This window comes from Candidatus Cloacimonadota bacterium (genome assembly GCA_016932035.1).
Taxonomy (GTDB): Bacteria; Cloacimonadota; Cloacimonadia; order JGIOTU-2; family JGIOTU-2; genus Celaenobacter.
Genome location: JAFGDR010000057.1, coordinates 1 through 57,671, shown reverse-complemented (window position 1 = coordinate 57,671; position 57,671 = coordinate 1). Strand labels below are relative to the sequence as shown.

The following is a 57,671-nucleotide window of genomic DNA, read 5'->3' as shown; positions in this document are numbered from 1 at the left end:
AACAAGATGAACCTCAAACAAAAACAGAATCTCAAAAAGCGCAAGAAGTGCTCGTAAAAAAAGATGACATTCATGAGGCACCGCTAACCGGATCAGCGTATGAGTATTTCAAGAAAGCGATCGAAGCCCAGCAGTTAAAGCGTTACCAGGAAGCACTTACCTTTTATGAAAAATCACTTGAGAAGAATCCGAATAATGCCGAAGCTCATAATAATATGGGGATCATCCTGAGCATACTTGGTGCTCATGAAGCAGCGATCCAGCATTTCAATGAAGCAAAGAATATCAATCCCGAACTTCCACAGGTATATAATAATCTTGGTAATGCGTACGAAAGTCTTGGCAAACTACATGAAGCAGTGAAACATTATGAGATGGCTATCAGCGTTCAAACCAATTATACTGATAGTTATTATAATCTTGCACGTGTCTATACCGATATGAGAGAATTCGAGAAGGCGGAAGCGGTTCTTAACAAGCTTATTCAACTGGATGCAAGTAATGCCTATGCGTGTTTCGGTATGGGTAATATGTATGCAAAGAAACGCGATTTTGATAAAGCGATTACATGGTTTGAAAAAGCGATCGAGCTGAAGCCGAATTATGGAGAAGCTCATTATAGGCTTGGTGTTACCTATGGTCTGAAGGGTGACATGGACAAAGGAATTCAGCATATCAATTATGCGAATAGCTTGGGATACGAATATCAGGATGATCTCGTTTTTTCGAGTGGTGATACATCTCAGAACGTATCATCTGATAATTTCGTCGTGATCGGATCAGATACACAGGTGCAAGATGATGGCATTAAATCCACTATTGTGTACAAAACCGAAGAAAAGCCACCAGTCCAGGAAACGGTAAAAATCGAAAAACCTGGAGAGATAGATACAATCACTGAAGATCCTATACAACAGCCAATTGACCAGAAGGATGAGACCGTAAATACAAAAGAACTTTACCAGAAATTTGAAAAGCTTCTGGGTAAAACAGATCAAAATGTCGGAGATGCTCAAAATTTGCCAGAGGAAGTAAAACCAACAACGATCCAATCTGAAGAATTTACATACAATCCTTCGGATGATATATCTAACCAGTTTGGTTTTCTTCTCAAAGATAAATTTAAAGATGAGCCAACAATGGAGTTTGCAAACAAGCGTGAAGCGATTGCAGAACTGTTCAAAGAAGGTTACACTTCATTCATGAACGGTGAGTATGATAAATCTGCAGAAGCATATACCAATGTTCTCGATCTCGATTCTAAAAATGCGATGGCTATGTACAGTCTCGGAACAGTATATGCTTTTCAGAAAGATAATGATAAAGCCCTGGATTATTTGTTAAGAGCTATTGATATCAATAAAACTTTTCCAAAGGCATGGGATAACGCAGGATTTGTATACTATCAGCAGGGAAATTATAATAAATCTATCGAGTATCTTCTCAAGGCAGTTTCAATGGATTCAACCATGGTAAATGCGCTTGTAGTTCTTGGAGATGCATACCAGCAGGTTGATAATAAAGAAAAGAAAATTGAATATTATAAAAAAGCTGCCCGTCTTGGAGATATGCAGGCACAAGCTTTTTTGAAAAAGGAAGGTTTTGACTGGGATTAAGAACTATTCTTTTTCTTTAAAATAAATCTCAGCTTGCCCGAGCGCTTGTAGTGCGTCTTGAATATCCTCGACAATATCCCAATTTTGAAGCTTAACCTCAACGATCAATAATTGTTCCAGAGGATCGATAGCGCGCTGGTCACCGATCATTGCAAGAGCATTTACTGCTTCCTGGCGTACTTCCATGTCTTTATCTGCTAAAAGGTTGATCAAGGGAACAACTGCCTTAGGTTCAGCTTTTTTTCCAAGTGCTTCTGCAGCATTTGCTCGAACCCTCCAATCTGGATCCTTCAAAGATGCGATAAGAGGATCGATGGTTTCGAAGCCCATGTTCTGGAGAGCAATTGCAGCATTTTTACGAACCCCAAGACTTTCGTCACGGAACATCTGGATAAGGGGCATGATAGCACGGGGATCTTTTATTTTACCAAGCGCAATAACGCCTGCAGTTCGCACTTCTTCATGAGGATCAGAAAGAATGCCGATAAGAGGATCGACAGCCCGGGGATCTTTTATCTCAGCAAGCTCTTCAGCTGCTTCGATTTGTATGAATTTGTCTACATAATCCAGATCAGATATCAAATCTTTCACACGATCAGGTTTCTTCTTGGCACACGCAGGTAAGAAAAATAAGGATATTATGAGTGCTGCCAATATAACGATAGAGTATTTTTTCTTCATACGATCAAACCTCATGAATATATCATATAACTTTCTTATAAATCCCTAATCCTTAAGAAAATCACGTCAAGAAATGTGTTAAATTTGTTGACAAAATAATCCATACCATAAATATGGTATTATCAAATTTTAAAAGAGGGCAAAAAATGAAAAGGATCTTATTGGTAAGTTTTGTGCTTATTGCAGTCCTTGTAAGCTGTTCCTGGTGGAACAAGGACAAAGATAAGAACATGGACGATCTTGATTTTGATCCGGCTTTCACCTTTAATACGACCCGTATGGTTACCTTTGATATTACAGGACCGGTTAATACTGATATCAATATTTTTCTTGAATATCATGGAGAGGGGAAATCTCCTAAGGACACATTGCTTCTTGATAGAATGGTCGTATCGACCATGACAGACTCCATAGGAATGTTTGAAGATATCATCTCACTGCCATCTTACCGCAGCCATGTATATCTTCAATCAGGAGAATATATCGAGAAGTTTGATATTACTAAAACATCAACAACAAAGGGCGAGGTTATTTCTCTATTTATGCCTCCCAAAAATTATGCAGGAAGTTAATCTTCAAAATGCTGCTACACATATATTTATTATCCAGCTAAAAATTGTTATGGCACGGTTATGTTTGAAGACCTATGGCCGAATAAGGGTGATTATGATCTAAATGACCTTGTGATCGACTGTAACTGGATCGAAAAATATTATAATAACCAGTCCATCTATGTCCCACCTTTCTATTTCTTTAAAAAAATCTTTGAAATCGAAGCAAGATTCCTCATTAGAGCAACCGGTGCAAGTTATAAGATTTCATTTGGTGTGCAACTCCCTGATCTCTGTTATATTGATGGAACGGTTACAACTGACCTTCCTCAAGGATTGCAGGTTGAGCAGGATAACAACACGATCATATTCATCTTTGATGTACACGAAGCTTTAGGTTCACCATCAGGAGAGTGGACAAATACGGATGAATCGATGGCATATTTTGATCCTGTAGAGTTTATTGTTCATATTCCTGTTGAGTATGTCAATGGTTTTGATCCTGCTTGGGATGATTGGAAGAGTGATCCGGATAATCCAATTTACAATCCACCTTATAATCCATTCATATATGTTAATGATATCAGATCACACGAGATTCACCTTGCAAATTATCCTCCCACAGACTCAATGAATACTTCATTGTTTGGAACAGGTGATGACGATTCAAATCCAGCAGCAGGAATTTATTATCGAACATCCAATGGCTTGCCCTGGGGTGTGAATATCTCTGAAAGTACCGTGCACATGAAAGAAACAATTCCCATTATTGATGGTTTTAATCATTTTGCCGAATGGGCCCAGAGTGGAGGAACAACATATACTGATTGGTATATAAATAAATCTGGTTATATAGACTGGGGAAATATATACACAGAACCCAGCCCAAAATAATCTAAGCTGTATTGATGCCCGATGGTGAATTGGTCATTCGATAAATTTGATCACTTCTCCATCGGGTATTTTTTTTATGGTTCTGTTGTCGTTGACATCGATAACTTTACCTGCTTTGATTTCACCACTATCTGAATAACCGCGTAATTCCCAAAAGCCGGGCTCATAATGATCCATCAGTTCGATCTTAACAAGACTTTTTGCTGATTTATAACCCCATAAATAGGGACAGAATATTCGAACTGGTCCACCATAATCTTCTTCAAGATACACACCGTCAATTTCATATGCAAGCAGTGTTCTTTCTTTCAATGCGATGTCGAGAGGAATTGATGTGTCATAATTATAACCAACTGACCAGAATCGTACATATTGAACTGATGGATCAGGTTTTACTCTTTCTAATATGTCAGAAAGCTTTACGCCACCCCAATTGCCGCGAACACTCCATCTGGTTACACTGGTCAAACGAGCATCTGCAAGGGTTTTCGGCAAAGCATGCAGGTCATTCCATGTAAAAACTCGAGGACTGTCACATAAACCTGCCACCTCAATCTTCCAATTTTCACGGTCGAGTTTACCGGGATGACCCTCAGCCCAGAAAATAGGTGTTTTTAATTTTTTGAGATTACTCACGGATTGCTCTCCTTCCAATCTGTCTAACGTTAGCGTAAAACTAGAGCAAATTATTACGATTATTAAGAAAATACTTTTCACTTCTGGAGACGACCTTTACCAGTTGTGTTGATATTAAGTAGTGCTTCAGGGAATGCTTCGAAATATGTTTGTTGTTCGAGATAAGGATTCTCAAAACGAACGACCCACATTTTCAGTAAACTCATGATTGTACTCAACGGTATTTTCCTTTGTATATATCTTTCAAGTTCAGAAAGAAAGTACTCTTTTTCCTTTGATGAAAGAAACTTAGAAAAATAACCAAAAATGTGTTGGGCTACATTTATGTTTGTTGAAATTCGAGGTAAACGATTGAAGATACGATGAAGTGATTGTTCATAAAGGTCAATAACTTCATCGAAGGGTCTTTTTTCATGATTAGCTGCAATTGCACCTGAAATTTTCAATTCTTTTTGATTGTATGCCATGAATAGATACTTGTTCCTGGAATGGAATTCAGTAAGAAATCTGATCTTTTGCTTTTTCTTAACTTCGCTGAAATCTGCAAGCGTAAAGATATGTCTGAAAAAATGTTCTCTGAGATTAAGGTTTCGTAATCTGCCTTCATCTTCGATAGGTATATTTTGGAATGATTCGATTACTCTTTCTGCAAAGATACCTTTTGCTTTTTTGTGTAGCATCGCTACTTTTCCAGTGCGAGGGTATGCTTTAACGTCTTTGATGCCACATGAAGGAGATCTGCTTTTAAGAATAAAACCATGCATTTCAGGCAATTGTGAGATGATTTTATCTGCATAAGATATCATCTTTTCTGTCACATCGAGTTCTGTATTTGATTGAATTAAAAGGTTATTTCCATCGATAACGACGAGACGAAGCGCATCTCTCGGAGTTCCCAATCCAATCTTATCCTCAGGACAGTGATGGATAAAATTAACATGATCTATCATTGCTCGAACTTCAGGACTGCTGATCATATCACCATTATATCTGCAAGAATCAAACTCGATGCATCGGCTGATAAAAATCGTGGGCTTCTGAAATATTCTCATATTATTTGTATTTATAATAAATATTTACGTTTGTTGTTTTCTTCCATTCACCGTTATCCTGGTGGGGCAGGATGGAAAGACCATGAATTTCTTGCACTTTTTTCGTATCGATATCCATAACAAAATAACTGGATTTGATAAGAAGCTTAAGGAATATGCTTGATACTCCCATCTTAATAACGACTGTACCTGGTTTTTCGTAAGGTGAATTCTCGATTTTTTTCAGGTAGAATCCAGCAGTTGTTAAAAGGTCGGATGCAGGCAGTCTAAATTTCACCGTCTCGCCGGTAATGAGTTCGTCCCATTTACTTACAAGGTATTCCACGAACAAAGGCCCAACAAGGAGCTTGTCATTAAAGGGAAATGTCTTTGATTTTGTTTTTCCATTATTCATATAAGAGATTGATATTTCGTCGTCAGATACAATAATTTCGCTAAATTCATCTGTTACATAGAAATTAGAATTGTATTTCCATAATTTTCCATCTCTAAGGATAGCTTTTTCTGTTACAGCTTCAGAGCTGTCTGGTAGAAGATAATAGTGAGATAATACTTCGGTTTCACCTTGAATTTCATAATCATTATATTGATAATAAAGCAGCAACGGAGGATCAGTGTCCTGTTTGTAAACCTCTGCAGAGAAGGTATCAGCTGCACTCTGTAAAAAGGGGATAAAGATTAATAATAAAAGGATACGTAAGATATTTAGTCCCATATTTGTGGCATCTTTCTTATTTTTGAGGCATCATATCCAACCTGGCTGAGTTTTTGTATGATGTTCTCATATGTTTCATCTTCTAATGTGGGTTTTCGTGACATGATCCAAACGAATTTTCTGCTTGGTTCTCCGATAACGGTATAGGAATAATCTTCAGCAAGATCGATGATGAGGTAGGGAACTTTTATTGGCCAGATAAATTGAACGCGCCATTCTGAATTTGTTTGGGTGTTATAGATCCATGCTTTTGGTTTGAGATGCTTTTGTTTTCCATCAGCACTATTTTTTCTGAAGATATAATCTATCTGAACTCTGTTATTATCCAGAAGGGTGTATGACTCGATGCCGTTCACGGCATCTTTTTCTATGAAGTTAGGAATGATGGCGATCACATACCAGTCTCCCATAAAGCATTCAATGTCCACATAATCAACTGTCTTTAAAGGTTCCATGGTTTCCTCTTTACATGCTGCGATCAAAAAGATAACGAGTAGGAATAAGGCTACTATTATTTTTTTCATTTTCGTATCTTCCTGAGTTCTCTGCATAATTTCTCGACACGCAGAAAATCAACTTTTCCGCTTCCCATAGTCGGGATATTTTCTATTACATAAAATTCTTTAGGAATTGCAATAGATGGGAGCTCTGATTGCATTTTCTTTTTTATTGTCTTAAAATCGATCTCTTTTGTGGTAAGTGCTGCAACGATTTCTGAACCTTTTCGTTCATCCGGGACATCAACAACACAAAAGAGAATATCATCCGGAAGATATTTTTCAAGGACTTCTTCAACTTTAACCAAAGAGATCATCTCTCCCCCGATCTTGACGAAACGTTTGAGCCGACCCTTGTGCCAAAGGAAGCCGTCTTCATCGATCAAGCCCATATCCCCGGTTTCATACCAGCCGTTCTTCAAACGAAGAGTCGTCTCCTCGATATCACCGTAATATCCCTTCATAACAGACGGTCCTTTTACAAGTATTTCTCCCAATTCGCCGAAGGGTAGCTCTTTACCTGTTTCGCAATGTACAATCTTGACCTGCATGTCGTGAATGATCTTACCAACACTTCCGGGTTTGTTCTCTTCCGGAGTGTTCGAAGAAACAACGGGACTTGTCTCTGTTGTACCATAGCCTTCGAGTAGATCGATATTATGCTTTGTCTTAAAACCTTCACGAAGATGCTGACTCACTTTATCTGCTCCAGCAATTAAATAGCGGATTGTTTTGAAATCCCCAGGCTCTGATTGTTTGAGATAGCCATAATAGAAAGTAGGTGTTCCAAAAACTATAGTAGCTCCGTACTTCTTAATTGAATTAACAATATTCCTATATTCGAGCGGATTTGCATGCGTAACCATTGATGAACCAGCAGAGAGTGCGAGCCAGAACAATGTAAAACCAAAGATATGAAATACAGGAAGGTTTTGAAGGAAAATATCTTCAGAAGTAATATTAAATATTTTAGGAAAAGTTACCAGCTGGTGCATGATGTTTGCATGAGAGAGCTGGACTGCTTTTGGCTCTTTCTCACTCCCACTGGTAAAGATGATTACGGACGTTTCATCATCGCTGCCATGATGTATTTTCTTCTGTATCGATGAGATCGGTAATTTTGATAAAAACAATGCATTCAGTTTCATTGGTAGCGAAATTTCTGTTCGTATGTCTTCCAGAAAGATCATTCCAGCGACTGGTTTTTGGCCGAGTTTTTCAAGGAGCTTTCTACTCGTAAGAATTGTACTGAATCCAATTTTATCCTGGGCATACATGCAGTTCTGTGAAGCAAGCGTTGCATAGTTTATCATCACCGGTATTTTGTCAGCCATTAATGTTGCGATTATCGAGATGAAAGCTGCGGCTGAAGTTGGAATCATTATTCCAATATATTTTTCAGGATATTTTTTTATGATGTTCTTAAAGATCAGGGAAGCGATTAAAAGCTTGTCATAAGTATATTCTTTATTTAAGGTTTTATCGATAACAGCGACTTTTTTCTTGGACTCTTTTGCTGTATACAGGAATTTTTCTTGTAGTTGCATAATAAATTACTCGTATTTTTCCCAGGGATCGATTATTAATTTTGATGGATCGAATCCCTGTTGTATAAGGTTTTGTAGTATCTTATTATATTGCTCCTCAGATAGAGTTTTTGTTCTACTCAATATCCAGAGAAATTTCCTTTTAGGTTCACTTACAACAGCATATTCATAGGTATCACCAATATCGATGATCCAGTAATTAGAATAGAATGGCCAGAAGAACTGTACTTTTAGCTTTGCGTTGGTATTCTTTTCATAAATCCATGCTTTTCCTTTGATTTTGCTTATGTTCCCATCGAATTTAAAACATCTATTTAAAACCTCAATATTACCATCGTCCCTGAGAGAATATTTAACCCAGGAACGCTCACAGTTTTTTTGAAAACCATTGGGATACCGTGCTATCTCATACCATGTTCCGAGGTACTTATTGATATCAATCTGAGATACAACCTGCAGCGTGGTTTCTGCAAACAATACACAAGGTAATATCATAAAAATTAATCCAAATATGATTATATTTTTTTCCATTTTTGCTCCTTAAGAAAGTATTGTTTCTCAGATATTAAATGTCAATAAATATTGAAATTATGGACAAGAAATATAAATATTGTATCCTTTTTAGTAATGAACAAAACAACTCGCTATACAGTATTGATTTTGATAATTTTATTAAGCATAATCACTGTAGCATCAGCTTCTGCTGAGATTATTCAGAATGACTATGTTATCATCTCTTACAATGAGGAAGATCGAGTTGTTGCATCAACCATTCTTGATAATTTTTCAAAGATAGTATCAGATGTAAATCGTGAGGTGGGATTCTATGATATACCTGCTGTACAACTTGTGCTTACACATTCAAAGAAAGAATTCGATCAATATATAACCCAGGGGAACTTACCAGAGAACAGTATTGCAATGGCTATTCCATCATTATATAAAATAATTGTCATGAATCCCAAAAAACTTCCTCCTCATACTGAATTTTATAAAGTAATCACCCATGAATATCTTCATCTCGTTCTCCATTCCATTGCCCCAATAAAACATCTACCACTGTGGTTTGAAGAGGGCTTTGTTCAGTATTATGCTGACGAATGGAACATTAATCGAGAGATGAATTTCGTGACAGAAGCGCTCAAAGGCAACATGCTGGAACTTCAGTCGTATTCATATCATTATCCTGAACAAAAAAGCCGGGTTGTGATCTTTTACCTTCAAAGTTATTACAATTTTAGATATTTAATTAAAAGATTTGGAGTTCAGAAATTATATGAATTTATTGATAAACTGCATTTGGGAGAAGATTTTAATGTTTCATTTATGCAAGTATTCGGCATGTCGGTGACTTCATTTTTGGAAACAGCGAAAAAATCAATTTCATCTCATACAATTATGGCTTTACTTTATTCGGGATTGGGATTGTTTTGGATAATTATACCGATACTTCTAATACTTGCATATCTCCGTAAGCAGCGATATAGAAGAAAGTTAGAGGCAATATGGGAGAACGAGGAACAGGACGCTTTGAGCGGAAAACTACCGTAAAGTTCTTCTATTTCGTTTGTTGCAATTTTATTAAAAAAAATTTGACAGTCATTTATTCGGATTGCTAAGGTCGAGAAAGTTTTCTAAACTAAAAGCAAGGAGTTTAGTAAAAGCTTTGAAAAATTTCTTAAGGCTAAAGAAGTTATTAAAAAATAAGAAACCCACACAAATACTATATCCATCTAAATGTACTCTATATAAACAAGAAGTCTTTGAGAAAAAGAACGAAAACAGGCATGTTAATATCATTAATAGGTTTTCGTCCGCCAGCTGGCGGATGAGTGGATTTTGTTAATTCAAATTAATAAACAGGGAGGATAGTACACCTATGAAAAAAGTACTTATTGTTCTCTTAGTTTCGTTCTTCATGTTTACTTCGCTGGCATTTGCCGCTGGAGCAGGCAATCTTGCTGGTAAGGTAACAAACGAAAAAACAGGCGATGCGATCGCCGATGCTAATGTCTATGTAGAAGGAACTGAGTATGGTATGCTGACACGTAACAACGGTACGTTTCTTCTGAAAAACATTCCAGAAGGTACCTATACTGTGGCAGTAAGCTATCTTGGTTATGAATTACAGAAAAAGGAAGTTGTGATAAAGGATGGATTAACTTCCACCATCAACTTCACACTTATGATCAAAGATATCGGAATTTCAGGCATGACTGTGTTTGCTGATCGAGCAGAATCAACAACACCTATTGCATATACTGATGTTCCCAAAGAAGACATTGTTATGGATCTCGGATCTCGCGATCTTCCCCTTGTTCTCAAGAGTTCTCCAAGTGTTTACTCCACGGATCAGGGTGGCGGTGCCGGTGATGCACGCGTAAACATTCGTGGATTTAATCAGAGAAACGTAGCGATCATGATCAATGGTGTTCCGGTTAATGATATGGAAAATGGCTGGGTTTACTGGTCAAACTGGGATGGATTGTCAGATGCAACTTCATCAATCCAGGTCCAGAGAGGTCTCAGCGCAGTCAACCTTGCTGTACCATCAATCGGTGGCACCATGAATATTATCACTGATCCCACTCAGATGACTTCTGGTGTGAATCTTAAGCAGGAATATGGTGCAGGCAATTTCAGAAAAACTACCCTTGTTGGAAATACCGGTATGGTTGATGATAAGTATGCATTAAGTTTTGCACTCGTTCGTAAACAAGGAGACGGTGTCGCAAACGGTGCATGGACGGATGCCTATGCATACTATCTGGCTTCTGCTTACAACATTAATGACAATAATAGACTAGAACTCTATGCTGTTGGTGCTCCTCAAAGACATGGTCAGAGAAGATATCTTCAGAATATTGCTACTTTTAGCCATAAAGAAGCAAAGAAACTGTCCGGTCTTTCTCCTAATGCAACTCAACAATGGCTTGATACCTTCAATGACATGGGTTGGTTGTATAACCAGAACTGGAATACTATGAATTCTTCCTATGATGGTGAGCAGTATTTTGATGGCGAACGCCATGAAAGATATTCATACTCATTCCTTAATGAGATTGAGAACTACTACCATAAACCACAGGTCAATCTTAACTGGTATAGTAAGATGTCCGATAAACTGAACTTCTATTCAACCGTTTACTATTCTGGCGGAAAAGGTGGTGGTACTGGTACGTTCGGAAGTATGAAATGGGATTATTCCGGTACAACAAGACGAGTTGACTGGGATGCCACAATTGCAAACAACGAAGCGAATGATGATGGTTCAAAGGGTATTCTTCGTAACAGTGTGAATACTCAATGGACTATTGGTGGAATTCTCAAAGCAGAATATGAAGTCAATCAAGAGCTCAAGACTTTGTTTGGTTTAGATTGGAGAACTGCAGAGGTTAAACACTATAGAGAGGTTAGAGATCTTCTTGGTGGTGAATATTATTACTGGGATGGTGACGAATTCGATACAGGTGATCATCACAAGATACTCGGCGATAAGGTCGACTATAATAACACCAACACGATCAACTGGCTAGCTGGATTTGCCCAAGGTGAATATAAGGCCGGTCCTCTTACTGCATTTGGATCTGCTGGCTTATCAATGGTTAAATACACCTTTACAAACCATTTCATGAAAGATCCTGACGCTCCCACAAAAGAAATGGAAACAAAAACCGATTGGATAACCGGATTCCAGGTTAAAGGTGGTTTAAGTTATATCGTTATGCCTGAGCTTGGTGTCTTTGGTAACGCTGGTTATATCTCAAAACCTCCTATCTTTGATGAAGTTATTGATGATAGTGATGGTTCATTAGCACCAGATCCCAAGAATGAGAAGATCATGAGTGGAGAAGCAGGTTTCAGTTGGGTTGGGCTTGATGGTGATCTTAATATCAAAACAGGCGGATATTACACACTTTGGAAAGATCAAGTCTATAGACAATGGGTTCAAACTGATACTTCCGGAACAGAAGAACCTCTCTTCATCAGCGGATTGAACTCAAGCCACATGGGTGTAGAGCTTGAGGCAAGTTATCAGCCCATGGATCTTGTAAAATTCCAACTAAATGCTTCAAAAGGCTTCTGGAAATATACTGATGATATCGAAGCTGTACTTAAGCAATATGGTGGAGTTAATGACACAATTCGCCTTTATGTAAAAGATCTCAAGGTTGGTAACCAACCTCAGACGCAACTTTCACTGGCTGCAACCGTGTATCCAATAGATGGTTTGGAAGCAAAGATCGTTGGTAAGTATTTCAGAGATTTCTGGAGTGCATGGAATCCACAAAATAGAGATGATCCAAATGACAGAAAACAGAGCTGGAAACTTCCAAACTTCTACACAATTGATCTTCATCTGTTGTATGACCTTCCCACAATTGTTAAAGGTGTGAGATTCACCTTCTTTGCTCATGTATTCAATCTCTTAGATGAAATCTATATTCAGGATGCTACTGATAACAGTGCCTACAGTTGTTGGGGTTCATGGGGTGCAGGTGGAACACCTAAATATCCTCATACCGCAAGTGCTGCTGAAGTCTTCTTCGGACCTCGCCGCAGTATAAATCTTGGTGTTGAAATCGGATTATAATTCTCATTGTTGATATACACAAGACCTTCGGGCTTCGGTTCGAGGGTCTTTTTTTTTTAATATCGAAATCCCAAATCCTAATTTTTTTAAATTGTGAGTGTGCCAAAGTTTGAGGGAAAATGAGATGTCAGTGACCATTCCCTGACAGAATGGTATGCCTATCCTCACTCTCTTTAAAAATGATTATTACAACATTAACCTATCGTAACAAGAACGATGCCGCCAAAAGATAAAATAAGCCCGAGAAATTTACGAAATGTAAACCGTTCCTTTAAAAATATTGCAGCAAAAATAAAGACAAATATTACGCTTGTTTGATTAATCGCAGTTGCAACACTGGCATACGCAAACTTGAGACCAGCGAGCCATATAACCATTGCAAGATATGCTCCAAGAAAAGTTCCGGGAATCATGTGTTTCCATTCCTTAGAAGGCTTGAGTGTTCCAAAAATCAATCTTTTTTGAGGATGGAATAATCCAATGATCGCCATAACAATGGTTCCGGCAATAAGTCTTATTTCTGTACACCAGATAATTGGAGAATTATCAAGGATAGGCTTTGCAATAATAACACTACCCGCCATTGCAAGAACAGACAGAACTCCGAGAAAGATACCGAGTGCGAGCTTCTTCTTCGTGATCTCAAATGATGATATTCTTATGGTAGTAATGCCGATTGCAAGTATGATCAACGATGCCCCCATCAATTGTATAATGCTCAGTTTTTCTCCAAGGAAAATGAATGAAAGCCCTATCACAAATGGATTGAATAGTGTATTTACTACCGTAGAAATACCAGCTCCTAATATATTTAAGCTTGAGAAATAGATGGTGTCTGCAAAAGCAATACCAACGACACCACTCACGATGAGAATGAGATAGTCGTTCATTGGAGCGGATCTTAGAATTTCTTTGCCTAAGACAAGGGATGTCAAAATAAAGAGAATCGAAGCAACAGTATTTTTGAAAAAATTAAGTGCAAAGGGTTTTGTTGTTTCCCCGCTTTTACGGAAAAACATGATCGCTGCAGCCCATACGATTGCACAAATAAGAGAGAGTATCTCACCAAAATAAGGGATGTTCATGAACAATATTCACCTAGATTGATAACTACTAAAAAATTCATATTTATACCTTTGAGTATCTTCACGATTAATTTGATCTATTTTCTAATCTCAAATATCTAATGTATGAAAAACAGAACTGACACAATATTAAAACTCATCCTCGCTTTTTGGTGATCTCGTCATAAGCGTGATGACACCTTCTCGTGGCGGGAGAGCGCCAAATAATACCTCATGAATCTGTTCTGTTATGGGCATATCAACATTCATTTTATTTGAGAGCTGATATGCAGAACGGGTTGTATTCACTCCTTCAGCAACCATTTCCATCGAGGATAAAATCTCTTTGAGAGTATAACCCTTTGCAAGTTGATTGCCAACATAACGATTTCTGCTGTGTAAGCTATCACAGGTAACAATCAGATCACCGATACCTGAAATACCAGAGAATGTATGGGGATTTGCACCGCAGGCAACACCCAGCCGTGTGATTTCTCTCAAGCCCCGCGTAATAAGTGCAGCTTTCGTGTTGTCTCCCATTCCCATGCCGTCAGAAATTCCTGCTCCAATAGCAATAACGTTTTTCAATGATCCACCAAGCTCTACTCCAATAATGTCTGTACTTGTATAAACCCGGAAATAATCAGTCATAAAGAGATTTTGAACATCTTTTGCATACGATTCATCAATAGAAGCAGCTACGATTGTTGCAGGTAGTTTTTTACTCACTTCTTCAGAATGCGTAGGTCCTGAAAGCGTTGCGATACTATCATAAGACAATCCTGATTCATCATGAATTACTTCAGACATTCTGAGCATTGTCTCATTCTCGATTCCTTTCGCAACATTCACGATTTTTTTATCTAACAAAATATCTTTGCATTGGCTAATGATTTTACGAACAACATGTGAAGGTACTGCAATGATAATGATGGGTGATTGATCGACCGCATCGCACAGGTCATTTGTTACATGAAGATTATCTGGGAAGTGACATCCTTTTAAAAAGAAAGGATTTTCCCGGGTTTTCTGCATTTCCAGGGCTCTGTCTCGCATCCATTCCCAGCCTACGATTTTATATCCTTTATCTGCTAATAATATTGCAAGGGTCGTACCCCAGCTTCCCATTCCTATGACCGAAATCTTATCCATCATTTTCCTCTAAATTTTAATAACACTATTGACATCAAGATTAAAAATATTACAAGTTTTTTATTAATTAGCACTCTTATAATTTAAGTGCCAAAATTATTTGACAATGCTATTAATACCTCTATATTTTTTAATAAAATCGGAGAAATTTAATCATTATATGAATTTAAATAAATTTACATTAAAGGCACAAGAGGCTATTCAGTCAGCACTTCAGCTTGCCCAGGAGTTTGGTCATCAAGAGATCACACCAGCTCATGTTATGGCTGTGCTGATGAAACAGCCTGAAGGAATTATTCCTTCTATCTTGAATAAGTTAGAGGTCAATAAAGACCAGTTCTATCATGCAATTGAAAAGATATTGCATAACAAACCATCCGTTTCTGGCAGTTCACAACAACCCTATCTATCAACAGAATTGAACAGGATATTTACAACTGCCCAGAAAGAAGCGGACAGGTTAAATGACGATTACCTGAGTACGGAACATATCTTTCTTGCGATGCTTCGAGATAAAAATGAACTGACTGAACTTTTTAAACAGTTCGGTATTAATGAAAAAGATGTTATGCAGATCCTCAAAGATATACGGGGGAATCAACGTATCACCGATCAGAATCCCGAAGCGAAGTATCAAGCTCTTGAACGTTATGCAAGAAATATAACCGACCTTGCTCGGAAAGGAAAGCTCGATCCTGTTATCGGTCGGGATGATGAGATCAGGTCAGTAATGCAGATACTTTCGAGACGCAGGAAGAACAATCCGGTTCTCATAGGAGAGGCTGGAGTTGGTAAAACTGCTATTGTTGAAGGTCTTGCAAAGCGCGTTGTTGAAAATGATGTCCCTGAGAACCTTAAAGGCAAGGATATTGTTGAACTCGATATGGGATCCCTTCTTGCTGGCGCAAAATTTCGAGGAGAATTCGAAGATCGTTTGAAAGCAGTTCTTAAAGAAGTCGAATCAGCAGAAGGACAGGTCATTCTTTTCATCGATGAGCTTCACACAGTTGTGGGTGCTGGTGCAGCTGAGGGTGCTGTTGATGCATCAAATATGCTTAAGCCGGCTCTGGCTCGAGGTGAGCTTCATTGTATCGGTGCAACAACATTGAATGAATATCGTAAATATATAGAAAAAGATGCTGCTCTCGAACGCCGCTTTCAACCGGTCATGGTTTTTGAGCCGGACACGAACGACACGATTTCGATCCTTCGAGGTATCAAAGAAAAGTATGAAATCCATCATGGTGTGAAGATCAAAGATTCAGCTATTATTGCAGCTGCTACTCTTTCTGAGAGATATATCACGGATAGATTCCTCCCTGACAAAGCGATCGATCTGATCGACGAAGCATGCGCACATATCCGAATTCAGATCGACAGTCTGCCCACAGAATTAGATGAGATCGAACGAAAGATCCGCCAACTTGAGATTGAAAACCACTCTTTAAGAAAAGAGAAGGATGAAAAATCAGTTGCCCGAAAAAAGGAAATTGAGGAACGTCTGAAAGAACTTCAGGAGAAAGCGAATCATATACGAACACACTGGACTCGTGAAAAGGAACTTATCAGTTCAATTAGAGAGATAAAAAAGAATATCGATCAAACCAAAACTGAGATGGAACGAGCTGAAAGAAATGCTGATCTGACCAAAGCTTCCGAACTGAAATACGGAACCATGAGTAAACTCAATGAAGAGCTACAGAAAAAGAATAAAGAACTCCAGGATCTGCAGAAAAATCAGCAAATCCTCAAAGAAGAGATCGACGAAAATGATATAGCAGAGATCGTATCCAAATGGACACATATTCCCATTTCTAAAATGCTCGAAAGCGAAGCTGCACGGCTTGTTGATATGGAAAAAGATCTCCATAAACGAGTAGTAGGTCAGGATGAAGCAATCGTTGCAATATCTCATGCCATTCGTAGAAACCGTGCAGGCATCAGTCCCGAGGGTCGCCCGATAGGAACCTTTATGTTCCTCGGCCCAACAGGTGTTGGAAAAACCGAACTGGCAAAAACACTCTCGAAGATTCTTTTTGATACTGAAAAAGCTATGATCCGTCTTGATATGTCAGAATACATGGAACGTCATACAGTTTCGAAACTTGTCGGTGCTCCTCCCGGATATGTTGGTTATGAAGAGGGCGGTCAACTCACAGAAGCAGTTCGCAGAAGACCATATTGCGTTATCCTTTTTGATGAGATCGAGAAAGCACATCCTGATGTATTCAATATTCTTCTCCAGATCATGGAGGATGGACGTCTCACTGACGGACAGGGTCGTACTGTCGATTTCACAAATACTGTGATCATCATGACATCCAACATTGCATCTCAGGAAATCTTTGCTGCCAGCTCAAAAGAAGATATTTCGCGAACTGTTGTTATGAAAGCTCTTCAAACTCATTTCAGACCTGAATTTCTTAACAGATTAGATGAGATCATCATCTTTCACAAACTATCACAGGAAGATATGAAAGAGATCATGATGATCCAGCTTGGTGATCTGAAAAAACGGTTGGCATCCAGAGGATTTGACATAGACTTTTCTGAAAAAGCTGAAGAATTTCTTCTTCAACATGGCTATGATCCTCAGTATGGCGCACGACCATTAAAGAGAATAATTCAAAAAGAAGTTGAAAATAAAATTGCTCTTGAACTCCTCAAGGATTATAATATTGAAGACGGAGAAATGTCTCAAAAGCACAGAAAGCTTTTTGTTGACATGAAAGACGGTGAAATTGCCATTAAGCGAAAATAAAATTAAGAATCAAAAAATAATAAACAGGAGGCAAAATGGCTAAACAACTTGAATTTGGACATGAAGCCAGAGAAAATCTAAAACGTGGTGTTGACTTACTTGCAAACGCAGTAAAGACAACGCTTGGACCACGCGGCAGAAATGTTGTACTTGAGAAAAGCTTTGGATCACCCACTATCACGAATGACGGTGTGACCATTGCAAAAGAAATTGAACTTGAAGATAAGTATGAGAACATGGGTGCTCAGATGGTCAAAGAAGTGGCTACAAAGACCCATGATGTTGCTGGTGATGGAACGACAACTGCAACACTACTCGCACAAGCAATTATTCAAGAAGGATTTAAACACGTCACAGCAGGCGTGAATCCTATGTTTATGAAGCGTGGATTAATGAAAGCATCTGAATTGGTCGTTGATGAGATCGGCAAATTAAGTAAACCGATCAATACATCAAGCGAGATCGAGCAGATCGCTACCATTTCAGCTAACAATGATGAAGAAATCGGAAAACTCATCGCAGATGCTATGGAAATGGTCGGAAATGAAGGTGTTATCAACGTCGAAGAATCCAAGACAATGAAAACCTATCTTGAAAAAGTGGAAGGTATGCAATTCGATAGAGGATATCTTTCTCCATATTTTGTAACCGATACTGACAAGATGGTTGCAGAACTCGAAAGTGCTTATCTGCTTCTTCTCGATAAGAAGATATCGGTCATGAAAGACCTGCTTCCCATTCTTCAGGAAGTTTCCCAAACAGGCAAACCTCTCTTGATCATTGCAGAAGATGTGGAAGGTGAAGCGCTTGCAACACTCGTTGTAAACAAACTGCGCGGTACTTTGAATGTATGTGCTGTCAAAGCTCCTGGTTTTGGCGATCGTAGAAAAGAGATGCTTCAGGATATTGCAATCCTTACAGGTGGAACCGTTATTTCAGAAGAAGTCGGTCTTAAACTCGAGAATACGAAACTTCATGATCTTGGTATTGCAAAGAAAATCATTATTGATAAGGAAAATACCACGATCCGCGAAGGAAAAGGTGCAGAAAAAGATCTTCATGGTCGTATCAAGCAGATCAAGCAGCAGATTGAAGACACAACCTCAGATTATGATAAAGAAAAACTTCAAGAACGCCTTGCAAAACTTTCGGGCGGTGTCGCTGTATTAAATATCGGTGCAGCAACTGAGACCGAAATGAAAGAGAAAAAGCACCGAGTTGATGATGCACTTCAGGCAACACGTGCTGCTGTTGAAGAAGGTATCGTGATCGGTGGTGGATGTGCATTGCTTCGTTCTGCCAAAGCAATCGATAAACTTAAACTTGATGCTGAAGAGAAAATTGGTGCTGAAATCCTTAAAAAAGCACTCGAAAAACCAGTGTATCAAATAGCTAAGAACGCTGGATTTGCCGGTGATGTTGTTGTTGAAAAACTTCATAATGAAAAAGACCCGAAAATTGGATTTAATGCAGCAACCTGTGTCTATTCTGACCTTATGGCTGATGGTGTTATTGATCCTGCCAAGGTTACACGATCTGCAGTCCAGAATGCATGCAGTATTGCAGGATTATTCCTCACAACTGAATGTATCGTTGCTGATCTTCCAGAAAAAGAAGGTGCAGCTCCAGCTATGCCCCCAGGTGGCGGTATGGGTGGAATGGGCGGAATGTATTAATCCGAAGTTCCCAAAATATTCTTACAAGCACTCATGTTCAATCATGGGTGCTTTTTTTTTTATAAATTTGAGAAATAGATTACAAATTGACAAAATATTCTTACATATAAGATTCTTGAAAAAAACAAAAGGAGTGCAAAGAAGATGAAAAAATTTATTTTCATTTCTATGATTTTTCTTTTAATACCGCTTGCTCTTTTAGCTAACAGAGAATGGACAATTCTAGCACAGTATCCGATTCCTGAAGGTTCATCAGGGCTTGCATGGGATGGAACATACCTTTACAGTGGTATTTACGGTTCCGCCGGTGGAGATGTATATCGGATCGATCCATCAAATGGTTCGTATCAATTGCAATTTACCGGCACTCAAGGTGATGCCTTTGGTCTCACCTATGATGGTACTTATCTATGGACAACTGACCATCCGGGAAGCACTTCAACTCCTGCAGTTGCTATGCAATTTAATATGAGTGGAAGCTTAATTTCGCAATTCAATCTACCTGATCATTATATGTCCGGCATTGCTTATGATAGTGGTGATTTCTGGGTCGCAACGTACTATCCTGATCCTGCTACGATTTATAAAGTTAACACTTCTGGCACTATTCTTCAACAATTTACCGCTCCGGATAACCAACCATGGGATCTCTGTATGGAACATGGAAATGTATGGATGGCCGACTATTGGGGAGATGCATTATATGCAATTGATCCAAATACTGGTAATGTTTTAGAAACACATGCTGCTGAACATGAAGATCCTGCTGGTGTTGTGTATGACGGTCAGTATCTTTGGTATTGTGATAATGGTTCCGACTATGCTAATGACTGGTTATATAAGGTTGATCTTGGCGGTGCAGGAACTCCGGTTATCAATATCCCAAATACGAATTACCCCTTTGGAACAGTAACAGTAGGTGATTCGGCTTCATGGAACTGTTATGTTTACAGCGCAGGTACCGGAGATCTTGAAGTTACAGATATTACACTCAGTGGTCTAAACGCCTCGGATGTATACTACACGCTTTCACTCCCGCAAACAATCACACCTGGCAATAATATTGTTATTCCGTTTACCTATGTTCCTTCGGAAGCAGGTTCATTGAATTGTGTTGCTTCAGTATTTTCAAACGATCCTCTTGCAACACAGGTTGATGTAACCATGACCGGGGATGCAGTAAATCCAGGTCCGAGTATTCATGTTGTGAATCCAACTCATGACTATGGTACAGTTCGTGCGAACTCATTGAGTAGGTGGTACATTGAAATTGAGAATATTGGTGATGAGACACTCACTATTTCGAATGCCTATTCAAGCAGTCCCAGTCACTTCTATATTGACGATGCTGTTACATATCCCATTAATCTCTCTCCTCTGCAAACAGTACAAATGGGTGTTTGGTTTACACCAGCAGCTGGTGTTTACTATACTGAGACAATAAGTATTGACAGTAACGATCCCTCAAGTCCGTGCACACAGGTTGCAGTAGCAGGAGAAGGAAACAACATCGATTATCCAATTGGAAATCAACTCTGGTACTATTATATTTCTACCAGCTGGGATAACAGCGTGAAAGCTATTGCTCCGATCCCAGATATTAACGGAGACGGCATTGCTGATGTTGTTGTATCCTCAGAAGATGATTATTTCCGATGCTTTAATGGTAATTCATCCGGGCTGGCAGATGTTCTGTGGGAAATTGAAATTCCGAGCGGTTCTCTTTGCTATCAGCATGAACTTTCTACGACAAAGGATCTTAACGGTGATGGATACTATGACTTTGTTGTAGGAACGCCATGGGGAGATCGTTCAATTCGAGCAATTTCCGGAAAAACCGGTGCAATCATCTGGACACATGATACTCAGGAATATGGTGATGGTGGATGGGTTTACCAGGTCGATGCTGATTTTGATTTCAATGCTGACGGTGTACCGGATGTCGTTGCGGCAACTGGTGATGACGGAGATACACATACAGGACCGCAAAGAGTTTACTGCCTTGATGGAACTGACGGATCTTCCTTATGGGAATTCTATCAACCTGGACCAAAATTCTCAGCAATCGGTGTTGATGACGTTAATGGAGATAATATACCTGATGCCATCGGTGGTGGCTCTAACCAAAGCGAGACAAATGGATATGTGTATGGCATAAACGGTGCAAATGGGACGCAACTATGGAGTTATGGAGTTTCAGGTTCATCTGTATGGGCTCTCGGTCAACTTGATGACATCAATGGTGATGGTGTGAAAGATGTTATTGCTGGTGATTTCTACGGTACTTTCTATTATTTCGACGCAACAAACGGCAATGTTCTCCATACAGGCAGTATGGGATCGTGCCTTCTCCTCGATGTCGAGATCTTCAATGATGTGAACGGCGATACATATCGGGATGCTATGTTGGAGAATAGCAGCACAAACAGTAGAATGCTGAATGGCTACAATGCAGGAAGTATCTGGAACGTTTCACTTGTGGATAAACCTTGGAATATTGCTCGTATTGATGATATCAGCGGAGACGGCATCAATGATGTAATTATCGGTACACTCTTCCAGACAAACTATGGCTATTTTATGAATGGAGTTAATGGTGATATTTTACACTCATTTAACTTTGGACAGGCAGTCGATGGAATCAATGCAATACCCGATATCGTTGGTGATGGAAGCATGGAAATGGTTATCGGTGGAAGAGAAGGCACTCTTTCTTGTTATTCCGGTGGTTTGAATTCCCTTGTTTCGATTGATGATGAACCGACTTCCTCCAACTCGCTTATAGCACAAAACTACCCGAATCCTTTCTCTGGTAATACTACGATCTCCTTTTCAAAACCTGACGGAGAAATAACCCCATCAACAATTAAGATCTATAACCTTATTGGACAGCTTGTTACAGAAGCCGATCTTGATCCAATGCAAAATTCCTTTACGTGGGATGGTAATAATCTGAACGGAGTACAAGTTTCATCTGGAGTCTACTTCTATAAAATTCAGAGTGGTTCATATTCGGTAACAAGTAAGATGGTCTATATGAAATAAACCAACATTATAAAAAAAAAGCCACGATTTATGCGTGGCTTTTTTTTGTATGTATAAAGGAAGAATTATTTACTCGGTACCTGGTATATCATATCTTCATTTTGATAACCGGGTAGATCAAGATACCAGTCCGCTTTCTGTGCACCATCACTTAGTACCCATTCAACAAAATAGTTGAACGCATCGGATATCTGTATCATTTCGATTGGGTAGTTACAGCCTTCAGCTATCAGGATAGCCCAGGGAAGATAATTTGCCGTACGGAAATAGATACCCATAGCGAGATTTGTTGCATCATCAGCTGTATCGAAGAGTGCTGTATTCATTTCAAACGTAGGGGGATAATCCGGAAGATGAATCTCATGACTTCGAACGCCATTTTGCAACAGGAATGGATTAAAGGGAGCAAGATTCCAGGGAACAACAACTTTTGACTTGTCTGATTCTGTCATTGGAATTGTGACTGACCATGATACAGGCGTTACATACTCATATTCATACCATGTGTTTATCCATTCAGAAGCACTGCTGACATTAAATACAACTTTATGATTTTCAAAAAAGATCACGGTTCGATTATCAGTATCCACATATGCCATATCCAGTTCGTCATCAATCGTACCATTAACTTCCCAATAATTTGGATACTGGATTGCAAATCCATTTGTCAGGAAACCGGCACCGGCAGCACGAAGATAGAAGTTATTGATAACTTCAACTATTTCATTGCTTGCATTTGTAACTTCATTAACATTATAATCCATTACTAGGTCGTTCATGTCATAGTCACCCTTTTCAGGCCAGAGGTCTTCCCACATGAATGTTCCATACTGACCTTCAGCAGGAGTATAATGATTAAAGGATCTGTCTGGATCATCTGGATAATCATCCCAATCATCGGTAACTCCATCACCATCAGAGTCGTTGCATGTAGGAGTATAATCAACATCAAATGTTACTTGCCCAATAATATTAGCTGATTTTGCTTCGATAGTAATTTCTGTTAAAGTTTCAGCATCGTCATTAGGTATAATATAGATAAAATAGCTATAATCACCATTCTTTGGTCCCTCCCCAACAGTTTCGAACTTAATACTGTAATATGGATTATTAGTTGGACTTTCAATAGTATAAGTGTAGCCGTTTGATGAATAAGTAGAACCATTAACTGGTTGAGAGGGAACCACACCTGCAGGTAAACTTATAGCGACATGACTTAATGCCCTATCATTATCGTTTTTAACTTTGAATTTTATTGTTGCAGTACCATTACAATTATCTACTATTTCATAAAAATAGAATGTATATCCATTATCAGTCTGGATTACATATTCATCCCTCGTTAGCTCTGATTTACTCTCGTAAACTGGTGGAATACATACAAAAGTATCAAGGATAGATGCTTGGGTTGAATTTTCAATATTTAACCAAATTTGTTGAAGAAGTGTGCCTGATTTCAGGAAGACAGATTCATAATAACTTGGTAAAGCTATAGTACCAAAGAATTGTGCATTTTCATTTGTTCTGATTGAAAGAACACGTTTTGTTCCTCCATCTTCTGGATTATCCTTCCATATTTCAAAATGCCCAAATGGCATAAGGAATCCATATTGATCAATGGAAGTGATATCGAGTTCTACAGAACGTGATGTATTAAATTGAAATTCAGGATCAGCAACAAGATCATCCATGTTATCATCGTGCTTGCTGCTAGAATTGAAAAGATTACATCCTGCTAATGCAATCAAAAAAACAAAAACTAAAAAACCTAAGATCCAGTACTTTTTCATGAGTACCTCCTGTGTGTTAGGAATTAATAATAATATAGTAAAATTTGTCAAATATTACAAAAAAAATATATTTTCATTCAAAAATAAGAGAAACAAAAGTTTGTTTATTATTGGTAATTGATACATTACCGTATCGATAAAACTTTACAAGTTATCTCAGTAAAAAATTTAATATTTATTATTTTATATTATGAACGGAGTTTAAATGAACTATAAAATTGTTGTTCTTATTGTCGTTATCTCTGTATTAAGTTTATCTGAATTTGCATATGCAGACACTATCTTGGATAAGACCTTAACAAATGGTATGCAGATAGCAGTTAAAGAAAATCATAATAACAATTCAATCGGTTTTTATTGTTTTGTAAAAACAGGTTCAGTTAATGAAGGTGAATATCTTGGAGCAGGAATATCTCATTACCTTGAACATGTTGTTGCAGGAGGATCGACAACCTATCATACCGAAGCAGAATACGAAGCCATGGCCAAAGAGATGGGTGCTATTGTAAACGCATATACAACATCAAATGCCACAGCATTTTACATTACTGTTGATAAGCAGTATGCTAATCAGGCTTTGGAAATTCTCTTCCAGCAGATGCATGCCTGTGCCTTTGATTCAGTAGAAGTCGCCCGTGAAAAACAGGTGATCCTCAAAGAAATAGTCATGAGGTCTACACCTCCTCGATCAAAAGTGTATCAAAGGAATAATGAACTGGTGTTCCCAACATCGAACAGAAAATATCCGGTAATCGGATATACAGAATTATTCAAAACCATTACCAGGGATAAACTCGCAGATTACTATCATAAAAGATATGTGCCCAATAATATGATCTTCGTAGCAGCCGGAGATTTTGACGCCGAAGATATGCTTCAAAAAATTGAAGATATATTCAATGAACTCGAACGAGGACAGCTTGATCCGGTTTATCTTCCACCACAAAATCCTCGCAGCGGGACCATACAATATATGGAAGAATTCCAGATTCAACAACCGACTGTTGCGATTACCTCAATACTATCCTCAGCAGATTTCGACCAATATCCAGCTTTGATAGCTGCACTGGATATTCTTTTCGGAAAGCGTCAATCACCTATTAAATATAAGCTCGTAGAAGAACTTCAACTCGTAAACTATATTTATGCAAGAGTAAGTGTTTCAATGGACATGCCGGAGGGAGTCATCTCAATTGGTTTCGAAGCAAAAGATCCTGAACAAATAGATGAGATCATTAGCATAATTGATGAAGAGATTGAATGGTACAGCATTGTAGGTATTGAGGAAGCAGATATACAAAATCTCATTACCAGGTACAAAGCCAGCCAGCTTCTGAGCACTCCAGGTGTCGATCATGACTGCAATAATATTGGATGGAATCTCATGATGTTTGGGGTTACTGATTCCGATGAACTCTTCATTAATGCATTCGAGCAACTTACGACAAAAGATGTTATGAACAGCATCAAAGAATTCCTTGTACCCAAGAACCGCGTGATTTTCTATGCACTTCCTGAAGGAACGAAACAATTACTCGATTCAACAGAAGAATTACTTGCCGAGACATCAACACCACAGAAGGTTCAAGTCAATGATAACCTCACGTTAATTTATAAGCAAAATACATTGAAACCGATAATCAGTGGTGTTCTATATCTTCCTATTGGAGATACATATGAAACAGTTGAAACAGTAGGTACGCTCTCATTCATGGAAAATCTTATGCTTAAGGGATCAGAGAAATACAATTCGCTTGATCTGACCGAATGGAAAGAAGATCATGCTATTGATCTTGATGTAAGAATAAATGATGATGGAACCTATATTGAGTTTAAATGCCTTAACGATGATTTTTCAAAGCTTCAGGACATCATTATTGATGCGATGAATCATCCTACATTTCCAGCACACGAGATCATGCTTGCTCAACAAAATGCTATGGCTCGATACCAGCGCTCGTTGAGTAATGCATCGTCAATTCATAATGAGTTCAGGAGTGAGAAACTCTATCCGGGGCAATCTGCAGGTGTGTCCAATCTTAAGAAACTCGAACTCAAACAAGCTCTGGATCAGCAGAATTTGATGACAATGCATAAGAAGTTCTTTAAAGCAGAGAGTGCCATCGTAACATTATTTGGAGACTTGACCATGCATGAAGCAGAAACTTATGCAAAAAGATTTTATAGCAATTTTCCACAAGGTAATATTGATGAACCCAAAAACCCTCTCGTCGTTCCGAACATAGAGGAAACTTTTGTTCAGGAATATGATTTTGAGCCAGTCAATATTGATCTTAATTGTATTGCTCCAGCACGGAATATTGAAACAAAGGATTACTGGACTATGAGAGCTATACTCGCAGTACTCAATGGTTCAAGAGGAAGAATACACAAGGCAGTACGTGGTCAAAATGACCTTGCTTACTATGGTTATGCTCAATATAGCACCGGACAAGACTACGGTTTCTTCAGGATTACCAGCCAGACATCTATAGACAAGAAAGATGAACTAATAGCAGTACTTAATAATCAGATTGAACTTCTTAAAAATGAAAAAGTATCTCAGGATGAATTGCAGGCTGCAATCGATGATAATATCAAAATGATCAAAACAGATATCGATGATAACCAGCTCCCATTCTATATGACACATTATGAAGCTATTGGATTTGGGTACGATTATCTGGACCATTTGAAAGAAAATCTTTCGAAAATTACTCCTGAAGACATTCAACAAGCAGCCAATACCTACTTTGGAAAAGTAGCTGTATTCGTATCAGAGCCAAATGCTGATGTAGATCTGATGGTGCAGTAATAGAATAGAATTTTTTTAAAAAAATAAGATAACTTCATACCCTCACAGGTAGGATAAAGAGCTATGAAATATAAAAATACGATTATTTTGTGCATCATCATATGTATTATTATAGCTCTTGGCGCTATTGCTATTGTCCGTTTTTCACCGCGAGTGTTTTCTACAGATCCAAGACTCAATGATGGAAAGCAGTGGAGAATTGGTTATTATGAGGGAGGACCTTTCATTGATTATTCATTAAGCATTCGAGGGACGGTGAAAGGTCTTATACAGCTTGGGTGGATCACTCCAATAAACATACCTGCGTTTTTAGATGATGACGATACAGAATTGATCTGGAATCATATTGCACAGAATGTGAATAGTAAATTCATTACTTTTGTTAAAGATGCATTTTGGTCATCAGCATGGAATGATTCACTGCGTATAAAGAATAGAAAAGATGCTCTTGATAAACTCAAAAATGGTTATGTTGATATCATGATCGCAGCTGGGACCTGGGCGGGTCAGGATCTTGTTAATAGCGAGCACTCAGTACCAACCATGGTTATAACTTCAAGTGATCCAATACAGGCAGGTATTATCAAATGTGCAGATGATTCTGGATATGATCATATTTTTGTGGAATGTGATCCATATAGATACCAAAAACAGGTCGAACTATTCCACGATATTATCGGATTTGAGCGATTAGGTGTCATGTTTGAGGATTCTGAAGATGGAAGGATCTATGCAAACTTTAGTGATCTTGAGAAGGTATCAAAACAAAGAGATTTCAAACTTATCATCTGTCATGCAAACGAAGAAGACACAGAACAGGGATCCTTTGAAAATGCAATGAAGAGTTATCAGATCCTGGCTCCGATAGTTGATGCAATGTGGATTGGACTTCACCAGGGAGAGTCGACGAAGTTTCTTCCGCAATTGCTTGAACCAATTTTTGAATTTCATGTTCCTACATGGTGCGTACTCGGAGAACCGGCTGTTAAAAAGGGAGTCCTACTCAGTATTACTCATCAGAATTATGATGATCTTGGACTCTGGTATGCGTCTAATATTGCAAAAATTCTTAATGGGGCAAAACCACGTGAACTTTCACAGATATATGAAGAGAACAACCATATTATGATCAATGCGGAAACAGCCCGTAGGATCAAATACAAAATACCGCAAACATTATATGATATTGCTGACAAGGTTTATAATACTATAGAATAAAATGAAAAAAAGATCATGGTCTCCCGCTAAGATAATCCTCATTTCAATTCTTTTTGGTCTACTTTTCTGGATTGCTGATTCCATGATACATTACTTCGAATTTTCAAGCCATCTGAGGATGATGATCGTTCAAAAACCTGGAAGTTTTGCTGACACGCTTATTCTCAATGTCTATCCACACCAATTAATTGGGCGTCTGATCTTTCTTTTTGCTTGTATTATCGGAGGTGTGATAACGATAATATTTCTTTCAAGACAAAAAGAAATTGAAAAAGAACTGATCGAAAGTGAAGAACAATATAGGAATGTAACTGAAAGAGCTAATGATGCTATCAGCATTATATCTGATGGTAAGATACAATATGTGAATCCGCGATTTTGCGAGATATCCGGTTATTCTACAAGAGAATTGATCGGAGCTTCTATTACAAAAATACTTAAAGAATCAGAAATCCCCAAAGTAGTTGATCATTATGAAAAACGAATGAATAATGAGAATGTTGAATCTGTGTATGAAATCATAATACTTCATAAGAACGGAGCAGAGATATTTATAGAAATCAATGCTGGTGTTATCACGTGGAAGGGTTCCAAAGCTGATCTCATTATTGCAAGGGATATAACCTTCCGAAAAATCGCTGAAAAAGCACTTCAAGAAAACGAAGAGAAGTATCGAACTCTAATAAATAATATCAATACAGGATTGTATAGAAATTCAGTGGAATCGGATGGTACATTTATTGAGGTAAATCCGGCTTTTGTAAAAATGTTTGGTTATGACAGCAGGGAAGAAATGCTGCAACTCAAAGCTGTTCAGCTTTATGCAAATACAAAAGACAAAGAAGATTTCAATCGGGAGTTGATGGAGAAAGGATTTGTGACAAATCGAGAAATGCTTTTGCAAAGAAAGGATAAGAAAACCTTCTGGGCAAAGGTTACGGTAATGCTCATAAGAGATGATAATGATAATCCCCAATATTATGATGGTCTTGTGGAAGATATCACTGAAAGAAAACAAGCTGAAGAGCAACTGAAAAAAACAAATATTGAATTAAGGCAACTGAAGGAGAATTTGGAAATCAAAGTGAAGGATGCAATAAAAGAGATCAGAGATAAGGACCACCTCCTTATAAAACAGTCGCGCCATGCCTCAATGGGTGAAATGATCGGCAATATCGCGCATCAGTGGAGGCAACCATTAACAGCAATAGCAGTTCTTATCCAGGATATTGAAGAGGCATATAAATATGATGAACTGACACAGGAGTATTTAGAGAAATCTATTAAGACAACAATGGATCAACTTAAGTATATGTCTCGAACTATTGATGATTTCCGTAATTTTTTCAAACCTAATAAATTAAAAGAAAATTTCTCGGCAAACGCAGTAATACTCAAGACCTTGGATTTTATCAGTAATAGCTTTGAACATAACCAAATTGAGTTGAAAATCGATCTACATAAGGAGTGTGAGATCATGGGGGTATCCTAATGAGTATTCGCAAGTGATACTGAATATACTTAACAACGCTAAAGATGCAATACTCGAAAAAGAGACCAAGAATGCAAAAGTCCAGTTAATGCTCGATCAAAAGGATGGCAGGACGATCTTAACGATTTGGGATAATGCCGGTTCGATACCAAATAATATTATTGACAAAGTTTTCGACCCATACTTTACTACAAAGCAACACCAGAAAGGAACAGGTCTCGGATTGTATATGGCAAAGACAATTATTGAGAATAATATGGATGGCTCTATACAAGTTAAGAATATTGATGGTGGTGTGAAATTTATTATTGAAGTATAAAACTTCGATGAAAGAAGTGCTGGTTCGTCAATAATATCAAAGTATAATTTTGCCCTAAGTTTTTAGGATTTTCAAGTCAAGGAGTATACTATGTCTGAGAAAAAGAATACACATTCGAAAGACAATACTCACAAGCACAATGCATCCTCTACTCAATCTGTTGATCCAACCAAGTTTGAACTCGAAACATTATGGAGCATATCACCAGACCTTTTATGTGTTGCAGATTTTAATACTGCTACGTTTATCAAGGTTAATCCTTCATTCACGAAGGTGTTAGGGTATGATGAAGGGGATCTTCTGGACAAACCCTTTCTAGATTTTATTCATCCTGATGATATTGAACCCACCATTAAAGTCATTGAAGAAAATTTGAAGCAAGGTATAACGGTTATCAATTTTATTAATCGTTATCGATGCAAAGATGGTTCATATAAATACCTTGATTGGATATCGAGACCGATTAAGGAGCGAGGTCAGACCTTTGCTATTGCCCGTGATGTATCAGATAGAGTTGGAGTGGAAGAAAAACTCCATGAACAATCTCGTGAAATGCAATCCGTACTTAAAAGTATGCTCAATGCGTTCGTTATTTTTGATTCTGTTTTTGATAAAAAAGGAAAATTCATAAGCTATCGGTTTGTATATATAAATGATGCTTATGAGAAAATAACAGGTGTTAAAAATGATGAGGTGCGGGGTAAGACCGTCCATGAAGTGTGGCCCGAAACCGAGCAAAGCTGGATAGAGAAATATGGTTATGTTGCAACAACCGGTGAGACACTCGTCTTTGATAACTATCATGAACCAACAAAAAAACTCTACCATTGCCGCGTCTATCGTCCATGGGATTCGCAGGATCGATTCTGCGTGATCTTTGATGACATTACCGATTGGAGAAAAGCTGAACGTGAGTTGGAACTTCTTTCACAATTCCCCAAGCAAAATCCCTATCCAGTGATGCGAATTAAAATGGACGGGACTATTCTTTTTAAGAATGATGCAAGTGATATGATCCTTAAAAAATGGGGGGCAAAAGGAGGAAATAAGGTAACTGATCAAGCATTAAGGTTCGTAAGAAAAGCGCTGACATCCCAGACACAAATTCAACACGAGATCGAATTCGGAAAACGGTTTTTTACGTTAACTTTTTCACCGATTCCTGGTTCAGATCTTGTTAATGTGTATGGATTAGATATTACTGTTAGACATGATGCTGAAGTAAAGCTCAAGGAGAGTGAAGAAAAATTTCATTCGATCTTTGATAATGTGCCTGAAGGACTTATCTATACTGATCTCAAAGGATCGGTTATTGAGGTTAATGATGAGCTATGTAAAATTGTTGATATCAATAAGGAGGAATTGTTAGATAAAAAAGCTATAACCTTAGCGAAGAAATTCTTGGATAAAAAAATGATAGAGCCGGTGCTGAAGACAATAGGGAAAGCACTAATTGGGAAAAAAATAGCACCTTTTGAAATAGAGTTTTATGATAAATATCTGCAAATTAGTGCAAATGTTCATAAAAAAAGTAAGCGTATCATTGGTGTCATTCGTGATATAACAACAAGAAAACAGACCCAGGAAGCTATTAAAGAAAAAACAAATTTCCTTAACACCATAACAGATACCAGTCCTGTTGGAATTGTACAAGTTAATGCAGATGGCTTATTAACCTTTGCCAATCCTGAAGCTGAAAAAATTCTACATTTGGAAAAAAGTGAAATTACATCAAGAACATATGATGATCCGGAATGGCAGATTGTTGATTTTGATGGGAATCCATTACCGAATGAAAAATTACCATTTTCTATAGTGAAAAATACTGGAGAACATGTTAAAGAAATACATCATGCAATTAAATTACAAAATGGTGAGATGGTTTATCTTTCAATAAATGCTGCTCCTCTATTCACAGAAACAAACACTTTTTCTGGCATGGTAGCATCAATTGAAGATATAACTGCAAGAGTAATCGCTGAAAAAGAAATCAAGCAGAAAGGAGAATTGCTTCGCGCTACAGGAAAAATGGCGAAGGTTGGTGGATGGGAACTGGACGCCAAGACGAAAAAAGTGTATTGGTCAGAGGAAACATATAGGATCCACGAAGTTCCTTTAGATCAAGAACCTCCCCTCGCAGATGCGATTAATTTTTTTCATCCTGATGACAGACCAATTCTTCAAAAAGCAATTACAAATGCCCTTGAAAAAGGAAAACCCTATGATCTGACTTTGCGTTTCATCACTGCTAAAGGTAAAAATTTGATAACACACACAATGTGCGAACCTATTCTTGAAGGTGGTAAAGTTATAAAATTATTCGGTACATTCCAGGACATAACTCCGATAAAAAAAGTTGAAGAAGAACTCAGGGAAGCACTAAATTTCAATAAAACTCTTCTTGATACCTCCCCTGATATTATTTATATTTATGATATTCTTGAGTATATAAATATCTATACCAACCAAGGTTTGAATAAAATTTTGGGATATTCCATTAAAGAAATTCAGGAAATGGGTAATAAATTGATCGCTACGTTGATGCATCCCGATGACTTACAAGTCTATTTGAATGAAACATATCCTAAATATAAAGATTTACTGGATGGTGAATTGCTGTATCACGAATATCGTATGAAGCATAAAGACGGTTCCTGGCGCTGGCTTAATTGCCGCGAATCAATATACCTTCGTTTGGAAGACGGTACACCAAAACAAATATTTGGACTTGTCAATGATATCACCGATAGTAAGACAATACAGGATAAACTAGAGGAAAGCCATGCGAGATTATTAGCAATTTTGAATGGTATAAAAGAGCCAATTTATATTGCTGATATGGACACATATGACGTTATTTTTGTGAATCAAGTAGTAGAAGATATATTTGGAGATCCTGCACATAAAAAATGCTATAAGTACCTGCAGAATAGAGATGAACCATGTCCATTTTGTACAAATGATAAAATCCAGGGTGATTATAAAGATGAGTCATATATTTGGGAATTCCAGAATGAAATTAACGGACGATGGTATCGTTGCATCGACAGGGCACTTAAATGGCCGGATGGTCGTACTGTTCGATATGAAATGGCAATTGATATTGATGAGCAAAAGAGAGCAGAGGAAATTATCGAATCAAATTATAGAATGCTCCATCTTGCTGGAGAGACTGCAAGATTTGGAGGGTGGACTGTTGATCTAAAAACTAATACCTGTGTATGGTCTGACGCTGTGGCAGATATCCATGAAGTACCCCATGGCTATTCACCTCCTGTTGAAGAAGGGATTCATTTCTATGCACCAGAATGGCGTGACAGAATAACGAAAGTTTTCAACGACTGTGCTGAAAGAGGAATTCCGTATGATGAAGAAATGGAGATTCTTACACAGAAAGGCAAACGTCTTTGGGTTCGTACGATTGGTAGAGCAATAAAGAACGAAGAAGGTGAAATTGTTGGTATCCACGGTGCTTTTCAAGATATCTCAGGAAAGAAAAAAAGTGAAGAAGAAATTAAAATAAGCGAAGAACGCTTTAGAGAACTGTTTAATACTATGGGAAGCTATGTTGCGGTTTATGAACCGTATAATGATGGAGAAGATTTTATTTTCAAGGATGTAAATAAAGCTGCAGAAATTCAAAGTAATATTAAGAAAAGTGAGGTAGTTGGGAAAAAGGTCACAGAGGTTTTTCCTTTTGTTAAAGAGATGGGACTCTTCGAAATATTTCAAAAAACCTATAAAACAGGGAAAAAACTTCATCATCCTCTAGTCCTTTATAAAGATGAGCGCATGCAACAATGGGTTGAAAATGATGTTTATAAACTACCCTCCGGTGAGATCGTAGCAGTGTACGAAGATACGAGCCAGCTGAAGAAAGCTGAAGAAAGCTTGAGAAAACATCAAGAGCAACTGGAGGAACTTGTTAGAGAAAGAACTGCTGAGTTGGAAAATAGCAATGCTGAACTCAAACGTATGAATAAACTCTTTTTAGGCAGAGAGTTCAGGATTAAAGAATTGAGAGATAAGGTTAAAGAGCTGGAGAATGAATTGGATGAAAAATAAATTTTGTAAAAGCCACGAGATTTATCTCGGGGATGGTAAAGATTTAAAACCAAATTTAGTTTTAATCCAAGATTGGGGACTAAAGTCCGACTGTTTATTATCCTATTATTTCCCACGACTTAAAAGTCGTGGGAAGTCATATAAGAGTTTATTCCAGAATAGAATTTTGAAGATAGTGGAAAACCAACTCAGCGATAATGGAGATAATATCATGAATAGCCCCGAGATTCAGCCCTGGGATATAAAATTAATTAAAAACAGGGATTTTAATCCCTAAAAGAAAAACTATGAAAAAGATTATTTTATTCATTATTATTTTAACACTTGCTACCTCACTTACTGCTCTGGAACTAACTCCTAAGGAAAACCAGTGGATTGAAGATCATCCAAATATTACATTTGGCATTGGTCAAGCATGGAGTCCCTTTATCTACCCGATGGAAAATGGAAATCATCGGGGTTTTGATGTTGATTTGATCAATAAGATCAACACATTAACAGGTACAAATATTAAAATTGTTCCTGGAATATGGTCTGAAATCGTTCAAATGGCTCAGAATAATGAAATTGATGGTCTTGTTGAATCAGCAGCAAGTGAAGACCGTGGTCAATATTTTGAATTCTCAGACAGTTACAATACCCAGTATTATGCACTTGCAACGACTCCGATAAAATTACAATCTGTTCAATCCTCGGATTTGAAAGACATTAAAATTGCATATCTGGCAGGGAATAATTGGTTGAAGAGGATCATCCAGTCTCTATCAATTGAGCATACAACTCCCTGTGAAACAGAATATGAAGGATTCAAACGGGTAATGGAAGGGAAAGCAGATGCAGCTTTTATTACGCTGAGCGTTTACTCCGAATTTCGTAAAATATATTTGGATAATATTGTCATTGCATATGTGTTTGATGATAGTGAATATAAGTTGGATCTAGTCTATTCGATAAGAAAAGACTGGCCTGAACTTGTTTCGATCATAAACAAAGCGCTCGTAGAGATATCTGAAGCTGAAATGAATGAACTCTATATGAAATGGGTGGGTGTTTCTCAAGATGAACTGAAACCCTGGTTACAATTAACAGAATCGGAAAAAGAATGGCTGAGAGAAAATCCGATTATCCGTATTGCTCCCGATCCAGAATTTCCACCTATTGAGTGGTTTGATGAAGATGGGAAATATAAAGGTGTGGCAGCAGATTATATGGCATTGATAGAAGATCAGCTTAATATTGAGTTTGAAGTTATCCACTGTGAAAACTGGGAAGAAGTCTTACAAAAGGCAAGAGATCGTGATGTTGATCTTCTTTCAGCAGCAGCACAAACACCAGATAGATCTGAATATATGTTGTTTTCCGAACCTTATCTGATTTTCCCTGGAGTCATAATTACAACGAAGCAAAATGATAATCTGGATAGGATAATAAAATTATATGGTAAGAAAGTTGGTGTCGTATCTGGCTATGTTTGGGAAGAATTTATACGAAGAGATTATCCTCAGATTGAAATTGTTGCTGTTGAAGATATAACCTCTGGACTACGTAAGGTTTCAATCGGAGATATTGATGCATTCATTGCAACATTACCTATTGCACTATATTATATCGAAAAAGAGGGTATTTATAACCTCGTTGTTGCTGGGGAAACTGCTTATGAAACAAAATTATCGATATTATCCCGTAAAGATTGGCCAATTTTGAATTCGATAATGAATAAAACATTGAAAAGTATTCCCGTTGAGACAAAGAAGCAGATTTACAATAAGTGGATACACCTTGAACCTAAACCGTTCATTTCTAATACTCTTTTATTCATCATATTGATTTCAATAATCAGCGCTGCAGGACTTTCTGTTTTACTTGTTATGTCATGGAATAAATCATTACAAAAGCAGGTAAAACAAAAGACTTTAGCATTAAAGCAAGATTTTGAAAAAAGTATCGAAGCAGAAAAAAAACTCCGTGTAAGTGAAGAACGATGGCAATTCGCAATCGATGGAAGTGGTCTTGGACTCTGGGATTGGAATGTACAAGAGGGTACAGTATTTTTTTCAAAAAAATGGAAAGCTATGATCGGATACGAAGAGGATGAAATATCAAACAACCTTGATGAATGGGACAAAAGAGTTCATCCGGATGATAAGGAAAAAACATATAAGGATATTAATGCACATTTGGAAAATAAAACTATCCTATATATGAATGAACATCGTCTTTTATGTAAAGATGGATCGTATAAATGGATTCTCGATAGGGGAAAGGTCATTGAATGGGATGAAAATGGAAAACCGCTGCGAATGATAGGAACTCATACTGATATTACTGAACGTAAAGAAGCTGATCAGACATTGAGTAAATACCAGGAAAAGTTGAAGGACATGGTTGACGAGAGAACAAGAGAACTGGAAAAGAGAAATGCTGAACTCGATGAATCCAGGCAAGCTCTAATGTATCTTATGGAGGATATGAATGAAACACACGAGAAGTTAGCTCAAGCCCACAAGAAGCTCGAAGAAGCCAATGAAGAGTTAGAATCATTTTCTTATTCTGTTTCCCATGATTTGAGAGCACCGCTCAGAGCAATCGATAGTTTTACCAAAATTCTCCAGGAAGAATACAGCAATAAGCTTGATGATGAAGGAAGAAGGCTCTTAGGAATAGTGATCAATAATTCTCAAGATATGAATAACTTGATCACTGATCTGCTCCAATTTTCTCGAACCGGACGCCAGAAAATAAATGTTGTAGAAATTGACACAAATGAAGTATTCCGGGAAATAATCGAAAGAGTGAAAACGCTGAATCCTGAAAGAAATATTGAATTCAATCTCTCACATTTGAACACGATATGGGCAGACCGAACACTCTTCCAGCAGGTTGTCGAAAATGTTTTGCAGAATGCTGTGAAATACTCTCGTATGAGAGAAAAAACTGAAATCTCTATCTCATCGAAAATTGAAAAAAATAATGTCATAATAGCTGTTCAGGATAATGGCGTCGGTTTTAATATGAAATATAAAGATAAAATCTTCCAGGTTTTCCAACGACTTCATTCTTCAGCAGATTTTGAGGGAACCGGTATTGGACTTGCGCTAGCTCATAAGATCGTTGAAAGACATAATGGTACAATTTGGGCAGAAAGCGAGGAGGGTAATGGAGCGACATTTTATTTTTCTTTTCCACAAAAAACAAATCATATGGAGGATAGATGACTGATAAAAAAGAAGTTCTAATCCTGTTAGTTGAGGACAATCCGAATGACGAAGAACTTGCACTCAGAGCATTAAAGAAACATAAGCTTGAGAACAAAGTTCAATGTGTGCGCGATGGTGAGCAAGCATTAGATTTTATCTTTGGACGCAATGATTTCTCAGAAAGAAGTATCAAAGATAAGCCCAAATTGATCCTTCTTGATCTCAAACTTCCAAAAGTCGATGGCCTCGAAGTGTTACGACAGATCAAAAATAATAAGACGACCAAAACAATTCCCGTTGTTGTGCTGACTTCATCCCGCGAGGAAAGGGATATCATCCAGAGTTATGAATTGGGGGTGAACAGCTATATAACAAAACCGGTAGATTTTGATAAGTTCGTTCAATCGGTCTCTGATCTTGGATTATACTGGTTGCTTATGAACGAGGTGCCATAAAGATATTAATTGTGAGAGTTCCATGAATAAAATCTTGAAAGTTCTTCTGCTGGAAGATAATATAGAAGATGCAGAACTTATTATCAGAGAATTAAAAAAATCTGATCTGAATATCGAACCCAAAGTTACTCATAACGAATCTGCATACATACAAGCAATTCAGGAATTCAAACCTGATATTATCTTGTCTGATTATGCCCTTCCGGGGTATGATGGAATGCGTGCACTCATGGTTGCTGAAGAAAAAGTGCCAGATATTCCTTTTATTATTGTTACAGGTTCTATTAATGAAGAAACTGCAGTACAATGTATAAAAAAAGGGGCATGGGATTATGTCATCAAACAACATTTACATCAGCTTGTTCCTGCAGTAAGAAATGCTATAAAATATCGTGAAGAACTTATCCAAAAAAGAGAGCGGGAAGAGGAACTGAGGAATACACTTGAATTAACAAAAGCAATTATTGATAACAGCCAGGATTGTATTAAAATTCTTGATCTTGAAGGTAATCTGCTTTATATGAGCATTGGTGGACAGCGATTATTGGAAATCAAGGATGTAAACAAATATCTTAACAAGAACTGGATAGAATTTTGGGAAGGTGAAGATAGGAAAAAAGCCCAGGAAGCAGTCAATAAAGCAAAAAAGGGAAAGGTTGGATATTTTGAAGGATACTGTCCAACCGAAAAAGGAACTCCCAAATGGTGGGGAGTGTTAATTTCACCGATATATGATGACGCAGGAAAGGTCGAGAAGTTACTCTCAGTTTCAAGGGATATTACTAGTCGCAAAGAGATTGAACAAAGACTGCTTAGGAGTGAAGTCCAGAAGGATATCATACTCAATACAACCCAGGAGATGTTTGCATTTTATGACATTAACTTGAGAATAATCTGGGCTAACAAAGCTTCTGCAGACTCTGTGGGAATACCACCTGAAGAAATGGTTGGCAAGTATTGCTATGAAGTTTGGCAAAAAAGAAAGGAACCTTGTGAAGGATGCATTGTACTCAAGGCAAAGGAAACTAAACAACCGCAAAGTGGTAAAGCGCAAACTCATGATGGAAGGTATTGGTCATTGCGAGGATATCCTGTATTGGATGAAGAAGGAAATGTTACAAACCTCATTGAATTAGGAATGGATATAACGGAGAGGGAAAAAGCTGAGAAACAACTTGAGCAAGTATTAGAGGCAACCACTGATGGAATTTGGACATGGAATTTTAAAACTGACGAATTACATTTCAGTCCCAAGTATTATACCATGCTTGGTTATGAGCCAGATGAGTTTCCTGCAACTTATGATAGTTGGGTGAGGTTACTTCATCCACGTGATAAAGATGAAGCAATCAAGACTGCTGAGGAATACTTACAAGAAAAACCAGATGTATATGAAAATCAATTTAGAATGAGAACAAAGGATGGTACCTACCTCTGTATACATGCATTGGCAAAAGTTGTGGAAAGAGATACGAATGGTGAAGCAATATTAATGATAGGAAATCATGAAGATATTACTGGCAGAAAACAAGCAGAACGTAAATTCCAAACCTATGTCACCAGTTCTCCCACTCCCTTCTTTATTGCGAATAGCATAGGAGAATATACTTATGTAAACAATGCAGCATGCCACCTGCTAGGATATTCTGAGAAAGAACTCCTTTCAATGAACATAAAAGATGTATCACATCCTGATGATTATGAAAAAAATCTGAAAACTTTTTCAAAACTTCTTGAAGGTAAGCCAGTTCGTCAGGAAATTTCAATGCTGCATAAATCCGGGAAAAAGGTGTATTCGATACTTGATGCTGTGATGCTTGATGAAAACAATATTATTGCTTTCTGTACAGATACAACCCAGAGACATCATGATGAGGAAGTACAGAATGTTTTGTATAAAATATCCGAAGCGGTGAACACAACAACAAATCTCGATGAACTATATCATTCAGTTCATGAACACCTGTCTCATATCTTGGATGTAAAGAATTTTTATATTGTTCTGTATAATAAAGAACATGATATACTGGAATTTCCGTTCCACGCCGATGAAAAGGTTACGTTTAAAACTCATGCCGCTGAAAATACCCTGAGTGGATATGTAATTACAAATGGAAAATCTCTCTACGCGGATAGGAAAGTATTAGCGAAACTACAAAAGGAAGGAAAGATCGGAAAAGCAGACAAAGGAACTGAAGCACAGATCTGGATTGGCGTTCCCCTCAAATATGAGAATGAAACCATCGGTGTTCTTGCGGTTCAGAATTATACCAATGAGAAGGCATTCTCAAAGGATGATGTCCGTATTCTCGAACTTGTCTCGAACACAATCGCATTAGGTATAGAACGGAAAAAATTCGAAAGGTACCTTTTTGAGAGTGAAGAAAAATATCGTACTCTGGTAAACAACCTTCCTGTCGGCATTAGCCGATCAACACCTGCGGGTAAACTTCTCGCTCTCAACCCAGCTATTGTTGAGATGTATGGATATTCCAGTTCGGAAGAATTAATGAAAGCTGATGCAAAGGAGCTCTACTGTGATTCTAAAGATAGAGAACATATGCTTTCCGAATTGAAAAAGCATGGTTTTGTTAAGGGATCTGTTACCCAGGAATATAAGAAGGACGGATCGAAAATATGGGTGTCTGCAAATTATAAAGCAACTTTTGATAAAAGAGGAGAGATCGAATATCTTGATGGAGTGATTCTTGATATCACAAAAAGAAAGAAAGCTCTAGAAGCACTTGAGGAGAGTGAAAGGAAATTGAAAGAAACTGTCGGTGCAATTGCCGAAGGTGTTTGGGAAATCAATCTTCGTACAAATTCAATGTATTTCAGTCCACAATATTATCATATGCTTGGTTATGAACCATATGACTTTGAACCATCTATAGAAAAGTCAAGAGAACTCATCCATCCCGACGATAGAGAAGAAGCAGTGAGAAAAGAAATTGAGTTAATTGAAACAAGTCAGGAAAATTATGTTGATGAATTTCGTATGATAAGTAAGAATGGCGGCTATCGTTGGATACGAACAAAGGGAAAAGTTGTTGAATGGGATGAGAAAGATATGCCTGTGCGTATTATTGGCAGTCATGAGGATATAACATATGAAAAACTTGCTGAAATGGAACTGCAGAGAACGCAAGAGAATTTTATTAATATTGTTGAGAGTAATCTCGATGGGATACTTATCCTTGATGTAAAAGGAAGGATCGGTTATTCTAATCCGGCTGCACAAAATCTTTTTGGAAAAAAAGAAAAAGAACTTATTGGTTCAGATTTCGAATTTTACCACATGAGAGATAACGGCAAAGAAATTCAAATCAATGATGAAAAGGGTAGAACAAAAATTGCATCAATTATTGTTACAAAGGTCAAATGGGAAGAATCGGAAAGACCGCTCATCGTCCTGCATGATATAACAAATCGAAAAGAGTTCGAGAATAAACTCAGAGAAACTAATAAGAAATTAGAAGAACTTATGGCTGAGTTGGAAAAAAAGGTCGAGAAACAGGTTAAGGAACTTCGTGAAAAAGATCATATTATTATTGAGCAGTCCCGTCATGCCGCAATGGGAGAAATGATCGGAAATATCGCCCACCAATGGAGACAACCCCTTACTGCAGTTGCAGCAATCGTGCAGGATATTGAAGAGGCTTACAAATATGGAGAATTGGATGAAAAATACCTGCGCGAATCTATTAAGATCACCATGGATCAGATCGGGTATATGTCGCGAACAATTGATGATTTCAGGAATTTCTTTTTACCAAACAAAGAGAAGGAAAACTTCAGTATTAATGAAGCAGTTACGAGCACCGTGAAATTTATTGAAAGCAGCTTCAAACACAATGAAATTAAAATAGACGTGGACATAGTGGACCAATGCATTGTGCGGGGATTCCAAAATGAATACACACAAGTCATACTGAACATCATGAACAATGCCAAGGATGCAGTAAAACGTGTAAAACCAGCTCATGCTCATGTAAGAATCTCATTGAAACAACTTAAAGGTCAGAAATATTCGAGTTCATTAACTATCTCAAATAATGCCGGTCAAATCCCCAAAACTATTATGAAAAAGATCTTCGATCCATATTTTACCACGAAGCATGAATCTGAAGGTACGGGACTGGGACTTTATATGAGCAAGATGATCATTGAAAAGAACATGGGGGGATCGATTGCAGCCGAGAATATCAAAGATGGAGTAAAGTTTACGATTCTTTTGTAATTAATATGCCCATAATTAAAACATCAAAATTATATACAATTGTTTTAAAATATTCTCAATCATTGAATTTTTAATTGACAAAATAATTCAGTCTCAACGTTTCAATAGATAAATTTTCTTGAACAGAAACAGGTTTGTATATGTCAACATCAGATAGAGAAAAGAAATTGTTTTACTTTCAAACACTCTTGCTTGTTAAGAAAGGAGAAATTCGGTCCTTTGAATCAGCAACTTAGTTCAAAACCAGAAAGAGAAGTTCTTCCATTATCTATTATGTATGTAGAGGATGAGGTCGTCATTCTCCGTTCTGTTACATCTATGTTGGAACGGAAAATAAAAAATGTGTATATTGCAACCAACGGGAAAATCGGATTAGAAACCTTCATAAAACATAAACCTCAGATCGTGGTCACTGATATTAAAATGCCCGTTATGAATGGTTTGTCCATGATCGAAAAAATACAAGAAATTGAACCCACCACAAAATTCATCGTTGTTTCTGCCTATGGGGAAACCAACTATTTTATACGTGCAATAGAGCTTGGAGTTCACGGTTTCATTCTTAAACCGGTGGATGTGAATCAACTCATGGAAGCGATTCAGGAGATGGGTAAGAATCTTCTGCTGCAAATGGAAATAGTTCAAAAAGAAGATGAACGCACCAAGGCTGAAAACGCACGTCTAACCCTCGAAAAACAATATGCTGAGCTTCATCAAAATATGAGAGATGGATCTGTGCGAGCTGATCTTGATGGTAAAATCATAAATTGTAACTTGGCTTTTCAAAAAATATTGGATTACACTGAAAAGGAGTTGTATACCAAAACTACGCGTGATATAACACCTGAAAAATGGCATAGGATTGAAACTGATATTATTCAGAGTGAGGTTTTAAAACAAGGATATTCTCATCTCTACGAAAAAGAGTATATTCGAAAAGACGGTACAATTATTCCTATTGAATGCCGAACATATCTTCAGAAAGATGAACAAGGTGAGAAAATCGGATATTGGGGGATTGTTCGTGATATTTCAAAACGTAAAGAAGCTGATGAAGCATTACGGAAGAGCGAAGAACAATTCAGGGATCTTTTTGAAAATGCCAATGATGTGATCTGGTTATCTGATCTCGAGGGAAAATACTTAATGGTCAACCGGATGTTCGAAGCATTTCTCGGTTATTCAAAGGAGGAACTTGAAGGGAAGCAATCAATATTTACGATCAAGAAAGAGGAGAGAGAAGAGTCAATCAAGAATTATAGAAAAGCTGTCAAAGGCGAATATATCGAATACGAAACGAACGTGATCTGTAAAGACGGCTCTGTTCGCATGTTCTGGCTGAAACTCAGACCAATATATGATAATGGCAAGGTTGTATTTGTGCAGGGTATGGGGCGTGATATTACAGACAGGAAACAGGCAGAAGCAGCACTTGAGGAACAGAAAGTATATTTCGAGCGCCTTTTTGAAAGTGCACCCGAAGCTATTATTGTTGCCGATAATAATGGTTTTATACTTCAAATAAATAATGCTTTTTCCGAATTATTCCAATATACGATTGATGAGATCAAAGGTAAACATATCGATGAACTTATTACCCCCGAGGAGCTCTTGCAGGAAGCAGAGAAATCAACCCAACAGCTGACTCAAGGTATAGATATATCCTTTGAAACAAAACGTATTGCAAAAGATGGAACCATGATCGATGTATCTGTACTCGGAGCACCAATTATTATAGATGGAGAACAGATAGCTGTTTATGGCATATACCGTGATATCGGTGACAGAAAGCGTGCTGAGGATGAACTTAAAGAAAGTTATGAACGGCTACAAAAACTGATCGAGGACACTGTAAATGTGCTTGCAAATGTTGTTGAATTGCGAGATCCCTATACTGCTGGTCACCAGCACAATGTTGCACAGCTTGGCATTGCAATAGCCAAAGAGATGGGTTGCTCTGAGGATATGCTCGAAGGCATCCGCATAGGCGGAACAATGCATGACATCGGCAAGATCAAGGTCCCAATCAGAATATTGAATAAATCAGAAATGCTCACGGACAAAGAGTGGGAGCAAATAAAGAACCATCCGACAGTTGGGTATGAACTTTTGAAGGATCTCGACTTCCCATGGCAGGTCGCAAAGATGGTCCATCAACATCATGAGCGCATCGACGGTTCCGGTTATCCAAATGGCTTGAAAAAGAAAGACATCCTTTTAGAAGCACGAATCCTTGCTGTGGCGGACGTCGTAGAAGCTATGGCAAACGACAGACCGTATCGTCAAAGTCTCGGTCTGGATATAGCCCTCGAAGAAATAATAGACAATAAAGGTTCTCTTTATGATCCTGTGGTAGTCGATCATGCTGTGAAAATACTGAAAAGTGGCAGCTTCGTTTTTAATACAAAACATACATAAAACTGGGAGAAAAGATACTCCCTTTGAACTAATAAATACCCCCAGCAAATTTGACAATTATTTACATTCAAAAAAATTTGATTAATATATAATTTAAAAAACATACGCAGGGAGCACGTATGAAATATATGAAAGTTATTGCTGCACTTGTACTGCTCATGATCTCAATGCAGATATTGTATGCACAAGGAAATGTAGCCACAATTTCAGTTCAACAATCAGAAATTTCCCCGGGAGACAAAGGAGTCATCTCCGTCACGTTCACAATCCCTGAAGGTATGCATCAAAGTTTGCAGGAAGATTACTTCTATATCGAACCAGAAGAAGTTGATGGGATTGAATTCTTGCCAGTTCAATATCCGGACGGTATTGTACATGAAGGTAGTACTGATTATTATGACTCAGTAACACTAACCATGGAATTTATCGTATCCGAAGATACTGTGATCGGGGAGAAGTCATTAACAATATATGCCGGTTATCAGTTCTGTGATGATGCAGGAATGTGTCACTTTCCTGAAGAAGAAGAACTTGTAATGGAACTAATCGTGACTGGTGAAGAAGCTATTCATCCCACACAAGAAGAGCTTACGACAAAGCAAGAGGATCCTAAAGACCAATCAACTGAATCAAAATTCTCCGAATTAAAAATTGATCTCGACAAATTTGTTATGAAGGATATTGCTGCCGGGTACTTAAAAAGTAGTGACTTTATAGCATTCGCAGAAAAAGCAACCACTTCGGATGGTTCATCTGCAAATAGATTTGCTGGAATGAATATCTGGCTTGTATTACTCCTGATAATTATTGGCGGCGTTGCTCTTAATCTCACTCCTTGTGTGCTTCCGATGATGCCAATAACTATTGCGGTGCTTGGAGCAGGTACTCAGGCGGAATCAAAGGGAAAGGGATTTTTGATCGGAGGATTATACGGAATAGGTATGATGCTCGCATATGGTGGGCTTGGTTTGATCGTTGTACTAACCGGCTCTCGCTTTGGCGGTATCAATTCCTCTCCCTGGTTCAATATAGTAATAGCAATTATATTTATCCTTCTTGCTCTGGCAATGTTTGATGTTTTTCCTATAGATTTTACAAGATTTCAATCAGGCAAAGTAGCTAATAAGAAAACTGGAAAAGGTAAATATATTACTGTATTTATTCTAGGAGTAATAGCTGCAGTTCTTGCTGGAGCATGCGTTGCTCCTGTACTAATATCTGTGATCCTTTACTCAGTTACATTATATAGTTCTGGTAATCCTGCAGGATTGCTACTCCCATTCCTTCTGGGAGCAGGTATGGCTTTACCTTGGCCTTTTGTGGGTGCTGGGCTTTCGATTCTTCCTAAACCTGGAAAATGGATGCAGTGGATTAAATATATTTTTGGTATAATTATTATGGTGATTGCTCTGTATTATGGCTATACAGCAATTCATATTTTCTCTTCACAATCTAGAGAAAAAGAATATATTGAAGAGCATCATGCAACCGAAGAAAGTTCTGATCTATACTGGACGCCATCATTAACACAAGGAATGCAAAATGCCTTGGAGGAAGATAAACCAATTCTCATTGATTTTTGGGCAACTTGGTGTAAAAACTGTCTTGCAATGGAAGCAACAACATTCAAAGATGATCGTGTCGAGGAAGTATTGAAAGATTTTGTTCTTGTACGTTATCAAGCAGAGGATTTAAAAAAATCACCAACAAAAGAATTGCTCGATTATTTTGGTGTTCTCGGGCTACCCTCTTATGTCGTTCTTGTACCTAAATAAATTATAAAGGGATAAAAACATGAAAAAAATTACACTCCTCATTCTCGTGACTGTATTGATAGTATCCATGTTTTCCTGCGATAGGTTCTCCCATCATTTTGATCCTGTGCTAACCGAATTTGAACACTTCCTGATGCGCTTCACAGACCATGTAGAGGAAGGTGTTCTCTATGATGATGTTGCATCGATCATGACTTACTATTCGGATACATATCTGAACAACGGAATGGAAAAAGCAGATATGGAGAATTTCTATTCTTCGCTTGCAGATGCTTCACCGGACAGCATTGCGATGGAGATCGAGATATTATCTGAAGCAGAATTAAAGGTGTCATATCAAATAGTAGCTGCAGGTGTTGATACAACCTTTATAGACTATGCTCAAGCTCTACGAGATAGCTTCCTTTTTATCGGCAACCAAATTTCACCACCCGTTCCCCAAAAGGTAGTTGTTGAAATGATTACCGGAACATGGTGTCCGAATTGTCATTATGCAGAAGATGCTCTCAAGCAGTTGAAAGATGAATATGGAGATAAACTATATTATATGGAGTATCACTGGAATGATGTACTCGATATAGGAGCCATCGAAGTGATCCAATACTACGGTATGGATTATTCTGCTCCGCAATCGATGTTTCAGGGTCAGGTTCGTGTAACCGGCGGTGGTGCAGATACATACGCTCAATATCAAAATACGCTTATTACATTCATTGATGTTGACGCTCTGGCAGAATTAAAAGATCTTTCCTATACCATATCAGATACATTATTCGGCGAAATAACTGTTGATAAAACAGATGCTCTCTCATCAGATGATCTTTATCTAAAATTTACACTTGTTGAAAAAGTATCATCAGTTAATGGATATAATGGCAGACCATGCGAGCAAGTGGTCATTACCAAGGGAATGAAGAATATCAGTGCAGAAAACCTTGATTCACCTGTTTCATTCGAACTGGAAATGCCGTCAACTGTTCCCGATGATATTGTCCTGTACGTCTGGCTTCAAACTGTTGCCGATCCATATAATGCTGATACATGCAAAATATATAATGTGATTGAAGAGGATATGTCAGCAGGAAAGGGGAGTGAATAATGAAAAAGACGCTTGTAATCATAATTATTGGAATATTTTTAATCTTATCTCAAGTGAGTGCTGCAGATATATTACCAGAATTTACACTCGAAGATATCAATGGAGATCTGGTCAGTTCAGAGGAATTACTTACTAAAAAAGCTGTTATCATAGATTTCTGGGCAAAATGGTGTAATCCTTGTAAGAAAGCGCTTCCTCATCTTAATGACCTGCAGAAAAAATATGATGATCTTCTCAATGTCGTGTGTATTACGATCGATAAACCTCGTGATAAAGACAAGGCAAAATCCTTTGTTAAATCGAAAGGATATGAATTTATAACCTTGTTCGATGCCAAAAAAAGCGTATCACAACTTCTAAACGTGAATACAATTCCCAGAACATATATCATAAACAACGATGGTGAGTTTGTCTATACCCACGAAGGTTATACGCAGGGTGATGAGTACGAACTTGAAACAGAACTAAGAAAGATCATGTTCAAAGATATCACGATTGCACAGTTGGAAGAGATGTACCCTTCTGAGGAACGTATGGAGCCAACAACATGGGTCGGACCGGATTATCCGGCTGAAGCACATGAAGCTAACATAATCGCAGATGTGATTCTCGATCTGGAAATACTCGAAGACGGCGCAGTTGGTGAACTTTGTGTTGTAAGTATTAACGAAGATGCATCTTATGGCTTTGAGGATGCAGCGATGAATGCTGTTCAGCAATGGGTATTTGAACCCGTCCTTATCGGGGAAGAGCCGATGAAAACAAGACTTCTTTATCCCATACGATTCAGAATTGAAAAATACGAGAGGTAATCATGAAAAGAATAATACTCATACTTTTTATCATTTCAATAACATCAGCTTTATTTGCCGTACAGGATCTACGTATCAGTGGACTGAACGAAGCGATCTATGTGTACAAGAATGCAGAAGACTCTTTAAAAAATTACTTCTCTGATGAGTTCAGTTTTCGTTTTACATATAAGAATTTTACCTTTGGGATGAAGTTTATTGCTGAACTTCCAAAGTATGATGATTATGCGGCAATGGAAGAACTCACCTCTCAGTCGATTTCCTATAGGTGGGATGAAAGATTCCTCGAATATAAGATCGATAATTTCTCTGCTCGTGCAGGAAATTTTGAACAGGTATTCGGATCCGGTATTGCATTGCGAGCATACAGAGACAGAGATTTTAATATCGATACACGTCTTAATGGATTCTCTGCTGAAATATTCCCTAGATCTTTCCAGGCAAAAGCATTATATGCAGCGCTTCCAAACGAAGATAATGTTACAAAGAATGATGTTGTAGCTGGTCTTGATTTTCAGAAAGATATCTTTGAAGCAGTAAAACTTGGCGCTTCATTTGTGAATGTCCGTGAATGGCAGGCAGGAGATAATTATCTCGACAGAAAGATCTTTGCAGCACGAACAAATCTCAATGCAAGCTGGTTTGACCTCAACGCTGAATATGGCTACCTGGATCAATCGGAGGGTATCTCAAAGATCGGTCATGCACTTTACGCAAATCTGAACACGTACTTCAATATTTTCTCTTTTACAGTTGCATACAACAATTATTTAAATTTTGTTTCCCGGCTTAACGATTTACCTATCATTAATCACAGCAATGAACCCATGTATGATTCTCCGATTGGAAAAGATCAACAGGGTGCAATGGGAGAGATCTCATTCCTGCCAAACGACTTCAATGAACTCATATTGAATTATTCAGAAGAATGGAATGATGACTGGTCGATACGGCAGACTGACCTATGGATTGAAGGCATTCATTATTTTGATATGTCGACACTGACTGCCAGTTTTTCACACCTTGAAAGAAAGGATAATAATGTTCAGCACTGGGAAAAAGAAGTAACACCAACTGTCATGTACGATTTCATGATCGGTGAAATGCCAATCTCTATCAAAACTGAACTTCAATATTTTGATAAACACTACCAGCAGGAAAAATCACATCACTGGGAACCTCTTGTTCAGATCGATACAAACATCTTTGATTTCGATGTCTCTGTGATCGCAGAATCTTCCTGCGAAAATTTAAAAGAGATCGGTAAAAAAACACCATGGCTTGGTGCAGAGATCAGTAAGATAGTTCTCAAGAATACCACGCTTCGGTTGTTTGTTGGAAAAGAGAAGGGCGGAAAAGTTTGCCGAAATGGTATTTGCAAATATCGCAAACAGTTTGAGGGTTTACGAGCTGAATTAATTACCACATTTTAGTGGAAGGAGCATATATGAAAAAAATAATAATACTAATAAGCGCACTGATCTTTACTGCCATAAGTCTACATGCAGATCTGAGTATTCATATTCCCTTTGATCCTCAAGTTATCGGACCTGCATACAATGATTCAACGTATAATTATGAATCAGAATATTTCGATGTGGTCAATACTGGTGCAGAGGATGATTTCACTGTGATGGTTGATTATGTCGATATTCCAACCGGTTGGTCGATGATTTGGTGCCATTTGTATCAAGGTGCTGGCGCATGCCATTTACCGGGTTTTCCATGGCATATTACTCTTGGTGCCGGTGACACACTCAAACTTGATTTCACTATAACAGTGTCCTCAGCAGGATCAATGAGTTTTTCCTATAAGTTTACTGCGGCAAGTCTTCCCGTTCCGGTTAATGTAAATTTTGAATACACAACAGGTGTATCGGTTGATGATCCTCAAATCCAGAACCAGATCTCTGTTAAAAATTCACCCAATCCCTTCAGTGGCTCAACAACGATTTCATTTACCTCGCAGAATAACTTCAACAAAATTGCAGATATTACGATTTATAATATCAAAGGTGAAACGATAAAAATCCTCGACATTACCCCAGATATGAACTCAGTCACCTGGGACGGAACAGATCAAAATGGAGAATCTGTTCCAAATGGGGTATATTTTTACTCAACATCTTTTGAAGATGAAACTATAATTACAGATAAATTACTATTACTTAAATAAGGAGATGTAATGCGTTTTAAACTTTCCCTCTTCATTGCAGTGTTGTTGGTCACGAGCGGCTTCTCAGCATTGTATGGAAACCAAGATATACTTACTCCGCAGCTTGAACAAAAATTGCAGCAGAGTGAAACAACAGAACTCATACCCGTCAACATAATAATGAAACAACAATATGATCATCAGGATTTGTTGCAGCAAAGTGCATATTTACCAGAATCTGAAAGAAGAGATTTTGTTATTCAGGAACTGAAATCCTTTAGCGAATACCATCAGCAAGATTTACTCTATGATCTGGAGAACTTCTCTTTCAATAGTATTGTGAAAGATATTACTCCTCTGTGGGTATCAAATGTCATTTCTTGTAAGGCAACTGCCGAAGTTATTTATACCCTTATTAATCGAGATGATATAGATCTGATCGATCATGACGAGATTCGTAACATGCTTATGTTTGAAAAAGGTGAGCCAGCTTTCCCTACGACCCGTGAGATCACGTGGAATGTTACCAAAGTCAAAGCTGATGATGTGTGGGATCTTGGTTATACAGGAAGCGGTGTGACAGTTGCAGTTATCGATACCGGTGTGAACTATAATCATGTCGACCTTGCAGACCACCTCTGGACTGATCCCAGCTATCCCTACCACGGTTGGGATTTCAGATATAATGATAACAATCCTATGGATGATCATGGACATGGAACACATTGTGCAGGTACGGTTGCTGGAGATGGAACTGCTGGGTCACAGACCGGTATGGCACCTGATGCTCAAATTATGTGCCTTAAGGTGCTCGATAACGGTGGTGGGGGTTCCGAATCCGGTGTATGGAATGCCATTCAATTTGCAATTGATAATGGTGCTGATGTTATCAGTATGTCACTCGGATGGCTTCATGCATGGAGTCCAAATAGGATAACCTGGCGAAATACGATGAATACACTGCTTGCTGCTGGCATACCAGCTTCTGTTGCAGCGGGTAATGAGGGTGATCAGCAATATATGTATCCCATTCCGGACAATATCAGGACTCCTGGAGACTGCCCTCCTCCCTGGCTTCATCCGGATCAGACACTCACAGGCGGCATTAGTTCAGTTATTTGTATTGGTGCAACGAATTCCGGTGATGGAATTGCATCCTTCTCAGCACGAGGACCTGTTACATGGGAATACATTTCTGGATTTAATGATTATCCCTATTCTCCGGAAATGGGTTTGATCCGTCCTGATGTTGTTGCCCCTGGACAAAATATCAAATCTCTTGCACATTACAGCAATTACGGGTATGAAAGCGGGTGGAGCGGTACATCGATGGCAACACCCTGTGCTGCTGGCGTCATGGCACTTATGCTCTCAAAAAACAATAACCTAACTCCTGCTGATATCGATCAAATTCTTGAAGAAACTGCTTATCAACTTTCTACCAATAAAAGCAATACATTTGGATCAGGAAGAATCGATGCATTGGAAGCAATCAATCAGGTTCCAGCTCCAAGTCCTATAATGAATTTCTTTCCTACAACTCTTGATTTTGGGAATGTTTTTGTTGGAACCGATTCGACATTGCAGTTCTATATCGAAAATGTTGGCGGTGATACTCTTCGCGGTACGATCTCAACCCCGGACGGATTTACTGTAACTCTCAGGGATTCCGACGATCCTGCAAGAAATGCTCTTAATTATGCTGTTGCAAGCGGTTCATGCCAGGCATTCGATCTTACATTCTGTCCTTCCTGTGCACAGTGTTATGATGGTGAAATTGCGATAAATCAGCAACCATTCTATATGTTTTTCTTAGATGTTTTTGCAGAAGGTTGTACAAATGTCGGAATTGATGAAAATCCTCAAACAAACATGATCGTTTCTCATTATCCAGATCCTGTTGCAACTACATTGACCATACACTATGCACAACATGTTCAGCACATTGATCCTGCCATTTCGATTTATAATGTAAAAGGTGAATTTGTTACACAAGTCCGTGGCAACAATGGAACTGCGCAGCTCGATGTGCAATCTCTCAACACAGGTGTTTATTTTTATCAGATACAAAACACAAATTACTTGAATAAATTCATTATTTTGAGATGATAACATGAACATTTTTAAGCATAAAACATATTTGATCATTTTTCTTCTTGTCATTGCAGTAGTTGTCATTCTCGTAACAGTACCTACAACTCACAAAAAGGGAAAACCGGCAGATCGATGGGTCGAACGACCTCATGGTGAAGCAGTTCTAAAAGAACCTGATGTGCTTCCTAATGAATGGATGGCATATCAACGGGTGTATCCCCATAATAAGATCAAAATCGACAACTATCTCCAGAGTATGGATGAAGCGCAGAAAATGCATGAATCAGCTTCAGCTTATAAATATTCCTGGGAGCTTGTGGGTCCAACCAATATTGGTGGTCGAATTACCGACCTTGCTGTTTGCCCGAGCGACCTTGATAAATTCTATGTTGGAGCTGCATCGGGTGGTGTCTTTAAAACAATCGATGCTGGAAACACATGGGAGAATGTCTTTACACAAGCACCAGTCATATCAATTGGAGCTCTTGCTCTTGATCCTAATGATGAAAATACACTGTATGTTGGAACTGGTGAAGCAAATGCTTCCAGTTACAGCTTCCTGGGTAATGGAATGTATAAATCCACTAATGGTGGTCTTTCCTGGGATCATATCGGATTGGAAGAGTCAGGATACGTCGGTAGGATCATTGTAGATTATAACAATTCCCAGAGAGTCTATGTTGCTGCTTGCGGAAACCTTTTTTCGGCAAACGAACAGCGCGGTGTATTCCGAAGCGAGAATGGTGGACAGACCTGGGAGAGAAAGCTCTTCATTACTGACTCCACAGCGGCAGTCGATCTGGTGCAGCATACTACAAACCCTGATATTCTTTATGCAGCGATGTGGGAGCGCATGAGAGGTTTGACCTACAGACGATCTTTTGGACCAAGTTCAGGGATTTGGAAAACCACAGATGGTGGAGATACCTGGGTCGAGTTAACTTCAGGACTTCCCACCGGCAGCGATGTCGGTAGAATCGGTTTGGCAATCTCAAAATCCAACCCAGATAGACTCTATGCATTTTATGATAGAACGAACCAGGTTGATGTTTTTAAAACCGATAATGGGGGAAATACTTGGATTCCAACAAACGATGGGTCGCTTCAGGGTATCAACAGCACCTTTGGATGGTACTTTGGTCAGATACGAGTTGATCCGAATAATCCAGATATGGTATATGTTATGGGTGTGTATCTTTATCGAACTACGAACGGTGGAAATAACTGGAGTCAAGTTGGTTCAAGTATGCATGTCGATCATCATGCAATGTATATCGATGATGATGTTTTATTCATTCTGGAAGGAAATGATGGGGGATTATACAAGAGCACGACAAACGGAAGCTCATGGACGAAAATCAACAATCTGCCCATGACACAGTTCTATGCTATTGAGATTGATCAGACATATCCCTATCGAATTTATGGCGGAACACAGGATAACAACACCATACGTACGATGACCGGTGCGTTGAACGACTGGGAAGCAATCCTTGGTGGAGATGGTTTTTATTGTCTTGTAGACTACACGAATCCCAACACTATCTTTGCGGAATATCAATGGGGAAATCTCTATAGATCAACAAACGGTGGCTCATATATGAGCTATATTGCTGGTCCAATGTCCGGTGATAGGACGAACTGGTCCTCACCATATGTTATACACCCAACCAATCCTGATATCCTTTATTTTGGAACATACAGAATCTGGAAAACCACGAATGGTGGATCAGGCTGGACTTCGGTAAGTGGAGACCTGACACAGGGTGATGACGGCAGCAGCTACCATACGATCACGACAATTGCAATATCTGAGCTCGATCCAAGCATTATCGTTGCCGGATCTGATGATGGAAGAGTGCATATTTCAACAGATAACTGTTCATCATGGAATGATATTTCTGCCGGATTACCTGACCGTTGGTTCACCCGTGTTGCATGTGATCCTCATGATGTTAATACGATTTATGCAACAGTATCCGGTTTCCGCTGGGATGAAGAAGCTCCGCATGTCTTTAAATCACCAAATTTAGGTCAGGACTGGTACAATATTAGCGGGAATTTACCACAGATACCAGTTAACGTCATTGCTATAGATCCTGACATTCCTAATAAGCTTTTTGTCGGCACTGATTCAGGGGTATTTTTTACTGACAATGGTGGTTTTGAGTGGCACAGTCTTTCTGAAGGTTTGCCAAATGTTCCAGTTGTTGATATTAAAATTTATAATCCAGACAGATTTATGGTGATCGGCACCTATGGCTGTTCTGCATACAAGATCGACCTGGATGAGATCATTGTTAGTACTGATCCTGAACCACAGCAGCAGGTACTTTCACAACTCTATCAGAATTATCCTAATCCTTTCAGTTTAACACACCATACAGAAATGCAAATATCTTTTACTCTTGAGAAACAAGCGCAAGTAGAAATTGCTATCTATAATATCAAAGGGCAGCTGGTTAAGAAACTGATCGACCGGGATATGACTACCGGGGATCATTTCATTCAATGGAACGGAAAAGATGTTAATGGCGTTCCGGTTTCAACTGGAACTTATCTTTATAAATTATCAGTTAATAATCAAGTCAAACAAGTAAAACAATGCACAATAATACAATAAGTAACTTAATTTGGAGTTTATCATGAAAAAATTACTTATACTACTTGCTGGTATCATACTTCTTCCTATGATACTTTCTGCAACACAAATGAACGTGGTCGGGGAAGTATTTACATCCACGTCTTGAGGATACTGTCCATCAGCCCGGGCCGGGTTGAGAGATCTTCAAGCTAATTTCGATAACTTTATTCCGATTTTCTGGCAAAGCACAAGCGGCTACGTGGGGATGCCAAGTCCCAATTACAGCACTCGTGGAGGTATGTACGGTGTCGGCGGTATTCCTCATGCTCGGTTTGGAGGATATATTTCAGAAGTTGGTGGGATTTCTGGTGGTAGTATGTATAATTATTACCTTCCTCATTACAATACACTTAATGCCCTGGATAGTCCATGTGCAATTGACATTACGATGGATGTTACCTCAAAATCGACCATTGATGTTCAGGCTGATGTTGAACTGACTGGAAATATCACTACTACTAACAACAAGATCATTCTTCTACTCACCTATAAATACACTGATGATTATACTTGTGCGGTCGTTGCATATCACGATGAGAATTTTAATCTTACCACAGTAGGTCAGACCGGAAGTTTTTCCTATTCATTTACCTATGATCCGGATTGGGTATTACCGGATTTGAAAGCAGTGGCGATTGTTCAGACTTTTTCAAGCAATTACAAAATACATCAGGCAGCCACCTGTGGGGTGAGCGGTATTTTCTCAATTTTCAGCAGCAATATTCAATCCGGACCGCCGCAATTGGGTGTGCAATTCTACAACGAATCCTATCCTGATACTGGAATTGTATCATATGAATGGGATTTTGACGGAGATGGAACATGGGACAGTACAGAAGAGAATCCCTATCATTTATATGATACGATTGGAACCTATGATGTATCCCTTCGTATTTCTGATGGTGTGGAAACCGCAACCGCTACTGCCGAAGATTACATTACTGTAACAAGCACAGCCGACATAAGCGGAGAACTTTCAGGTATTTGGACTTCGGCATATAGTCCTTATATAATAACGGATGACGCACATCTTGCAGATGAAAACATGCTTGAGATAGAACCGAATGTTGAGGTTCACACGAATAACGGAAGTAAGATAACAATCGAAGGATACTTTTCTGCAATTGGTAATGACAGAGGAAATATTATCTTCACTACTGACAATACATGGAGTGGGCTGTATTTCTTCAATAATGATTACGAGAATGCTCTTGGGTATTCTCAGATAACCGGCTCAGTGGATTGTGCAGTAGATATCTACAATGCTCGTGTTGTTGTTGGGCACAATACGATCTATGAAAACTCGACTACTTCACAAAAAGGTCCGGCGATCAACGTTCGTAATTCTGATGATGTTCTCATTGAATGGAATCTGATCTCAAATAATACAAGCTCAAGTTTGTGTGGGGCAATAAGTTTGGATGATTCGTCCCCGGTGATTGCAAGGAACATCATTGTGAATAATGAAGCTATGTTTGCAGGTGCTTTTAGTATGAAGAATGAATCCTGTCCTGAAATCACCCATAACACTGTTGCTAATAATCTTTCCAACTATACATTTTATCTATTCTCATCATCCAATCCAATTATTGACAATTCTATTTTCAGGCAAACTGGAGATGTCTTTATTAATTTCTCAAGTAATCCAGTTGTTACTTATTCCGACCTGTCTGGCGGTTATGCTGGAACCGGTAATATCAGTGATGATCCTTTGTTTGTTGATCCTACTACTGGAGATGGACCGAGCTTTAATGGTCTTGAAGCAGATTGGAGTCTGCAGGAAACCTCACCATGCATAGACGCTGGAGATCCTACATCACCGCTTGATCCTGATGGAACACGAGCTGATATGGGGGCACTATATTATCACCAGAATATTTCAATCGACGATCCTGAACTACCTGAAATGACGATGCGAAGTTATCCGAATCCTTTTACTGATGAAACAACCATATCATTTTCCTCAAAATCGCATATTCAAGAATTGGAAGATGTAACGATTTATAATATTAAAGGCGAGGTTGTAAAAACACTTGAATTGGAACCATCTGTAACCGGTTATAATACAATCTGGGATGGAAAAGATAATTCAGGAAAGAGCGTTTCAAATGGCATCTATTTCTATACAATCAAAACGGATAATATAGAAACAACACAAAAACTTATTCTGATGAGATAAGATAAAACTAATTAAGCAAATACTATAGAGCAGGAAACATCGTCCTGCTCTTTTTTTATATAAAACCTCTGATTGTCCGAACTGGTGAGGACATCCGAGTGTTTTAATTGGGTAACTCACCAATTTCAACACTCCGATAATCCAGATAAACCGGATACATTCGGAGGTTGAGGAAATGTAATAAATTTGACAAAGAAAGTATAAAATGAGAGTTTACAATAAAAGTAAAGTTGAAGCTGGTATTATATTGGATCGGACGGAAAATTATTATGAATAAATGGAAACAAAGAAAATTTAGACGATTTATTTAACTACAACAATGGAGGATTATAATGAAAAAGATTGTTATGTTTAGCATGATGCTTTTCGTGCTCGTAGGAATGATATGGACTAATGATCTTCAACAGCCCATTAACAATAAGG

36 protein-coding genes (1 of these 36 running past the window's edge) are annotated in these 57,671 nt (G+C 38.2%); 26 read left to right on the top strand and 10 right to left on the bottom strand.

What is annotated here, in order from left to right:
• A protein-coding gene (locus JW794_09575; protein MBN2018361.1) for a tetratricopeptide repeat protein crosses the window boundary here: on the top strand, positions 1-1,616 show its 3' portion. 403 nt of this gene lie to the left of the window's left edge; 1,616 of the gene's 2,019 nt are visible here — the last part of the coding sequence; its start codon lies off the left edge, out of view; it ends in the stop codon at positions 1,614-1,616.
• Between the two features lie 3 nt (positions 1,617-1,619).
• On the opposite strand, the gene JW794_09570 is transcribed toward JW794_09575, so the two are convergent.
• Positions 1,620-2,297: a HEAT repeat domain-containing protein gene (locus JW794_09570; protein ID MBN2018360.1), complete on the bottom strand. Its 678-nt coding sequence runs from the start codon at positions 2,295-2,297 to the stop codon at positions 1,620-1,622.
• Positions 2,298-2,443: 146 nt separating this feature from the next.
• Between JW794_09570 and JW794_09565 the strand changes: the two genes are divergently transcribed.
• Positions 2,444-2,869, top strand: coding sequence for a hypothetical protein (locus JW794_09565; protein MBN2018359.1), 426 nt, complete (start codon positions 2,444-2,446; stop codon positions 2,867-2,869).
• A gap of 60 nt (positions 2,870-2,929) precedes the next feature.
• A complete protein-coding gene (locus tag JW794_09560) occupies positions 2,930-3,742 on the top strand; it encodes an LruC domain-containing protein (GenBank protein ID MBN2018358.1) in 813 nt (270 codons plus the stop codon).
• A gap of 33 nt (positions 3,743-3,775) precedes the next feature.
• Here JW794_09560 and JW794_09555 read toward each other — a convergent pair whose 3' ends face one another.
• The 6 genes from JW794_09555 to JW794_09530 form a co-directional block, all read right to left on the bottom strand.
• Positions 3,776-4,378, bottom strand: a complete 603-nt coding sequence (locus JW794_09555) for a molybdopterin-dependent oxidoreductase (GenBank protein MBN2018357.1) — start codon at positions 4,376-4,378, stop codon at positions 3,776-3,778.
• Positions 4,379-4,455: 77 nt separating this feature from the next.
• Entirely contained in the window at positions 4,456-5,430 is a 975-nt protein-coding gene (locus tag JW794_09550; protein ID MBN2018356.1) for a DUF523 and DUF1722 domain-containing protein, read from the bottom strand.
• Between the two features lies 1 nt (position 5,431).
• Positions 5,432-6,145, bottom strand: a complete 714-nt coding sequence (locus tag JW794_09545) for a hypothetical protein (GenBank protein MBN2018355.1) — start codon at positions 6,143-6,145, stop codon at positions 5,432-5,434.
• Positions 6,136-6,669 (bottom strand): lipocalin family protein, encoded by a 534-nt coding sequence (locus JW794_09540; GenBank protein ID MBN2018354.1) that lies wholly within the window; start codon positions 6,667-6,669, stop codon positions 6,136-6,138. The genes JW794_09545 and JW794_09540 overlap by 10 nt, the downstream gene beginning before the upstream one ends.
• Entirely contained in the window at positions 6,666-8,189 is a 1,524-nt protein-coding gene (locus JW794_09535; GenBank protein ID MBN2018353.1) for an AMP-binding protein, read from the bottom strand. The genes JW794_09540 and JW794_09535 overlap by 4 nt, the downstream gene beginning before the upstream one ends.
• 6 nt (positions 8,190-8,195) lie before the next feature.
• Positions 8,196-8,684 (bottom strand): lipocalin family protein, encoded by a 489-nt coding sequence (locus JW794_09530; GenBank protein ID MBN2018352.1) that lies wholly within the window; start codon positions 8,682-8,684, stop codon positions 8,196-8,198.
• A 132-nt stretch (positions 8,685-8,816) separates the two neighbouring features.
• Between JW794_09530 and JW794_09525 the strand changes: the two genes are divergently transcribed.
• Both JW794_09525 and JW794_09520 read left to right on the top strand, forming a co-directional pair.
• Positions 8,817-9,740 carry a hypothetical protein gene (locus tag JW794_09525; protein ID MBN2018351.1) on the top strand — a complete coding sequence of 308 codons (924 nt, stop codon included), beginning with the start codon at positions 8,817-8,819 and terminating at the stop codon, positions 9,738-9,740.
• A gap of 328 nt (positions 9,741-10,068) precedes the next feature.
• A complete protein-coding gene (locus JW794_09520) occupies positions 10,069-12,783 on the top strand; it encodes a TonB-dependent receptor (protein MBN2018350.1) in 2,715 nt (904 codons plus the stop codon).
• Between the two features lie 194 nt (positions 12,784-12,977).
• Here the strand turns inward: JW794_09520 and JW794_09515 are convergent, their stop codons facing one another.
• Both JW794_09515 and JW794_09510 read right to left on the bottom strand, forming a co-directional pair.
• Positions 12,978-13,868 (bottom strand): DMT family transporter, encoded by an 891-nt coding sequence (locus tag JW794_09515; protein MBN2018349.1) that lies wholly within the window; start codon positions 13,866-13,868, stop codon positions 12,978-12,980.
• Positions 13,869-13,997: 129 nt separating this feature from the next.
• The gene (locus tag JW794_09510; protein MBN2018348.1) at positions 13,998-14,999 is read right to left on the bottom strand and encodes an NAD(P)H-dependent glycerol-3-phosphate dehydrogenase; all 1,002 of its coding nucleotides are present in this window, start codon (positions 14,997-14,999) and stop codon (positions 13,998-14,000) included.
• A 160-nt stretch (positions 15,000-15,159) separates the two neighbouring features.
• Between JW794_09510 and clpB the strand changes: the two genes are divergently transcribed.
• The 3 genes from clpB to JW794_09495 all read left to right on the top strand — a co-directional run bounded on the left by clpB (position 15,160) and on the right by JW794_09495 (position 22,481).
• On the top strand, positions 15,160-17,760 hold the full coding sequence (gene clpB / locus JW794_09505; GenBank protein MBN2018347.1) for an ATP-dependent chaperone ClpB: 2,601 nt from the start codon (positions 15,160-15,162) through the stop codon (positions 17,758-17,760).
• A 35-nt stretch (positions 17,761-17,795) separates the two neighbouring features.
• Positions 17,796-19,436, top strand: a complete 1,641-nt coding sequence (gene groL, locus JW794_09500; GenBank protein MBN2018346.1) for a chaperonin GroEL — start codon at positions 17,796-17,798, stop codon at positions 19,434-19,436.
• A 144-nt stretch (positions 19,437-19,580) separates the two neighbouring features.
• On the top strand, positions 19,581-22,481 hold the full coding sequence (locus JW794_09495; GenBank protein MBN2018345.1) for a choice-of-anchor D domain-containing protein: 2,901 nt from the start codon (positions 19,581-19,583) through the stop codon (positions 22,479-22,481).
• Between the two features lie 65 nt (positions 22,482-22,546).
• Here the strand turns inward: JW794_09495 and JW794_09490 are convergent, their stop codons facing one another.
• Positions 22,547-24,271, bottom strand: a complete 1,725-nt coding sequence (locus tag JW794_09490; GenBank protein MBN2018344.1) for an LruC domain-containing protein — start codon at positions 24,269-24,271, stop codon at positions 22,547-22,549.
• Positions 24,272-24,476: 205 nt separating this feature from the next.
• On the opposite strand from JW794_09490, the gene JW794_09485 reads away from it, so the two are divergent.
• The 18 genes from JW794_09485 to JW794_09400 all read left to right on the top strand — a co-directional run bounded on the left by JW794_09485 (position 24,477) and on the right by JW794_09400 (position 57,248).
• Positions 24,477-27,086, top strand: a complete 2,610-nt coding sequence (locus tag JW794_09485; protein ID MBN2018343.1) for an insulinase family protein — start codon at positions 24,477-24,479, stop codon at positions 27,084-27,086.
• A 63-nt stretch (positions 27,087-27,149) separates the two neighbouring features.
• The gene (locus tag JW794_09480; protein MBN2018342.1) at positions 27,150-28,304 is read left to right on the top strand and encodes a hypothetical protein; all 1,155 of its coding nucleotides are present in this window, start codon (positions 27,150-27,152) and stop codon (positions 28,302-28,304) included.
• 1 nt (position 28,305) lies between these two features.
• Positions 28,306-29,796, top strand: a complete 1,491-nt coding sequence (locus JW794_09475) for a PAS domain S-box protein (GenBank protein ID MBN2018341.1) — start codon at positions 28,306-28,308, stop codon at positions 29,794-29,796.
• Positions 29,774-30,115, top strand: coding sequence for a HAMP domain-containing histidine kinase (locus tag JW794_09470; GenBank protein ID MBN2018340.1), 342 nt, complete (start codon positions 29,774-29,776; stop codon positions 30,113-30,115). Before JW794_09475 ends, JW794_09470 begins: the two co-directional genes overlap by 23 nt.
• A 90-nt stretch (positions 30,116-30,205) precedes the next feature.
• Positions 30,206-34,180: a PAS domain S-box protein gene (locus JW794_09465; GenBank protein ID MBN2018339.1), complete on the top strand. Its 3,975-nt coding sequence runs from the start codon at positions 30,206-30,208 to the stop codon at positions 34,178-34,180.
• Complete coding sequence (locus tag JW794_09460; protein MBN2018338.1) at positions 34,170-34,457, top strand: hypothetical protein; 288 nt, start codon at positions 34,170-34,172, stop codon at positions 34,455-34,457. Before JW794_09465 ends, JW794_09460 begins: the two co-directional genes overlap by 11 nt.
• 10 nt (positions 34,458-34,467) lie before the next feature.
• The gene (locus JW794_09455) at positions 34,468-37,395 is read left to right on the top strand and encodes a transporter substrate-binding domain-containing protein (protein ID MBN2018337.1); all 2,928 of its coding nucleotides are present in this window, start codon (positions 34,468-34,470) and stop codon (positions 37,393-37,395) included.
• Positions 37,392-37,832, top strand: coding sequence for a response regulator (locus JW794_09450; protein ID MBN2018336.1), 441 nt, complete (start codon positions 37,392-37,394; stop codon positions 37,830-37,832). Before JW794_09455 ends, JW794_09450 begins: the two co-directional genes overlap by 4 nt.
• Before the next feature lie 22 nt (positions 37,833-37,854).
• Positions 37,855-42,072, top strand: a complete 4,218-nt coding sequence (locus JW794_09445) for a PAS domain S-box protein (protein ID MBN2018335.1) — start codon at positions 37,855-37,857, stop codon at positions 42,070-42,072.
• Between the two features lie 219 nt (positions 42,073-42,291).
• Positions 42,292-44,490 (top strand): PAS domain S-box protein, encoded by a 2,199-nt coding sequence (locus JW794_09440; GenBank protein ID MBN2018334.1) that lies wholly within the window; start codon positions 42,292-42,294, stop codon positions 44,488-44,490.
• 119 nt (positions 44,491-44,609) lie between these two features.
• A complete protein-coding gene (locus JW794_09435; GenBank protein ID MBN2018333.1) occupies positions 44,610-46,265 on the top strand; it encodes a thioredoxin family protein in 1,656 nt (551 codons plus the stop codon).
• A 19-nt stretch (positions 46,266-46,284) separates the two neighbouring features.
• The gene (locus JW794_09430; GenBank protein ID MBN2018332.1) at positions 46,285-47,364 is read left to right on the top strand and encodes a thioredoxin family protein; all 1,080 of its coding nucleotides are present in this window, start codon (positions 46,285-46,287) and stop codon (positions 47,362-47,364) included.
• The gene (locus JW794_09425; protein MBN2018331.1) at positions 47,364-48,176 is read left to right on the top strand and encodes a TonB family protein; all 813 of its coding nucleotides are present in this window, start codon (positions 47,364-47,366) and stop codon (positions 48,174-48,176) included. The genes JW794_09430 and JW794_09425 overlap by 1 nt, the downstream gene beginning before the upstream one ends.
• Before the next feature lie 2 nt (positions 48,177-48,178).
• A complete protein-coding gene (locus tag JW794_09420) occupies positions 48,179-49,609 on the top strand; it encodes a hypothetical protein (protein MBN2018330.1) in 1,431 nt (476 codons plus the stop codon).
• 14 nt (positions 49,610-49,623) lie between these two features.
• Entirely contained in the window at positions 49,624-50,352 is a 729-nt protein-coding gene (locus JW794_09415) for a T9SS type A sorting domain-containing protein (protein MBN2018329.1), read from the top strand.
• A 9-nt stretch (positions 50,353-50,361) separates the two neighbouring features.
• A complete protein-coding gene (locus JW794_09410) occupies positions 50,362-52,440 on the top strand; it encodes a S8 family serine peptidase (protein MBN2018328.1) in 2,079 nt (692 codons plus the stop codon).
• A 4-nt stretch (positions 52,441-52,444) separates the two neighbouring features.
• Positions 52,445-55,048, top strand: coding sequence for a T9SS type A sorting domain-containing protein (locus JW794_09405; protein MBN2018327.1), 2,604 nt, complete (start codon positions 52,445-52,447; stop codon positions 55,046-55,048).
• A gap of 154 nt (positions 55,049-55,202) precedes the next feature.
• Positions 55,203-57,248 (top strand): T9SS type A sorting domain-containing protein, encoded by a 2,046-nt coding sequence (locus tag JW794_09400; protein ID MBN2018326.1) that lies wholly within the window; start codon positions 55,203-55,205, stop codon positions 57,246-57,248.
• The last annotated feature ends 423 nt before the right edge of the window (positions 57,249-57,671 follow it).

Coding starts and splice junctions, on each gene's coding strand:
- JW794_09530 (MBN2018352.1), bottom strand. CDS start 8,684: ATGATATTACCTTGTGTATTGTTTGCAGAAACCACGCTGCAGGTTGTA.
- JW794_09420 (MBN2018330.1), top strand. CDS start 48,179: ATGAAAAGAATAATACTCATACTTTTTATCATTTCAATAACATCAGCT.
- JW794_09405 (MBN2018327.1), top strand. CDS start 52,445: ATGAACATTTTTAAGCATAAAACATATTTGATCATTTTTCTTCTTGTC.
- JW794_09570 (MBN2018360.1), bottom strand. CDS start 2,297: ATGAAGAAAAAATACTCTATCGTTATATTGGCAGCACTCATAATATCC.
- JW794_09430 (MBN2018332.1), top strand. CDS start 46,285: ATGAAAAAAATTACACTCCTCATTCTCGTGACTGTATTGATAGTATCC.
- JW794_09560 (MBN2018358.1), top strand. CDS start 2,930: ATGTTTGAAGACCTATGGCCGAATAAGGGTGATTATGATCTAAATGAC.
- JW794_09540 (MBN2018354.1), bottom strand. CDS start 6,669: ATGAAAAAAATAATAGTAGCCTTATTCCTACTCGTTATCTTTTTGATC.
- JW794_09550 (MBN2018356.1), bottom strand. CDS start 5,430: ATGAGAATATTTCAGAAGCCCACGATTTTTATCAGCCGATGCATCGAG.
- JW794_09545 (MBN2018355.1), bottom strand. CDS start 6,145: ATGGGACTAAATATCTTACGTATCCTTTTATTATTAATCTTTATCCCC.
- JW794_09475 (MBN2018341.1), top strand. CDS start 28,306: ATGAAAAAAAGATCATGGTCTCCCGCTAAGATAATCCTCATTTCAATT.
- JW794_09535 (MBN2018353.1), bottom strand. CDS start 8,189: ATGCAACTACAAGAAAAATTCCTGTATACAGCAAAAGAGTCCAAGAAA.
- JW794_09565 (MBN2018359.1), top strand. CDS start 2,444: ATGAAAAGGATCTTATTGGTAAGTTTTGTGCTTATTGCAGTCCTTGTA.
- JW794_09460 (MBN2018338.1), top strand. CDS start 34,170: ATGAAAAATAAATTTTGTAAAAGCCACGAGATTTATCTCGGGGATGGT.
- JW794_09485 (MBN2018343.1), top strand. CDS start 24,477: ATGAACTATAAAATTGTTGTTCTTATTGTCGTTATCTCTGTATTAAGT.
- JW794_09520 (MBN2018350.1), top strand. CDS start 10,069: ATGAAAAAAGTACTTATTGTTCTCTTAGTTTCGTTCTTCATGTTTACT.
- JW794_09465 (MBN2018339.1), top strand. CDS start 30,206: ATGTCTGAGAAAAAGAATACACATTCGAAAGACAATACTCACAAGCAC.
- JW794_09425 (MBN2018331.1), top strand. CDS start 47,364: ATGAAAAAGACGCTTGTAATCATAATTATTGGAATATTTTTAATCTTA.
- JW794_09410 (MBN2018328.1), top strand. CDS start 50,362: ATGCGTTTTAAACTTTCCCTCTTCATTGCAGTGTTGTTGGTCACGAGC.
- JW794_09415 (MBN2018329.1), top strand. CDS start 49,624: ATGAAAAAAATAATAATACTAATAAGCGCACTGATCTTTACTGCCATA.
- JW794_09510 (MBN2018348.1), bottom strand. CDS start 14,999: ATGGATAAGATTTCGGTCATAGGAATGGGAAGCTGGGGTACGACCCTT.
- JW794_09480 (MBN2018342.1), top strand. CDS start 27,150: ATGAAATATAAAAATACGATTATTTTGTGCATCATCATATGTATTATT.
- JW794_09450 (MBN2018336.1), top strand. CDS start 37,392: ATGACTGATAAAAAAGAAGTTCTAATCCTGTTAGTTGAGGACAATCCG.
- JW794_09515 (MBN2018349.1), bottom strand. CDS start 13,868: ATGAACATCCCTTATTTTGGTGAGATACTCTCTCTTATTTGTGCAATC.
- clpB (MBN2018347.1), top strand. CDS start 15,160: ATGAATTTAAATAAATTTACATTAAAGGCACAAGAGGCTATTCAGTCA.
- JW794_09455 (MBN2018337.1), top strand. CDS start 34,468: ATGAAAAAGATTATTTTATTCATTATTATTTTAACACTTGCTACCTCA.
- JW794_09490 (MBN2018344.1), bottom strand. CDS start 24,271: ATGAAAAAGTACTGGATCTTAGGTTTTTTAGTTTTTGTTTTTTTGATT.
- JW794_09495 (MBN2018345.1), top strand. CDS start 19,581: ATGAAAAAATTTATTTTCATTTCTATGATTTTTCTTTTAATACCGCTT.
- groL (MBN2018346.1), top strand. CDS start 17,796: ATGGCTAAACAACTTGAATTTGGACATGAAGCCAGAGAAAATCTAAAA.
- JW794_09445 (MBN2018335.1), top strand. CDS start 37,855: ATGAATAAAATCTTGAAAGTTCTTCTGCTGGAAGATAATATAGAAGAT.
- JW794_09435 (MBN2018333.1), top strand. CDS start 44,610: ATGAAATATATGAAAGTTATTGCTGCACTTGTACTGCTCATGATCTCA.
- JW794_09525 (MBN2018351.1), top strand. CDS start 8,817: ATGAACAAAACAACTCGCTATACAGTATTGATTTTGATAATTTTATTA.